The following is a 57,671-nucleotide window of genomic DNA, read 5'->3' on the forward strand; positions in this document are numbered from 1 at the left end:
TGGTGCCCGCTACTGGACTCGAACCAGTGACACCTTGCATGTCATGCAAGTACTCTAACCAACTGAGCTAAGCGGGCTGATGATAATAACAAGATAAAAACGATCCCAATTAAGGGAGAATATGGTGCCCGCTACTGGACTCGAACCAGTGACACCTTGCATGTCATGCAAGTACTCTAACCAACTGAGCTAAGCGGGCACATCTTGTCAACGCAATAATAGTAACGAGACTCACCGCTCTGTGCAAGTAGAATATTAATGATTTGCGCTCGTTTGTTGCTTTTGTAGTCAGAAGTTACAAAAAACAACCACTTTGTCTACTAAATAACCCTAAGTTACTAAATTTAAACAAAATAAAAGTTCTAAAACAATATGCGAATAGTGATTGAAAACCTTACGCAATCGTTTACAATCACTGCCTATATTTATTGAGCTGTATATATTCGGTGATTTGGTCCGAACGTCTCTACCACAAAACCTAATTTTGTGACTACAGTCCATCATTTCTGATTCATTTAGAAAGCCTATTTATTATTCGAATAGATACGTTCAGTAAATTAGTGTAACTATGGAAAGGATCCATACGTTTATCCCCCCAATTTACTCTATAGGTTTTATTGTGAGTCTTGACACTGCTCTAGCTAATTCAAAATCAACAAGTATTGTTGAATCTATTTTTAAAGTAACCCAGCGCAAATCAACAATCGGAACAGAGCTTTACGCTGGTTTTATTACCTTCTTAGCCATGAGTTATATTCTTGCTGTCAACCCAGCGATACTTGGTGATATACCAGGAATGGATCGCGGTGCGATATTCACTGCAACCGCTTTAGCTGCTGGTATAGCAACGCTAATTATGGGTGTGTTTGGTAACTACCCTGTCATGCTTGCACCAGGGATGAGTATGAATGGCTTCTTCAAAGGCTTACTATTTAGCAGTTCTATGGCTTTAGTATGGCATGAGGCTTTATTTGGTATCTTCTTATCTGGGATTATCTATTTAATCTTTTCTCTCACTAAGATTCGCCGCACCATGATCGAAGCGATCCCAGAGGATCTTAAGTTAGCCATCACGGTTTCTTTAGGTTTGTTCATCGCTTTTCTTGGACTAAAGAATGCTGGCATCATTGTTTCAAACCCTATTGTCCTTGTTAGCATGGGACAAATTACTGATCCGCAAGTCATGATTGCCTACATCAGTATCTTTGTTGCGCTAGCCTGTATGATCCGAGATATTAAATTAGCGACGTTTATCTCTTTTGTCGCCTCAATGGTATTAACGCTTGGTGCAGATATGATCCTCGGCACCTCTCATGCACCGATTCCTGAAACGTTAATTTCAACCCCACCAAGCCTAGCACCAAGCTTCGGCGCTATCTTCAACTTCTCTGGTTTTACCCCTGAAAAGCTGTTCGATTTATTCTTCATTGTGATGGTTTTCTTTATCGTCGATTTCTTTGACGGCTTAAGCACAATTGTTGGTGTCGGTAAAGATGCTGGTATTATCGATAAAGATGGTAAAGTGCCAAACGCTAAATCTGCACTTGTTGCTGATGCTGGCGGTACTGTTATCGGCACAATTTTAGGGACAACATCAATTACGGCATTCTCTGAATCCGGTATTGCCTCTTCTCAAGGTGCAAAAACTGGCTTAGCCGCAGTAATGACCGCTATCCTATTCTTCTTATCTCTATTCCTATACCCAATATTTTCTGTCTTCTCTACCGCTATTGTTGCACCAGCTATGGTTGTTGTTGGTATCTATATGGTTGGTCGTTTAGGTCAGATTCAGTGGGATAAGAAAGAGTCTCGCATTGCGACCTTCTTTACGATCATGTTTACCGTATTAAGCTTCTCTCCAGCTAACGGTATGGCAATGGGCTTTATTACCTACTCGTTCAGTATGCTAGTTGCAGGTAAAGGTAAAGAAGTACACCCATTAATTTATGGCTTATCGGTTGTCTTCATTGCTTACCTTGTCTTGATGTAAGCGAATAGCAAGTTCCAATATAAGTAAATACGAATAACAAAAAGCCCAAAGTAATTGAACTTTGGGCTTTTTAACATTTAGGCGATTGGTATTATATCAAGCGCTACAAAGGAATTGTCGCAGAAGATAACTCATTAAAACGGATTAGAAACCACGACGCTTCCAGAAGTTAGCTTCATCTTTACCGTAAACAGTAAACGTTTTTTCAGCCACAACACGACCTTGTAGCTCAATGGTCATACGCCACTTACCGATTTTATTGTCTTCTGGTGCCCAGATAGTATCACCAAGGTAGAAAGTCCAATCATTGCTATTAACGTGCTCTTCACCGTCAAATGGTTCAAGTACTTCACCATCAGGGTTGGTAATATCAGGATGATAAATACAATACTTAACCTTTTCACCCTTAGCTTTCTTTATATTGATAATAAAGCCAAACTCAATATCAATCTCTGCAGGAACTTGAAGTGTAAACTCTTGTATTTTCGGTAACTCTTTAGATTTTGAATCCCATGTTGTATAAATGCCATAAGATGTCATATCGATAATGGGAGAACGCTTTGCCATAGTAAATTCGTTATCCTTCTTTATTACGGTTCATTGTGCGAAGTTGAGACAGGTACTTAATCCAACTTTTTGCCTCACGAGACTCTTTTAAGTTATTGGCTTTTTTAGCTTCAATTAGCGCAGGCTCAAGTTGCTCTAATTTATAAAAAGCACGTACTTTCGCTAGAGCCACATCCACTTGCTTATCTTTGCCTGGCACTCGATCAAATACATCAATCGCTTGTTGGTAGTGACCTTCTTGCAGTAACAACTGCCCCACTTGCCAATGATACTTAGGCTTTTGTTTCGCCGCTTTTTGCCATAATTGCGTCGCTTTAGACCACTCTTTGGCATTTTGCCAATTCGCCGCTTGATCGACAATTAAATCAATATCAGATTCTGAACCATCAATCGCTTCTAAAACGAGTGCAGCGCGTTCAGGTATACCACGTTGAGCATATAACTGTGCCAGTAAACGTAAGTCTTGATTGGATAACTCAACGCCTTGTAGTTTAGCCAAAGCCAGTGAGTCCAGTGCTGAATGAGTACGATTGAGTTGCAACTGTAAACTCACTAATTGACGCCACCAGTTGACCTCTTCAGGCTGTAAAATCAATAGGCGCTCAACCGTTTTTATTGCTGCTTGCCATTGCTTTAACTGTAGCTCTGCACCAATTTTCAACGATAGTGGCTGTAATTCATCAGGATTTCCAAACTGGTCATATTGCTTTAAAGCACTCAATACCGATTGCCACTCTTGAATTTGGTAATGAGACTGGGTAATTCTCAGCCATAACTCATCGCCTTGCTGGGTTTCTGGGATCGATTTAGCCAGTTGATAATAGTGCGGTATGGCTTTCTTAAACTGCTGATCGGTTAAAAGCACATCGGCTAACATACGCTCTGTTTGCCATGCTTGATCATCTTTTAATAAGCCACTTTTTACCGCAACAGTCAGTTGCTTGATCGCTGATTTGATATCACCTGTTTGCCAATAAAAAACGCCAAGCATACGAGCAATATAAGCATTATCATAAGCTCGATTTGATTCAAGCTTACTCAATAAATCTATCGCCCCAGCAATATTATCCTCTTGCTGTAATTGGTGAGCTTTTTGGACTCTTACTGCGGTGTATTGGCTAAGTTCTGCTGCCAATGTCGTTGTCGAGAGCAACCCTGTTAGAAGAATTAAGAGTGAACGTTTTATCATTGTGCTAATTTAAACTCCAATCTAACGGTCTGATTTAGCTGATCAAGCGCTTTGCCATCAATCACTTTAGGCTGATACTTCCAGTTTTTAAGTGCTCTTATCGCTTCTCTTTCAAATAAACGCCTAGGATTCGCTTCTTTAACTGCAATATCTATTGGGCGACCGGTTGGATCAATAGTAAATGACATAATCACATACCCTTCAGCCCCTCGCTTTAAGGCTTGTGCTGGGTAACGAGGTTCAACTCGATACAAAGGCATCGCTTGCTGATTAGAACCTACGTCAGCAAATGTTGGTGCATTAATTGATAGACCATTGATTGCAGTATCTAAAGATAAGGCTGAAATCGGTGTCATTGTATTGAGCGGGGTTGTGCTCGTTTGAGTGTTGGCTGCTTGCGCCTCTGGCGGTGGTTGTGGTGCTTCTGGCGGCTCAGGCACACTACGCTGGCGACGCTGTGTCGCACTTTCTTGTTCAACCATAACAATATCAAAGCGTAGATTTTCACTGCTCTCTGGCTTGCCTTGATGACCATTATCAACCATCAGAGCCATGATTGAGAACAGACCAAAGCTCACTAAAGCCGCAAAAGGCAATGCAACTAATAAACGTAGCATTAGCCCTTCTCCGCAGCCAAAGCAATATTTTGTACACCAGCACCTTTCGCTGCATCCATCACTTTAACAACCGTACCATTATAGGCATGCTCATCAGCTTGAATAACTAATGATGCATCTGGTTGCTCTAGTAATAAATGCTCTAACGTTGCCTCCACTCGCTCAACATCAACCATACGCTTATCAATATAGATATCATTCGCCGATGTGATGGCAACAAAGATCCCTGCATCCTTTTGGCTCACGACATTGGAAGCTTGTGGTCGATTAACCTCAACTCCAGACTCACGAACAAATGAGCTAGTGACAATAAAAAAGATGAGCATGATAAAAACGATATCAAGCATTGAGGTTAGATCGACTTGTGCTTCTTCTACTTTACTTGCGCGTCTACCGAGTCTCATTTTTGACTCCTTAAAGATTTTTCTAGGTTCATTGCCGACAATGAACACACTTTAACTAATCGAGCATGAACAAACATGCCTGCTAATGCTGCCACCATTCCTGCCATGGTCGGTAATGTCGCTAATGAAATACCTGATGCCATCAGTTGAGGCTGGCTACTACCTTGTGTCGCCATAACATCAAACACTGAAATCATTCCAGTTACCGTACCCAATAGACCTAACATAGGGCAAATTGCGACTAATACTTTAATGAGGTTTAAGTACTGATGCAGCGCAATATGTGCTTCGCTCACCCAACGGTCACGAATGGCATGAGCATACCAAGAGTGGTGATCATCGCGTTGATGCCACTGTGCTATCCAGACTTTACGCTGACGAGGAAAAGACCACATCAGGTAAATCACACGTTCAATAACCAATAGCCAGCACAGAGCAACAACAGCAGCAAGCCACCATAACACTTGCCCACCTTGCTGCATAAACTCAGCAAGGGCAAATGACCAATTCTGTAGCCAGAGCATATCCATTTACGCCGCCGTTTCCGTTGAAGAATCATTCACTAGCAGGGCTTTTTTTTCAGCTTGTGTTGCCACTAACCCAATGCCTTGTTTCTCCAGAATATTACGGATATTTTCTGCTTGAGTACTTAAGATGTTGTGTGCAAGCAATAACGGCATAGCAGCAACGAGACCAAGTACGGTCGTGATCAGTGCCATTGAGATACCACCAGCCATGACTTTAGGATCACCGTTACCAAACTGGGTAATCACTTGGAATGTCTCAATCATACCTGTCACTGTCCCTAGCAAACCTAACATCGGTGCAAGAGCGGCAAGCAGTTTTAACATTGATAAACCTTTTTCTAGCACTTGCTGCTCATCAACAACGGCTTCAAGAAGACGCAGCTCTAAAGATTCAACACTGCGAGATTGCTCTTGGTTGTATACCGCTAAAACACGTCCTAATGGGTTGTTCTTTGGTGTTTCTGGTGTTTTTAGCTGCTTTTGAATTTGATGATGAGAGATCGCTAATTTAACGCCTCTGAAAATGGCAATAATTAAGCCGAAAGCCAACAACGCCATAATCACTTTACCCACAGCGCCACCAGCTTGAAGTCGATCTTTTAAGCTTGGCGTTAACGCTAATTGGTCAAGCATAATACCGCGAGAAGGATCAACAGAGTAAATAGCAAGACCGTCGGTAGATTGGCTTAACAAGTCCACTGTTGGTGCATTTTGTGGCTGTCTTGGGTAGTCAACAGCAAAACTAACTTCACCGTTTTTCTGCCCGCTCCAGTTAAGGTAGCCTTGCTCACCAACCAAGCCCATAGCGCCTAAACGGTATGCTGAAACGTCATTTGCAATACCATCACCTTCAATATAACGAATCGAGACTTCTGCTTGCTCCGAGCTTGCTTGGATCTGTTCATTCATGCTCTGCCATAAGCCCGTTAATTGAGCCATAGATGGAAGCGCTTTAGCATCAACAATATCATCGACTACGCTGTCATACGCGCCGCGATCGATACTAGTAATCGAGTGACTCAGTTCCGCTTGTAATTCTTTTGCTGACTGGCGAACGACACCAAACAACTCACCAAGGCTACCAGTATCTAAACGCAGTTGCTCTTCACTTTTTGCTAAGCTTTGTTCATTTTGACTAAATTGCTTTGCCAACTTCTCTGTTTCTTCTTGAAGTTGACGACGCTGAGATTCCAGAGATTTCTTTTGCTCTAAATAGCTTGATTCAGTTAGCGCAAAGCCTGACTTTCTCGCAGCATCGTGATTTTTTTGTTGTGTCTGTTCAACTTTCGCTTTCTGTACTAACTCTTGGCTAGCATGAGCAGAATTAATCAGTAAACAAAGAGGTAAAAGAGCAAAACATACTTTATTGATAACAGATGGGGTATTCATAATCTTTACCTTGATTACTGCTTAGTGGCAACAGGAAGTGAAATTGGAAGATAAATTAAGCTAGGTGCGGCTTGCTTATTCGCCACAGCATAAGCTTTATCAAATTCGGCAGAGTAAGCGTTATCAAGCTCTTGCCACTGCTGAGTTGATACATCCCAAGACCAGTATTTACTGCCAGCTAAACTACGTGCAATCAGTGAAATTCGACCAAGATACATAATTTCGGCTTTAACTTGCGTCGCTTCTGTTAAGCTAATTTGACCTTGATAGATACCAAGTTTAATACCGTAATCCATTTCAATTTGGTAGGCTTCAAGAATACGACGGTATTTTTCAGCATCGCTAATATTCGCAATACTCATCATATTTTCAAGTTTTTCAACTCGTTGCTCACGTTGAGTTAAGCGAATTGGTTTATCATTTTCAACGATCTGCTTAAGACCAGCAATCATTTGATACATTAACGGCACAACACCTTGACGAGTACGCTTAATTTCTTCAATTTGCTCATCAATGCTGGCTAATTCTTGTGCTTGGTTATCAACCAGAGCTAAAAGGTGGTTACGGTATACGGCAAGGTTATCAACTTCATCTTGCAGTTGCTCAATTTCTGCCTTGTACCTTAGTGTTTTTTCAGCACTACTATCGATTACTTTCTGACTTTGAGCAGAAGCTTGGTTGGTTTTATTGGCTACTTTTTGCGCGGCATCAATACTCGATGCATGCACTACAGTCACTTGGGAAACAGCCAATAATAGTGCGAGTTTTTGTCTTAAGGTCATATTGATACATCAAATAGTTAAATAATGAATAAAAAAAGAGTTATTAATAATCTTTATACAATTATTGATAACCCCTCAAATTGATAACCCCTCAAATTGATATCAACTCTCAATTGATATTTGCTAGCATACAGTAACGAGAGTCATTATCATTCCCATATCTTAACGATTTCTTACACCGAATGATAGTCTAATAACCATAAAAAATGGCGGAGAATTGACTTCCCCACCACTTAAATTTATCGATTACATTAAATGTTAATTAACCTGATAAGTATCCCCTTTCCTTGTTATATGATTCTCCGATTCAACGGTTTGTAAGATACCCTCTACGCGTACTTTCATTGCCTGACTCGTGACGGAAAAACCAAGCACTTCGGTAATTGTCTTAATTAAATCATCATGCGATATCGAATAGGTATCATGCACAGTATCAATCGCAGCTTTAGCTATCTCACTGTCATCGATAAAGTCAAACCGTCGCTCGTTAGCGGGTAGATTAGATCTATTACGAACAATAACTTCCGGTTGGATCCTTGATATAACAAAATCCCTCTCGAACTCAACTTTACCTTTGCTCTGAAGCAGGGTAATTGCCTCTTGAATAGCACGGTTAATTCGCGCACCAGTACGTGATGCCCCCACCGCAGCCAAGAGGCGAATGGTTAACTGCCTAATATGGATTGGTGATTCCACGTCAATAACTTTATCAATATCGGTAGCTAACGCTTGCGTCGTTAAATCTGGAATCGTTATACCTTCATGTAAGCGCAATTGGCTTAATGCACAGGTTTGGTATTCCACCACAGAGCTTTGATGATCGACTTCAACTCGCTCTATTTTAGCTTTTGCTTTCACTTGAGGCTTTGGCTCTGAAACAGGCTTAGCATCATAGGCGGTATAATATGCAATGGTTTCTTTTATCGCATCATCAAGGCGCTCTGTCTCTTTATGTCGATTACGAAACCAATCGGTACTCCAAATACGATGAAAGCGCCACCCAAGCCCTTCTAAAACACTTTGACGAATACGATCTCTATCTCGAGCACTTTTCGAACTATGATAAGTGGCACCATCACACTCAACCGCTAAGATATAACGACCCGGTTTGCTTGGGTCTCTTACCGCTATATCAATATAAAAACCCGCACTACCGACTTGCGGTTGAACCTGATAACCTAAACCACGAATGACCGAGATCACTTCTTCTTCAAACGGAGAGTCCGGACCTTTTCCTGTCTCTTCCTGTCGGACAAGATCGCCCGTTTGTGCAAAATGGAGAAAGTTTTTCAGTGAACGCACCCCAAAAGGTGATGCATCGGTTGTTGGCATTTCATCGGCTTTAAAGTTACTAAAAACCTCCATGCACATTCTGGCACGAGAAATAAGTACGTTGAGTCGACGTTCTCCCCCATCACTATTGAGTGGACCAAAACTCATCGGTAATCGACCTTCTGGTGTTTTCCCGTAGCCAATACTAATAAAGATAGTATCGCGCTCATCACCTTGAACGTTTTCTAAGTTCTTCACAAAGAAATCTTCCCCTTCGGCATGCTCTGCAAAAAAGTGCTCAAGTTGTGGGTTATCTCTTCTTAAACGTTCAACTTCAAGTAAAATCGCATCTCGTTGAGCAGTACTGAACGCAACAACGCCTAGCGTATGGGTAGTATTTGTCGTCGCATGATGCATAACCGCTTGGGCAACGGCAGTCGCTTCACCGACATTGCTTCTTGAACCACCACGATCATAAGTCGTTGTCGGTAAATAGTTAAAGCAAAGTCCCTTAGCATGTGGATTGATGCCCGAAGAAGGAAAAATCATCAGTTTATTATCGTAAAATTCTTGATTCGATACTGCTATCAAGGATTCATGTCGACTACGATAGTGCCATTTCAACATACGCTCTGGTGTACCGGATGCTAAAAACAGACCTAATATACTCTCCATGTCTGCCGTTATGCTTTCTTGTGCATCATCGTCATCAGCAACAAATTGTTTGCCAAAAAAGTTAGTCGGTGGCATTTGCTTAGTATCACCAACCACTATCACCTGTTTACCACGAAGAATGGCACCTAGAGCATCTGCCACTTTGACCTGTGAAGCTTCATCAAAAATAACCAAGTCAAAATCCACCACGCCTGGCTCTAGGTACGTCGCAATTGACATTGGGCTCATCATGAAAACCGGCTTAATTTGCTGCGCTGCCCGACCTGCAACATTTAATAAGCGTCTTATCGGCATCTGACGGCGTTTTTTATTAAATTCACGCCTCAGTGTTTCCACCTCACCTCGAGCTGCTGGATTTGGTAAATTATCGAATAATTGTTTAACGATGGTTTCTTGGGTGAAGCTAAATAATTGACCATCAATAGCAGTAAATCGCTCTATCTGTTTCTCATGTTCCACACGATCAAAATAGCGAATATTATCTTTAGCTTGATACTGCTCATTCACTAAATAATTAAAGAAACGATACTTAAATCCGTCACGCAAAATATCAGGATCATGCTGCCACGAAAATGCTAACTCTGACCACTTAGGCAAGCCAATCTCATTAATCTGCGACGATAGACGGTTAAAGCGAGTTAATGGATAAACATGCTGGATAGCGTCGTTCAAATTGTCGATTTCATCGAGTGCCAGATCATCAACTCTATTTTGAAACTGTTCTACATCTAGCGCTAATAATGCTGATATATCATTGAGCAGTTGGTACTTTTCTGCCTGCTTTTGTTCTATGGAATGTAGACTCTCTTTTATAAAAGCAATGGATAGTGTTGGCTCGATATAGCGCTCTAATTCTTTATCAAACTTACTCGATTTTAGTGAGCTATAGCATTGATTTATCCATTCTAGTGGGGCAAATATTGCCTTCCAATCGGTATTATCATGGTTAAAGTTATGACCTATGATCTGGATGAGCAACTGAGCAGAATCGATAAACCTTTTCTGGGTCGATTGATAAGCGATAACCGCATCGATTTGCCCGATCCAATCATTGACTGAGCCGGTTAATCCATTTCGACACATACCTGCCAAGCGCTTTTTCGACTGGCGATAATCACTTGATAAAAATCGCCACCATTTCTGACCACTATTTATTAAGATGCCGCGAATTGACAACCAATCATAATCAAGCCCTGCATCCATAAAGTGCTGTGACAACGTCGCTTTTTGTTCTTGTAGTGCGATACCTTGTTGTGCAAAATCAAGAATATGGCTGCCTTGATGCTCCCACACCTCTTTATCTAAACCAATATTGCTAAAATCAGGTCTATCGGCAATGAACTTCAGCGCTTTCAAAGCATCAATACAATCAATATAACGAATTAACTGAGTTTCACAGCCAACTTGTTTGTGTAATTGTATAACCTGTGCTGCTATATCTTGTTGAACGAATACAAGCTGTTCGATCATTTTTCTAGCTTGCTGATCAAAACTTGGAGCGTAATCCTGTAACGTCGTAGAAGAGAATATATTGTCACTTGGCGCTTTATGTTCATCGAGATAATCAACCAGCTCAGACACTTTTGCCAATGCCGCAGTGTAGTACTGTTGACTCCAGGTTGATAAATAAAAATCTGTTTTGGGGAATGACTCAAGTTCAACATCACTATTGGCAATAATTTGTTCAAGCTGTAATGAATAGCCAAGCGCCGTATGATAGCTAAAACCTGTGTTCTCTATGGGCTCATTTACCGTCGCGCAGTAGTCATCCAACCTATTACGTAATGATACCAAGCGCTTAATGTCTTCACTGCGCGCGGGTGATACTGGCGCATGCTGCAACAAACTGCTTTCTAAAGAAGATAGTACGGCTTTTTTGTTGGCTTTATGCGAGTGCAATTCAAGAACTGAGTCACCAATATTGCAGTTATCTAATCGACGTTTTACCACATCGAGTGCTGCCATTTTCTCAGCAACGAACAAGATTTTCTTATTATCAGCCAATGCTTGCGAGATGATATTGGTAATGGTCTGCGATTTACCCGTACCTGGAGGACCTTGGATGACTAGATTAGCCCCTGTTCTAGCTGCTAATACCGCTTCGGTTTGACTAGAATCCGAATCAAGTACAAGGTGAACTTGCTCGGCTTTATTAACATCCATAGGTGAAGAATCAAGTAATTTGGCATCCCCCTCAAAACCATCAGTAAATAACTTTTTAACTAAGCTATTTTGAAAAGGTTTCTGACCCTCTGGCCACGCTTCGTTAGATAAGTCCTGATACATTTGAAACTTACCAAATGAAAAGAAGCTAAGTGCGATCTTATCTTGCTCTACCGTCCACTGTTTCTCTGCTGAGATCGCTTGCGTGACCTTTGAGAAATAGCTAACAATATCGTAGCCATTTTCTGTCTCGTCAAGCTCTGGTAATACGATATCAAATTCCATTTTTAACTTTGCAGCCAAAGTTAAGTTGGTGCCTAATTCCGCTTGCGTATAACGAACTTTATAAGAATCTCCTGCACCTGCACGATAAATTTCCACAGGGATCAGTATCAGTGGTGCATAGCGAGGTCTGTCGGAATTAATATCCTCATACCACTTTAAAAAACCCGTGGCTAAATACAGTAAATCAACACCTTGCTCTTGAACAAAGGTTACCGCTTCAGAGCTTAGTTTTAGCAAGCGAGTATCGAGCGTCTTTTTAAACAATGAGGTCTGCATTGCGTTATCATTATGTCGCTTATGACCGCTTTCCTCTTCTAGATACTCTGTAAGTTCCTCAAGTGATACAGAGCGATCAGATTCATTTTCAAGCGCACTAGGGGCGGCAAGAAAAGACATCGTTCGCGACTGCTCAACCAATAAGTCGAATACTTGTTCACTCTTCTCATCGACAATATCTAGAATTTTGGCTCCACGATTAGGCAAACTCAATAAAGTATTACCGCGCAGTCCCATATCTAAGAGCTCTTGACGACTGTTATCAAAAAGTGGTTTCAGGTTTGAGTTCATATCTTTAAAGCCTAACGTTGATACCTGTTGGAATAATAAGTGGATGTAACAAACAGCCTATCCGTTAACTATCGCTATCAAAAACGACATTGTAATTTTCTGTATAAGTGCAATTAGGCTGGCGGCTGCAAGTAAAGAATCGGCGACCTTTAAACTCACCTTGATTAGCGATCCTAATTATCATAGGGCTATGACATTTCTTACAAAATCGGATCTCTTTTTCAGGCTCAATCAGATCAATATGTGCAGCCAATAAGCGTCGGAGGCGACTCACTTGATAGCTGTGTTTAACCGATGCACCAATGAGCGGAATATTGGCTGATTTACACACATGTATGAGTAGCTTTTCACGTTCTACTTTGCCTTTATTTAACGCATGCCCATTATCTAATTCAATAATGACGCGCACTTCCATTGTTCGTGGGTCGCACACCACAAAATCAAAAAAGCTACGTGAGATTTTATTTGTCGCTATAAATAAGTCTTTTTTTCTCTTTGTTTTTACAGGAACAAGCACTGAAGACATATTCACTTTCGGGCAAACGACGGCATACTGCCCGACCGCTTCTTTTAAAGCATTGTAAAAAGCCGTTTCACTATTGGTTAATACTGCCACTTTTTTCTTATAGTGATAGGTTTGTGTTTCGTCAGATTTCAGCAAGTATTTTTGGATCACAAAAAAGAACACGACTAATGCCGCTAAAACGATAAATATATTGGTCATATAAAGATATAAACTTCATGATAAAAAACAAAAAGAACTTTAAGCGTATGAGGTTACGTTAATAGACGCAAGTACTAAACCACGATAGCCGTCACTTCTCAGCCATTAGCTCTAACTCACTCTCCATTTTTCAGCACTAAACAGAAAAAACATTTACGTATAAAAAAGCGTCATACTGTCAGTTTTATTGATTTGACGCAGGCATTTGTCATACTAATTATGTGTAGAGTGACCTCACTGTTCCAAAATATGAGTGTCAGTGTTCACTTTTAGTGACCGTAAGAAGACCTCAATAACGATGAGACTGCATAATGATAAATGTAAATACCGATCGTTTAGTTGAAAACTTTATTCAACTAGTAAAAATCGATAGCGAATCTGGCGATGAAAAACTGATCGCTGAAGCATTAGCTGAGCAACTAGGCGCGCTTGGTTTTGAAGTTCACAAGCTTCCTGTACCTTCTGACCTATCAAATGGTTTTAATGTTTATGCTCGTTTACCTGGCAAAATTGATGACAGCATCGTCTTAAGCTGCCACATGGATACTGTAACGCCAGGTATTGGTATTGAACCAATCATTGAAGATGGCATCATTCGCTCTAAAGGCGACACAATCTTAGGCGGCGATGATAAATCTGGTATTGCTGCTATTTTAGAAGCGGTTCGCTGTATTCAAGCTGAAAACCTAGATCATAAAACCATCGAAATTGCTTTCACTGTTTTTGAAGAAGGTGGTCTATTTGGTTCAGAGTACTTTGACATGTCAATGGTACAATCTGATCGCGCGATCGTATTAGATAGCGGCGGTCCAATGGGCACTATCATCAACGTTGCACCTGGTCAGCAAAAAATTGTTGTGGATATCAAAGGTCGCCCTGCACATGCTGGTCTAGCACCAGAAGAAGGCATCAGTGCTATCATGGTTGCTTCTGATGCGATTTCACAAATGAACTTACTGCGCATTGATGAAGAAACAACAGCAAACATTGGTATTGTTGAAGGTGGTCAGGCGACAAACATCGTAATGCCTGAGCTAAAAATCGTTGCTGAAGCTCGTTCTTTAAATGATGACAAACTATCTGCTCAAGTTGAGCATATGGTATCAACATTTAAAGCTTCTGCTGCTAAGTTTGGCGCTGAGATTGAAATTGAATCTAGCCGTTCATACGATGCTTTTGTTATTGCAGAAGATCATCAGCACATCGTTGATGTTAAAGCTGCATTCGAAGCAAATGGTATCACACCAAATACACAGGCAACGGGTGGCGGTAGCGACGCGAATAACTTCAATGCAAAAGGTCTAGTAACTTTAAACCTTTCTACAGGTATGGCTAAAGTACATACGACTGAAGAGTACATTGCTATTGACGATATGGTTAAAATCACTGAGTTTTTGACAACTTACCTAACTAAATAATTCGTTAAGTAAGCAAAATTTCAGCTGATATGAAAGCCCCTAGCTCATCTCTATAATAGGAGAATGGTTAGGGGCTTTATTGTTAGAGCCTCTCAATTTGATACGATTATTGACTCACTCGTGTTTCTATTCTTGCCAGTTACGTGCCATTTTTGCCAGTGTCTTCGGCTCAATATCATGAATAGTGCCATAGTTCTCGCGACACACTTTAATCTCTAACTGAGCTTTATGTTTTTTGGCAATATGGCGATACGCTTTCATTTCCCAATGCTGAATAAATGTATTACTAACAATGACATTTTTCCCAACAGACAAATAATAAGCGCTTTGTGTTTGACACCATTGATGAGCTTGAGGCAATTGCAACGCATCAAAGCAATATTCACCTTGTTTATTTACAAAATACATATCCGCTTCTAAATGCACACTGTCACTATCGCATAAACTCTTTGCAAGCGTTGACTTACCCGAACCAGGTAAACCACGAATTAAGGTTAACACTAAGGCCATTCTTCTCTCAATTTATGTGTTTTAACTTCTATAGCATAATTTAAAAACAAAAGTGTAGAAAGAAGAGATTATCATTAAGCAATATGAGGTGCTGATTTCTTTTCCGTTATTTGATAGTTAGATTCTATGTGATATTCCTGCATCTCTTTAGGAGAATAGAGTTCCTTACATATGTGATAACTATCTTGTGCAAGATCACGCACATTACGCCGGTGGTAATCTGTCGGCCAAGATATGGTCAAGTACTTTAATATTGTCATATTGTTTTCACGAATATAATTATTTATTTCTTTTATTTCTAATAACACATCCAATACTTTGGTAGCATCACTATTATTTACCGCCACTTGAATATCATCGTACTTATTATTAATAATATTGATTTTATTTTGATGCGTTGAATTTAAAGCATTAACCATTTCTAATTGAGATTTTAATAACATCGGACTAATCTCTTTATCTTCATTTTTCATTAAATCCTTAGAAGTTGAGACACTGTCATTAAACTCTTTATTAAATGACAATAATGAAAGTAGATAGTTATAGTGGTAATTATTATAAAACCCCTCAACTAAATTATTACAATAAAGGTGTTTTAAAATAGTTACCGCTTCGGATAATCGACCGCCAATAATAGAAAAATGACAGGCTAATAGCTCTTTATCTATACTATAATCATTAAGTTGCGCTTCTATACCTAACGCACCCTCTCCTACAACCAACTTTTTCTGATTGAGTAGCGATAGATTGCGAAACTCATTAAGTGCTTCTTGCTTTAATTTTTCTGGACTTTCGAAGATGGAGTCATCATTTGAATGTGCGTTATAACTATCGATTGAATCATATATAAAAAGAATACATCGTATATAATTATACCTGCTTTCTAAACTATCACGATAAGTATCGATATTTAATTCATAATAGACCATGAATCTAGATGCTGCATTACGGAAGTCAGCCTGAGATAAACACAAGTTTGCAATAACTAACTCTCGCTCTGGATTGCCTGGTGCAAGCTCTGAAAGAAGAGTAAAGTGCTTAATTGCACTCGGCACATTATCATTAAAAATATCGTACTTCGCATTTAATGATAAGCCAATTAATGAGTTTGGTGCTTTATCTAACATTTTACTCACTATAGATTCAGCTCTAGAAAGTTCTCCTAATTCAATTAATGAATCCGCTAAACCTGCATTTGCCCACTCTACGTCTTTAACCGCTATAATTGAATCATATAAGTCTTTAGCTGCATTAAACATATTAAGTAAAGAGTAAAATTCACCTTGAAACTTTTGAATAAGCCCATGGTACTGTGGGTATTTAAGCATCAATTCATCACAGACTTCTAAGCCTTGTTGATAATTTTTATTCTTTTTTGCTTGGTAAAGTTGATAAAGTGCTTTTTTACGCTTCAATGCCCGATTAACCTTCTGAGTAAAAAATTGCGTATTAAATGGTTTCAGCAAATACTCATCTGGTGATAATTCGATTATTGAACGAACAATTTTACATGAAGACTCCCCGGTAATCATAACAAAAACACTCTGTGGATTGATTAATTGATAGTGTCTGAGTTCTTCAAATACCTGCTTACCATTTAAACGAGTGCAAAAATTATAATCACATACCACGACATCAAATTTTATCTTTCGACAATGCCAAATCGCTGCCTTTGGGTCTTTTGCATGGAAGATATTCTTATCACTGAAGCCCGTCGTCAGCAGCATGCGTCTTATGTTAGAAAGAATAATCGGTGAGTCATCCACGATCAAAGCTGACATTTTTTCGTTTTCTGCTACCAACATAACCTCTTCCTTGAAATTACCACCACCCAATATGCACAATAAAGCATATCATGTTACACCACCATTCCATTAACACTTTTTACATTTAACTTCATTAATCAATCACACTAATTGTAAGTATTATCATTTTTAAGACAGTATTGAGAATGAAAATGAATTGATATTGCTAATCTCGCCTAGAAAACCGATATCTAATCGGATTTTTACATGTTAAGTTCATATTCTTTATCGACAAATAATATCTTTTACGTTAACTTTGGATGTATAGACGTCTATAAAGCTTAGGGAGAAAGCTGTGCCGATTCGTATTCCAGATCAATTACCTGCTTCTGATATTCTGCGCGAAGAGAATATTTTCATCATGCCTGAGTCACGAGCATCGACTCAAGAGATCCGTCCATTACGTGTTCTGATCTTAAACCTGATGCCTAAGAAAATTGAAACGGAAACCCAATTTCTACGTTTACTGTCAAATAGCCCGCTACAAGTTGATGTCGAGTTACTTAGAATTGATAACCGTCCAAGTAAAAATACGCCTACAGAGCATCTAAATAACTTTTATCGTCAATTTGAGATGGTACAGGATCGTAACTTTGATGGCCTAATCATCACTGGCGCACCACTTGGATTAGTTCAGTTTGAAGATGTACTTTATTGGGAGCATTTAGAGCGCATTATGAACTGGGCAAAAGAGCATGTGACTTCAACTCTATTCATCTGTTGGGCAGCACAAGCTGGCTTAAAGTTACTTTATGATTTGCCAAAACGAACCAGAAAAGAAAAACTCTCCGGTGTCTATCGTCATGACATCCATCAGCCATATCACCCACTGCTACGCGGCTTTGATGACAGCTTTTTAGCGCCCCAGTCACGCTATGCTGATTTCTCACCAGAGTACTTAGCTGAGAGCACCGATTTAGATATCTTAGCGACATCAGAAACAGCAGGCGTATACCTTGCAGCCACGAAGGATAAACGTAATGTCTTTGTCACTGGTCACCCAGAGTATGATGCTTTCACTCTACATAATGAATACATCAGAGATCTCGGAGAAGGTATGGATCCGGTGATCCCAATTAACTATTACCCAAATAATAACCCTGACAATAAGCCTATTGCGAGCTGGCGCAGTCATGGTCACCTATTATTTGCTAATTGGCTCAACTACTGCGTATACCAACAAACGCCTTATGATCTTGAGCACTTTAGCGAAGAGCACTTTACAAAAGATGACTAAGTCGTACTGAAGCATTACAACGGCAGCGAGTGTTATATTAACGCTCGTTGCTGATTGTTAAATTCAATAAACACGTCACAATTTCTAACCATAAAACTACACATTAAGCTCAGCGTTAACCAGTATTGCTAATCATTACCATTACTATGAGGTACGAATATTGCAATTACTAATAGCTTGCTGTGCTTTGTTACTCTTAACAGGCTGTGTCACGGTTAGCGATCAACAAAAACCAGCACAAAGTGATCCTATTGCCATGTCAGAAGCTCGGCTAGCACTTGCGCTAAGTTATATCGAAGCTCAGAAAATGACACAGGCAAAAGCGAATATTGATCGCGCACTGAGTCACGCTCCAAACTATTATAAAGCACAACTCTCACTGGCTTATTACTATGAGCGAGTCAATGAACCTACTTTGGCTCAAAAAGCTTACAAGCATGCTCTGAAATCCAATAGCAATAATGGTTATGTATTAAATAACTATGGGACGTTTCTCTGCAAGCAGCATGACTACCAACAAGCTGACCACTATTTAATTATGGCAACGAAACAAGAGGGTTACTACTTAAGTGCGAATAGTTATGAAAATGCTGGCTTATGCGCATTGAAAGATAATAAACCTGACCAAGCTTATCGCTATTTTCAACATGCGCTAAATCACGAACCACAACGGCTACAATCCACATTACAGCTTATTGATCTTGATATAAAAAGGAACAATCTAAATCAAGCCAAGTTAAGGGTTTCTGAACTGCATCAACATCATCAACCCACCCCCGCTTCTATTGCTTTAATGATGCAGATTGAGCAACAAAATATGACTCCGCTGATTAAATAGCTAAGTAGCTAAGAAATTAAATACGTGCGGGATTAAGACCGACAATGTTTAATTATAAAAAAAGGCGCGTATCTAATACGCACCCTTCTCTTTTCTCATCGCTTTAGAAACGAGCGATTAATGCATTGACTCTAACCATTCTTGACGCTGCTCTTTATCTAAGAAGGTCCATGCAATAAAGCGGCTACTTTTCTGCCCTTGTTGCATGTGAACAATTTTAATCGCTTGTGCACCTTGTTGATATAGTAAAGGCTCTAGCTCTGTCACATGCTCTTGCTTAGAGACTAATGTGGTAAACCATAAAACTTGACCAGCAAATTTAGTACTATCTTCAATCATATTACGAATGAACTCAGCCTCGCCACCTGGACACCAAAGTTCATTATGCTGACCACCGAAGTTCAATACTGCTGGCTCTTTGCCTTTACGTGCACTAGGAACAAATGTGCCACGTTTCTTTTTATTCTCATTTAAGTTATCGATTTTACGCTGAGAACCCTCATTCGCTTCTTCAGCTGACTTATGGAAAGGAGGGTTACAGAAAGTAATATCGTAGTTTTCATTCTTCTTAATAATGCCAGAGAAAAATGAATTCGAATCTTTTTGCAAACGACAGCTCACACGACCTTTAAGTTTAGGGTTAGCTGAAACAATAAAGCTCGCATTCTTCACTGAAATCGGGTCAATATCACTACCAACAAACTTCCAACTGTACTCTTTTGCCCCAATAATTGGGTAGATGCAGTTCGCGCCCATACCAATGTCTAATGCTCGAACGTAGCGGTGTGGGAACTCGCCATCTTTACATTCAGCATTTAAGATATCAGCAGCGCGGTGAATATAATCTGCACGACCAGGAATTGGTGGACATAAATAACCCTGAGGGATATCCCAGTGAATAAGGTTATAATGGTGCATTAATAGTGCTTTATTGAGCAACTTAACCGACTCTGGATTAGAAAAGTTTACACTTTCATCACCATATGGATTCACAATTACATGAGAAGCTAACTCAGGCAGTGCTTTAATCAATGCAGGAAAGTCATAGCGTCCATGGTGCTGGTTTCTTGGATGCAAACCTAACTTTGGTGCTGTTTTAATTTTCTTTTTAAATGGCCCTTTGTGAGCAAAGTGAGGCTTACCTCCACCTTGTACTTTTGAATCTGATTTCTTCTTGTGATTTATATTTTTTTTTGGTGCACTTGTGCCTGGTTTTAGGCCCAACTTTGATTTTTTGTCGACTTGGCTCATGATGATTATTCGCTTCTTGTTTGCTTATTCTTTAGCTCTTGATAAACCATAAATAAACGTGCATCAAATTCCAGTTGATGATAGTGCGGTTCCATATGGCAACACAGCTGATAAAAGGCTTTATCGTGATTTTTCTCTTTAATATGAGCAAGTTCATGTACAACCAGCATACGCAATAATGGTTCTGGGGCACTTCTAAAGATACTTGCTATGCGTATTTCATTCTTTGACTTGATTTTCCCACCATGAACTTTTGAGACATATGAGTGAAGACCAAGTGCATTATTAATTAAGTGGATCTTACTATCGTAGATCACTTTGCTGATAGGCGCGGTTTTTTTCATATAGCGGTTTTTAATCGCTATCGCATAATCAAATAATGCTTTTTCACTCTTAATCGAATGGTTCTCTGGATAGCGTTGCTCAAACCAAGCAATAAATTTTTGTTGTTGAACCATTTGGTCAACTTGACTAACAATATTAGCAGGGTAACCCTGAATATAGCGCAATGAAGGGTTCATAAAGAAAACGTCATATTTGAAATTGGCGCTAGTGTACCTGATCCACCTTTTCTATTCATCTTAGATTCGCTACACTGCGCCCCTTAATTTTCGCTTATTTGGTAATTTCTACTTATGAAACGTATAGTCCTCTATGTTGCTGATAAATGTCCCCACTGCAAAGATGCTCAAAGATACCTCGACAGCAAAGGGATCAAGTACCGTTTAACAAACGCGAAAATGCAACGAGGTAGAAAAGAGCTTCAGGCAATGGGCGCGCGCTCTATTCCTGTTTTGAAAATTGGCGACCGAGTGATGGTAGGTTGGAATCAAAAGAATTTCGATAAAATGTATAAAGATGATTAGTTAATTCTTTTAACTAACGACAAGACTAGGTATGCCTATCTATCGTATCGATGAGGAAACCTAGTCAGAACAACTTGCTCTTCGAATGAGCGACGATTCTATACCTTCCTTACATTATATGGTGCTTATTTTGTAAACTGGAAAGTCTATCCACTGAGCGCCAAATGAGTTTGACCCACCTTTCTTGATCAGCTGTTGTTATTGTATTCATATTCTCAATGAACTCAAAATGACCTCTAATCAGCGTTTCAATACTAATCTCTGGAAAAGTATCATTCTCTATCGACTTCATGCTCCAACCTGGAAATCTTTTTACCTCACGACCATCATTTGAATCAAATTGCTTTAGTACATTATGTCGTTTATCGGCATTGATTGATGTCATTAAATCATCGAGTTGCTTTTCTTGCCCTTCTAGGTACTGAAAAATAATATTATCTAAAAAGCATAAATAACCAGTAATACCTAACATATTGTTTTTTATCGCTGCTTCATCGGCGATTTGCTTAATAATTTCGTTACTGAATTTTATATTGGGTTGACTAAAGTAAATCAGTGCTTTCATCAATTTATCCTATAAAAGTAAAAAAACTACAACTCGTCATTAAACATAGCCTATCCTCAACCATGCATCAAACCATGTCAGCTTCAATAAATAATAGTTATTTTGAAGAAATCTCTTTTGTTGCCTAGACTTAACAAACACGATACATAAGTAACATTGGTGGAATATGACAAAGCAGACTGAGATGAATTCTATAGCAATATTCAGTGCTGAATACGCAGAATCTGGCTACCTAAAATGTACATACCCGAGTCATATATCCGATACCTATGATCATTTAATACCTTCTATTATTGATATTAATGTTCTAAATAAACGCTTTGATAAGTATGGTACTCCGTTTCAATTAAAAGAGTATCACTTACCTGACCATCTCGCTTTTATAACCCATACCACCAATCCTAAATCCCCAATATTGATTATATGGATCCCAAAAAATGTAGTTGAGAAGCACAATGAATTACCCGTTGGTATGCTTCAGTTAGATTCGTTTGGTAATGCTCTAGTTGCTAATGAATGTATATGTGAAATGTTCAATGAAACCGAGCAAGAGTTCCTAGGTCGCAATTGGTGTCGTTTTTTTGATTCGGAAACGATTAAACAACTCGCTGAGCTTGCTAATGGTAAATCGGCTGAAAGAAAATTTAGCTTAGACCTAGATGTTGTCACAGAGCTCGGCAAACCACTTAGCTTAAAGTTAGACGCTTCTACAATTGGTCTCAGTTTTAGCCCTGATGGTGTGCTTTTATTGTTTAGTGACCTAACCGCTGAAAGACGCCACTCTCAACTGATTGAAAGTTTAGCGACTCATGATCAATTGACACAACTGCTAAATAGACGGGCTTTTTTAAATAAGATCGAGCAAATGGATAAAATCTCTTTTTGCCGTTCTTTAATGATCTTTATTGATGTTGATAAATTCAAGCTAATCAATGATAGGCATGGACATGAGGTTGGCGATCAAGTTCTCAAGATTATCTCTAAGCGCTTAGATGAATCAAAACGATTTACTGATGTGCTAGGAAGGATGGGAGGTGATGAATTTGCTTTATGTTTACCACTGGTCTCTGATCTTAATCATGTTGAGAATATAGCTAAAAAGTTTGCCCGCTCCGTCAATGGTCCTGCGGTCATTAATGGGATTCGGATAGAAATTAGCATTAGCCTTGGTCTTGCATGGGCACCTCGATCATTAGTTGGTGACGGCATATCAAGAAGCGATGCAATATCCTTAATGCTCGATCAAGCAGATAAAGCCATGTACTTTGCAAAGAATCATAGACCTAATGATGACTTTGTTATTTTTGATCATAAACTTAACGACAAAATACAAAAAGTAAATAACTGTATTGATGAGTTACGTTTCGTCGTTGAAAACGATCTATTAACCTGCCATTTTCAAGCAATATGCGATACTCAATCAAAAATAGTGGCTGTGGAAGCACTGGGGCGATTTCTCAAACCTTTGAAGTATCATGCTTCAATTCAAGACTTGATCGAAACGAGTCTAGAGTCTCAATATGGTAAGCAACTACTAGATCAATTAACCAGTCAAGCCTTAGAGCACTTTGTATTACTCCATAATAAAGATCCTGATTTACAGCTCAACATTAATATTGATGTACTCCAACTCCAGCATGAAAGTTTCTCTTCAGATTTTAAAAATCTTTGTCTTCTTCACAGTTTACCCCTTTCAATCATGACCATAGAAATCACAGAAGTCTGTCTTGAGAAAGTACCAAAGAATGTTAAAAAGAATTTAAATCGGCTTATCGAAGCAGGTTGTAAAATATCAATGGATGATTTTGGTATAGGCTATAGCAATTTACAGCGGTTGCTGAGCTATAATTTTCACCAGTTAAAGATTGACCACTACTTTATTAAAAATGCAACGTCTTCATCCCGTCACTATGCGGCGCTAAAAGCCATGGTTGCTATTGGCCGCTCTTTAAATCAAGTTGTTCTTGCCGAAGGGATAGAAACGAAGGAACAGCGTTATATTTGTCAAGAGGTTGGTATCGACCTACTGCAAGGTTTTTTACTGTCCATCCCCTGCCGAGCACAAGAAATGATTAAAAAGTTGTAAGCTTATTTTAATTGAATAGGAGTAATTTTTAATATCATGATCCGTTGCCTCGTAAGATGTGATTAGTTGAGTTACTATTAACAATCATAAGAAATATCAATGCACTGCTAAAAGTGTACTCTGACACTAGGAATGGCTAATGAAGAAGAGAACAAAAGAAGACCTACCAAGTCATATTGTTGGGATTGGGGCATCAGCTGGAGGATTAGAAGCTCTACAAACCCTATTTGAATATATGCCAAATGATCTTGGGGTAGCTTACGTTGTTGTTCAACACTTATCGCCAGATTTTAAGAGCATGATGGGCGAACTGCTCAGTAAAGTCACTTCAATGCCAGCAACACAAGCACAGGAAGGGGAAGAGCTCAAAGCTAACCGTGTATACCTTATTCCAGCAGGTAAACTAATGCGCGTTGCTGAGGGTAAATTTTACCTGTCAGAGTTACCGCCAGATAATCGAATCAATTTACCGATTAATGAATTTTTCAGAACCTTAGCCGATGATGCGCAAAATAGAGCAGTTGGTATTGTACTATCAGGCACAGGCTCTGATGGAAGTCGCGGAATTCAGTCTCTTAAAGAGATGGGTGGATTAGTTATTGCACAAGATCCCGACGAAGCTAAGTTTGATGGCATGCCAACCAGTGCAATTAATACACGTTCGGTTGATTTTACGTTAAAGATGGAAGATATTCCTAAACGTATTCAACAATTTATATCTCACCCTCTTACTCAAAAAAATCGCACTGATTTCCGTGAACATTTGACAGAAAACATCGACATTATCGATAGAATTCTTAACCTGATTCAATCAAAAACTGAACTTGATTTTAAGGCATATAAAGAATCAACGGTATCACGCCGTATCGGTCACAGAATGAGTATCAATAGCTTACATAACTTGGGTGAGTATTGGGAATTTCTCATCAAAAATCCAGAAGAAGTCGAGCAAGTTAAACAAGATTTACTGATTGGCGTGACTCAATTTTGCCGAGACCCACATGTTTGGGAGCGTGCCTATGATGATGTCATCAAACCATTACTTGTAGATTCATCACCGCTCGACCCTATTCGCATCTGGGTTGCAGGTTGTTCTACTGGAGAAGAAGCCTACACAATTGGTATGCTGTTTTCAGAAGCACTACTTGAACTGGAAATAACAAGAAATATTACCATTTTTGCCAGTGATATTGACCAATCAGCAATCAATGTTGGTGCAACGGGTATTTACCCACCAAGTATCTCTTCAGAAGTACCGACAACTCTACTGCACCGCTACTTTAATGTGCTGCAAGATGGCAGTTTCCAAGTCGTCAAAGAGTTGCGTGCAATGGTGGTCTTTGCCGCTCACAACTTAATCCAAGATCCTCCTTTCTCTAATATGGATCTAGTGAGTTGCCGTAATACTCTTATCTATTTACAAAATCCTGCACAGCATAAAGTGTTAGCATTTTTCCACTTTGCCGTGAAGCTTGGTGGATGCCTTGTACTAGGTACGGCTGAATCACCAGGTTCATTTAGTAATCATTTTGATACCATTGATAGCAAAGCCAAAATTTATCGAAAAAGTAGAGATAGCAAAATATCGCCATCCCCTATTTCCCCGACACCAAGAATGCCGACTCGACACTATCACCCGCGCACTCTGCCTCAATTTATTTCGATGGCCAATGATCGCATTAACAAAACAAAAAAAACAACAGCAATAGGTCGTGATGTATTAGTTGATCACTATGTGCCACCCACTTTAATTGTGAATAGCAAACTTCAAGTGGTTTTCTCATATGGTGATACGTCTGCCTTTACTGCTAAAATAAAGCCGGGCCATATCTCAAATGACTTAGCGGATATCTTACAAACTCGCTTTTCAGGTCAAGCATTAAGTGCTGCTCATCAGGTACTCAGAGAACGTCAATCAGTTCTAATGAAAGGCATAACGGATGAATCTGGCAAGGCATGGTCACTAAAGTGCTTTGACTTTATGGATGGTAATGAGTTAGAACCTTTTGTCGTACTGAGCTTTGTTCCGAATGTAGAATCGGGGCAAATCTTAGCGGATGTTGAATACGATATTGATGAGCAGACTCAAAAACGTATTGAAGAACTCGACCATGCGCTGATTGACTGTCAAAAACTCTATAGAGAGTCTTTAGAAGAACTTGATACGACCAGAGAAGAACTGCAATCAAGCAATGAAGAGTTAATGGCGGCGAATGAAGAGCTTCAGTCAACTAACGAAGAGCTTCAATCTGTCAACGAAGAACTCTATACCGTCAACAGTGAGCATCAACAGAAAATATTTGAGCTTACAGAGATTAATAACGATCTAGAAAACTTGATGATTGCGACTAACTTAGCAGTCTTGTTCCTAGATAATGAATTGCGCATTAGACGTTTCACCGATGCACTGAAGAATTTTGTTAATATCATTGAGTTTGATTTGAATCGAGATTTCCGTGATTTATCGTTTAAAGAGCCACTTCAGCATCTTGATAAAATGGTTTTAGCGGTTAATAGCGGTAGTGAAAGTCAAATTATTAAGATATTTAAAAGTGATAAGCAGTCCGTTGAAGTGAATGTTTTACCTTATAAAATTGGTGATAGTCAGCGTGGTGTAATTATCTCAATGCATGAGATAAACACTAAGCTAAGCTAAGCTTAGTAAATTTAAGCTGACAATGACAAAGCCTCATTATCTTATACTCTTTCAACAAAGAAGAGAAAGTAATGGGGCTTTCGTTTATCTACTTATCGATGCCACCAGCATCATCAACTATTAATAAATATCACTGCATAACAATAACGATGATCCATTAATCAAATACGAATAACGAAGGTGTACTATGTCAGTCTCAACGCAAGTCATTCACGAACAAGTTAAACAGTGGCTCGATGATGTGGTGATCGGTCTCAACCTTTGCCCTTTCGCTGCGAAACCACAGCGCAATAAGCAGATCAAAATCTTTGTCAGTCAAGCTACGCAAGAAGAAGCTTTATTAGAGGATATACTTCATCATTTTCTAGAGCTAGATACCACTACGCCCTCTGAGTTAGAAACTACGCTCATCGTTGTTCCTAATATGCTCAGTGACTTTTTCGATTACAATATGTTCATCGACTGGGTTGAGGCATTAATTAAACAGCAGGATTGGGAAGGGATTTATCAGGTCGCGACATTTCATCCAGATTATTGTTTTGGTGGTGCTCTACCAGAGGACGATGAAAACCTTACCAACCGCTCTCCATACCCAATATTTCACCTTATACGTGAAGAAAGTATGGCGAAAGTATTAAAACACTACCCTAACCCTGAAGCGATTCCTGATACCAATATTGCCCGAGTCGAAAGTTTAACGCCGGAACAACGTCGCCAGCTGTTTCCATACTTGTTCAGTTAATCTTCAAACGGTTTGTATACCAACTGCATCACTCTTTTAAATCACCCAACACATAGCGTGGCGAAAAGGGTTTTGCTAGAATCTCGCTTATTTTATTTACTAGGACAGTCCCATGCATCTATCTTTACTTACTCAAGATCTTTTCGATCACCTTTACCGCGACATTGAAGAGTTTCGTAGCACATTTGATCTACCCGTTGCTGATGTTGCTAGCCTAGACAGTAAAGCAGATACGCTACACACCTCTTTAGCTATTGAAGAACTCACCGAGTTAGCGGAAGCAGATAGCAAGATGGAGCAAGCGGACGCCATCATCGACAGCGTATACGTTTTAATGGGCCGTCTCGTCCACTTGGGTGACAACAAAGTCGACAGTAATCTCACGATTAGCTACCTTATCGACTTGCTACTTAATGTTGCTGAAAATCGTCAAATCAACTTTCTACCATGTTGGGATGAAGTACACTCAAGCAACATGAGTAAAGTGTGTCGTAATGAAGCCGAGTACCAAGAAACAGAAGCGCATTATGCACAACAAGGTATCGTCCTAATGCCCGTTGTAAAAGGTCCGTTTATCATTGCAAAATGTGCGGAAGATTTTGTTGCTGAAGGGAAAACGATTCGTCAGGGGAAAGTATTAAAATCGGTTTATTACCGCCCTGCTGATTTAGTTGAATTGACTAAGTAAATCAACTCGACCTGATTAACGATTTAAAGAAATGCCAGAGTATTCACTAGAAAGAGAATACGATCTGGCATTTATTTTAAGAAACTAGCGGGCTAGCTAGTATGAATAGCGCTTAAACGTGAGTATCATCTAATAGTAATTTAACGCCTAAAAAGACCAAAACACTGCCTGTAACACCTTCCATCCAACGCATTGCTGATGAATTACTAAGTAACTGTTTGGCTGAATTAATGGCCCCAGCTAATCCACATTGCCACACCATCGCAATAACAAAATGAATCGCAGCCATAAACATAGATTGCGCTAATGCTGAACCTTCAGGGTTAATAAACTGTGGTAAAAATGCTAAGTAAAAGATAGCTGTTTTAGGGTTTAACACATTAGACAGAAAACCCTCTCGCAACGAACGGTAAACATTCACCGTTGAACCTTCCATACCTGAGGCTTTAATATCTAACTCTCCTTGTCCTTTCAAAGTCGCACGTAAAGAACTCAAACCAAGCCAGATCAAGTAACCAGCCCCTATCATTTTCATGGCATAAAAAAGCTCTGCCGATTGCAATAAAATCGCAGAAATACCAATAGCAGAAAACGTGGCATGAACAAATAAACCCGTACAAATCCCTAAACTCGTTACGCAACCATCCACAGCCCCAGATCGCGTTGTATTACGAATCACAAGCGCAGTATCTAAACCCGGAGTTAGAGTTAAGATAGTAATCGCGATTAAGAAAGCTTCAATATTTAAAATAGACATGGATTCATCCAAAAATTGGCAGACAAAAGAGAGCTAACCCTACCACCGTTAATAATGTTGTCCAAACAAAACTCTATCCTCAAAAAAGATTCATCGCATATCACATTCTTTGCTCAGACTAAAACCTCAGTATGTTGATGGATCGTAAGTAAATTTACGTAAATGATAACGGTTATCATTGTTTGTTTTCCCTACTGGCATATACTAGTAAGTAAGGAAATTAAAAAAGAAGAATATTCATGAAAAGACCAACCCCTATTTCTCTAACAGTCCGTTCCTCGGATCTTCTGACACCTAATATGCAACGCCTGACATTACAGGGTGACGGATTACAAAAGTATCCTGATGAATGTCGTGGTGGCTATGTTAAGTTACTCTTTAATGCTAATGGCAGTACAGATTTAGCAGCAATACCTGAAGGCGAACGCCCAGTCATGCGTACTTATACGATTCGTGATTTTGACCGTCTTACGAATCTTATTACGATTGATTTTGTACGCCATGAAGTCAAAGATTGCAGTTGTGGTTTTGCGTCGCGATGGGCAATGAATAGCCAAATTGGTGATAGCATCAAGATCTCAGGACCTGGTCTTAGTAAAAATATCAATCAGCAAGTCGACTGGTTATTCTTCGTGGCTGATATGACTGCGCTACCCGCACTCTCAGTACAACTAGAGCAATTGGATGCGGATGCTAAAGGCTACGCTGTTATTGAAGTCGCTTCTCAAGATGACATTCAGACACTTAAAATGCCTGAAGGAATTCAATGCATCTGGGTCGATAAATCATCAACGAGCCTATCTTTATCGGACAGCGTCAAATCATTAGTGTGGCATGAAGGGACAGCAGCGGTTTGGTGTGCATGTGAATTCGACTCTATGCGCGCACTGAGAACTTATTTCCACCACGATAAAGACGTTGAACGCGATAACTTATACATCAGCAGCTACTGGAAAGAAGGCGTCACTGAAGAAGGTCATAAGGTGATTAAGCGCGCAGCTGCCAAGCAAGATGAAGAAAGTGAAGCCTAATAGGCAATAAATATAATTCTTTTATAACAGGACGTTAATTTAAACAATGTTTATACTTGTGATGTAAAGCAACGCTAAGTATAAACATTGAATAGCACAGGATAGGCAATGAATAATTATTACAATAAACTTAAAGACCATTATCTAAAAATTGACCACTTTCGTCATCTATCAGCAATCACTGGCTGGGATCAAGCGGCGATGATGCCATCTGGTGGTAATCAAGCTCGATCTGCAGCAATGGCTGAACTCTCGACTCATATCCACCAGCTATCAACATTACCAGCTATTGATGAATGGCTTGATAAAGCAGTCGATGAACCACTATCCGTTGAAGAGCAAGCATCGGTTAGGGAGATGGCGCGCGTTTATAAACTTTCTACTGTCTTACCTGAAGAACTTGTCAAAGCGAAATCATTAGCTGGTTCTCAGTGTGAACATGCCTGGCGTGGTCAACGTCCAGATAATGATTGGCAAGGTTTTAGTAAGAACTTTCAGTCTGTTGTCGCACTCACCCAAGAAGAAGCACAAATTCGCTCTGAATCTCTTGGGGTAAGTCCTTACGATGCTATGCTGGATATTTATGAGCCTGGCACAACCACAGAACAACTTAACCATATTTTTTCTGATGTAAAATCTTGGCTACCGTCATTAATCCAAGATGTACAAGAAAAGCAAAAATCTGATCAATACATATCACCTAGCGAAAACTACTCTGTCCAAGCTCAAAATGCGCTAGGGCAAGAGATGATGAATATATTAGGCTTTGATTTCAACCACGGTCGACTGGATATCAGTTCTCACCCATTCTGTGGTGGCGTACCGTCCGATGTGCGTATTACGACTCGTTATGACGAAAAAGATTTTGTTCAATCTCTAATGGGCATTGTCCATGAAACAGGTCACGCGCGTTATGAGCAAGGTTTACCAAAGCATTTAGCTGGCCTTCCTGCTGGTGAAGCACGATCGATGGGCATTCATGAATCTCAATCTCTTTTCTTTGAAATGCAAGTCGGTCGTAGTGATGCCTTTATTCAAAAGCTTTCACCCTTAGCGACCAAACACTTCAGCCAAAATGATCCAGCTGTTTTTGCTGTCGACAATTTACAAAAAATCTACACCCGTGTTGAGCCTGGCTACATTCGTGTCGATGCTGATGAAGTGACCTACCCTGCGCATGTGATTTTACGTTATGAAATTGAACGCGATCTCGTCAATGGTAAGATTTCATACCTAGATATTCCTGAGCTATGGGATAGCAAAATGAAAGAGTATTTGCATCTTGATACTAAGGGTAACTATACCAATGGCTGTATGCAAGACATTCACTGGACAGATGGAAGTATGGGCTATTTCCCAAGCTACACCTTAGGCGCGATGTACGCTGCTCAATTTATGACAGCGATGAAACAGACTGTGGATGTTGAAGCCGCTGTACAAGGTGGTGATCTCTCGCCTATTTTTACTTGGTTAGCCGATAATATCTGGACGAAAGGCAGCTTATTAACCACTGATGAATTAGTAAAACAGGCAACAGGTGAGGTTCTAAATCCTCACCACTTTAAGCAACATTTAACCAATCGTTACCTGTAAGTAGAGTCAGGCTGTCATAGACTTTTCAACTATGAGGACTATGACAGCCTTTAAATTTTACAAAGCTAGAAACGACGACCAAGAGCGAAAAACAGAGTCTCGCGTGAACCAAAGCCCGCTTCAAAAAGTACGTCCCAGTCACGATTGAAGGCATATTGGAAGCCAGCAGTACCATTCCATTAAGAAATATTTAACTACCAACCAATAGACCTGAGCTATCGACCAATGACCTTTTTGTATGATTTTGAAACTCAGGTAGGAAATTTAGCTCTAGATGTTAGCTATTGGCAAAAATCAGTAACGTAAGAATGAGGTTATGTATGAGGTGATAAGAAATTAGCACAACTTTAGGAGTTACTTGATTAGTATCATTTATCAGAGACTAAACTAGCCTCTGATATTAGATGATCACTTCATCAATCGAATATATTGCGGATTTGATACTTGTATTTGTAGTTTATTTTTATACTCTGTTATTTTCCCTCGAACACAAACTCTTCGACCCTCTAAATTTTTTATATTACCAAATCTTTTTTCTACTCCTTGAAGTTTATTTTCCCATATTAAGGCCATGAGAACTTGATTTGGATATTTTTTATCAAAGTTAAGATAATTTGCTTTATTATTTTTTGAAACTTGAGCAACTTGACCACAAGCCATTACTGTTTTTCCAACATAAAATGGCGCTTTACTCGCTTCAATTTTTTCTTCACTAGATTGAACATTAAACGACAACATAACAGCGCTTAATATAATCAACACTATCCTTAACATTACTTCCCCCTTAAAATACTTTAAATTGAGTAGGATCATTTAATATAACTTGAGCACGACCATTATAAATAGTTACATCCCCAGATACACAAACTGGCTTATTTTCATATGTAATATAGTCTGAACTTCCATTCATCACATAATCTAAGTCGGAATCCCAAATGATAGAGTTAAATGTAGAATCAGGATAAGGTTTATCGAAATTAAGATAAACTCCTTTTGAAAAAGGGCTAACTTGTGAAATCAATCCACAAATAATTTGTGATGTACCGACATACTGTAATGCATCTTTTGATGAAATTGTATTTTCAGGTGGCCATACATCTTGCAATAGAGTTAACTTCACTTCATCTTCTGGAACTTCCTCCCAAGCTTGAATATTACTAGTCGAGTTTGCATTATATGGTTCAGTATGAGTTATCTCTAAAGTTTGTTCGTTACTATTTAAAGCAATGACACCAAAAGTTAAAATAAATAATAATGATATAGTTAATCCCAGAACATTCTTGTTACTCGTAAAAAATCCAGACGCAACTGGTACTTCTGTAACATCTGATGTTTGTGAAGTACTACGAATCTCATTAATTAAGACCCTAAGTTCACCTATTTGGTTTGATATATCATTAACATTACTATTTTTTTCTTCTAACTCACGTAGTTGTTTGTTATACCAAGTGACTAAGTTATCTCTCTCTTTCTGCTTAGATGATTCCGTTATTTTATTCTTAGATTGCGTATCTAAAGTCTGTCTTATTTTGTTAATAACATTACTTGATTCCCACAACATTTGTTTATTGCTAAATCGTAAAACAATACCAAATCTAGTAATCAATGAATTTTGACGAACTAAAAAATCCTTCCACCGTTGATGATCTGTATCTTTATAAAAACAAATGAGTCAATAGTATTGCATGATTACTATATACAATCATGTCAACAGACACCTTTTGCTCTATATATTCTTTATAATGAATACTCAATATATAAAATGCTCTATTAGCATGATATTCTTTTATTTGATAATCTGATAAATAAACTATACTAACCAAATCAACTTTAACACTTTAAGCATCAGGAAAAATTGATATGCAAAAGATCGACAATTTCCAAATATACCAAGAGGTTATGGAAATATTACCGACACCCGTTTTAATCAAAGATAGCGGTCTTCGGTACGTCTTTATAAACAAAGCGTTTGAAGAATTATTTCAAGTTGATAGAAAGAACATCATCGGCGAACTAGACTGCAACGTTTTCAAAAAAAGGCAGGTAGCGCAGTGTAATGGTGGCGATCTACGAGTATTAGCAACAGGTGAAGTAGATGAGGCGTATGAGTCTGTATTTAATCAAGATTCTGAGCAGAGAGAAGTCATCACGCGAAAAAATCGACTCGAATCAGAAAGTGGGGAGATATACCTTGTCGGTCTTATTTACGATATTACTGACGTCACTGTAATGAATCAGCAATTGCTGGCTAATCAAACCAAGTTAACATATCAATCTAAGCAACTGGAGATAATGGTCAGTACCGATCCTCTAACGGGCTGTCACAATCGACGCAGTTTTGACACCCTACTGCCTAGCTTGTTCGAGAGTACTGATTATTATGGTGGTGTATTAGCTATAGATATAGATCACTTCAAGCACGTCAATGATAAACATGGTCATCAGGTTGGCGATCTTGTTTTGAAAAATATTGTCTCGGTTATTTCTAGCATCATTTCAAGTGACCAAGAATTAATACGCATGGGAGGTGAAGAGTTTCTCATCACTTTGGCAGGAGCAAAACCTGACGAATTAACAAGGTTGGCCGAAAGATTACGTTTAGCTGTTGAGGTATCAAGCATTTCACTTCCGGAAGATACCCTTTCCACAACGATTAGTATTGGTGTCTCCCATACGCAAACCATGAAAGAGTGGAACCTTGACCAACTCATCAATACTGCGGATAAAGCACTATACCAAGCAAAAGAGTCCGGCCGAAACTGCATTGTATCTCTATGTGATTAATTCGAACTGGGTTTATGTGAACGCCCTCTATACTCTATTAAGCTTGCGTTTAACTAGATAAAACAAGATCACTATTACTCACCCTTTAGCGCATTAAAAAACAATTCATCCGGTCGCTTATCAATTAGCTTCTGCTTAAACCATTGGGTAAATAAAGACACTTTGGGTGTGGCTTTTTGACGGTTATAGGTCAGAAAATGACTCTCTGTAGCCGTCATAATATTTTCACTCACCGCAACAATTTGTCCGCTCTTTAACAGTGGCGTTGCATTTAATGAACGACACAACATAATTCCAGCACCTTGGACGACCAACTCTAACCCCATCATCGAACTGCCAACCTCATACTGCTTTATTGGTGCTGTGCAGGGTAAAGCATTCTTTACTAACCACTCGTGCCACCCCTCTGCATAACCAGTCACATAAATACCAGGTAATTTATCGTATTGACCTTTTTCTAAAGCTTGAACGTATTTGAGTTTGAATGCTGGACTACAGACTGCCACCCAATACTCTTGGCAGATAAGCTCTGAATGTTCACTCACTTTGGCTTTACCATTGACAATTTCAATATCCATCGGTAATTCATTGCCATCCAGTTGAGGCCAATCTTCTGTATGTAAGCGCACATGAATATAAGGGTGCTGTTGATAAAAGTCATCGAGCATAGGAACTAACCAATAATAGGCAAATGATGTATTGACCTTAATAGACAGTTGTTGAGGCTCGTTTTGATGTGTCAATGTTTGTGTTTGACTACGAATTGCCAATAAAGACTGATGAATAACGGGATAATACTTCTGCCCTTTTGCCGATAATTTTAACCGTCTTTGTTCACGGTTAAATAATGCAAAACCGAGAAACTGCTCCAAAGTTTTGATGTGCTGACTAATCGCGGCTTGTGTAACGTGTAATTCATTTGCAGCTTTCAATATCGATTGGTTTCGTGCACATGCTTCAAAAGCAACCAGAGATTTTAGCGGGGGCATCATAGGAAGTAGCTCTAATTATTTCAGCAAAGTGAACTAGCAATCTAATGATCATTGTTTACAGAGAGATGAACAATGCATGACATTAGTTTGACTTAATTAATCTTACATAACGAATTTTTTATTTAAGAAAAACTTAACTAAATAGACAGAAAAAATCGTATCACTGTAATTTCAGCTTAATTTTATACCTCTAAATTGTGATCAACTTAATCGGCACCTTGCCTAATAGAACTTATCACGACACGGAGTAAATCATGAAAAAATTGATGCTAGCTACAGTTGCAGCCGCTGTATCATTAACTAGTCTTTCTGCTTTTGCTAAACAAGAAATCACCGTTTATACAGCATTTGAAATAGAGCAAATCCGTGCACTAGAAAATGCGTTTCAGATGCAGCACCCTGAGATCAAACTCAACTTTATGCGTGATTCAACCAGTGTCGTTACTGCTCGCTTACTTGCAGAAAAAGAAAACCCGCAAGCCGATGTGATTTGGGGACTTGCCGCTACATCAATGATGGTTCTTGATAAGCAAGACTTATTAGCACCATATGCTCCTGTTGGTCTTGAAAAGCTCGATGAAAAGTTCCGCGATAGCCGTGAAGTTCCACACTGGATTGGTATGGACGCTTGGATTGCTGGCATTTGCTTTAACACAATTGAAGCTAAAAAACATAACCTAGAAGCGCCAACGTCTTGGGCTGACTTAACCAAACCTGAGTACCAAGGTCACATCATCATGCCAAACCCTGCATCTTCAGGCACTGGCTTCTTAGATGTCTCTGCTTGGTTACAGCAGTTTGGTGATGAAAAAGGTTGGGCATACATGGAAGCGCTCCATAAAAATATCGCTCGCTATACTCACTCAGGATCAGCACCTTGTAACCTAGCAGCAACTGGTGAAGCGGTAATGGGTGTCTCTTTTGCATTCCGTGGCGCAACACTTATGCAGCAAGGTGCGCCAATCGATATGATTTACCCTTCTGAAGGTGTCGGTTGGGATATGGAAGCGGCTGCGATAGTCGATGGCACAGATAAAGTGAAAGCAGCGCAAACGTTAATCGATTTTGCTGCATCAGAAGCGGCAAATAAAGTGTACAACCAATTCTATCCTGTTATTGCTATTAGCGAATTAGCACAGCCGGTAGCGCATTACCCAACCAATGCACCTGAGCTAATGATTGATAACGATTTTGTCTGGGCTTCAGATAATTACGATTACATTATTAATGAGTGGGTTCGACGCTTCGACGGAAAATCAGACGCAAAATAACCTTCTGATTATTCTATTTATGGGGCTCTTACGCCCCATTTTCATATTTTTGCCACTTTAAGCTTGGGTACACCATCCGTGAACAATACTAATTATCTCTATGTTAATAATCTTTCCAAACAGTTTGGCGACTTTACCGCATTAAGCCAAATATCCCTGGATATAAAAAAGGGAGAATTCATCTGTTTTCTTGGTCCTTCTGGCTGTGGAAAAACAACACTGCTGCGTACCATTGCTGGACTTGAACTTCCTAGCGAAGGACAAATTATTCAAGCAACGAAAGACATTACTCTCTTACCACCAGAGAAAAGAGATTTTGGTATCGTATTCCAATCCTATGCATTATTTCCTAACTTGACCGTGATGGAGAATATTGCTTTTGGACTCATTAACCAAGGCGTGAATAAACAAGATGCCACCGTTAAAGTCCAAGAGTGGCTAAAACTCGTTGATCTGCCTGATTCCGAAAATAAATACCCTTCACAACTTTCTGGCGGACAACAGCAACGGGTAGCCCTGGCACGAGCTCTCGCTTTATCGCCTGGCTTACTCCTGTTGGATGAACCTTTATCAGCACTTGATGCAAAAGTTCGTGCACATTTACGCCATGAAATTTGCCAACTACAAAAAAAATTAGGGGTTACAACAATCATGGTGACGCACGATCAAGAAGAAGCGTTAACAATGGCTGATCGTATCGTCGTCATGAATCATGGGGTAATTGAACAAATTGGCACACCTCGTGAAATCTACCACCAGCCATCTTCCAAATTTGTTGCTGACTTCATTGGCTCGATGAATTTTATGCGTGCAGAATGTCACTCTGAACATCAACTGTCTGTTGAGGGCTATACCTTTCCAGCCACTCAAACAGTTAATCATCCACATGTTGAAGTGGCGCTTAGACCAGAACAAATTCAAATATCTAATGAACTAGAAAATGGTATTACTGCCAAAATAGCCAACCAAGAATTCTTAGGATCTTTTGTTCGGCTTGAATGTGAGGTTGAACATACGGATAACCTTATTCAAGTCAATGTGAGTTCAGAGCAATTAAAAAACCAGACCTTAGAAATCGGTGATCTATGTTCGTTAAGTTGGAAAGCAGAAGATGCATTAATTTTTGAGGAACAGCACGTATGAGCTTAGAAGCGGTACTACCTCAACCTAAAAATGCCCAAAAATCTCACTCACTGACAACTCGTATATCACGTATAAGCCGTGACGAGTGGATCATGGGATCGTTACTGTTATCCACGGCATTATTAATAACCTTGGGCTTGATCGCTCCACTTTGGGCCATGTTTAGTAAGAGTCTTCATAACCGTGCGGGTGAATACATTGGACTCGAAAACTATGTCACTTATTTAAGCAATCCTTCCCTAACGCAGTCTATCTACAATACGCTGTTTATTGGTGTTTCTGTCTCGCTTATCGTTGGGATACTGGCATTTGGGTTTGCCTACTCACTGATAAAAACGTGCATGCCTTTTAAGCGCACTTTCAAACTTATCGGCAGCTTACCGATCTTAGCGCCATCACTACTTCCTGCGATTTCATTTATTTATCTCTTTGGCAATCAAGGTATTTTAAAGTCATGGTTGATGGGAGAAAGTATTTACGGACCTATTGGTATTATTCTTGGCCTTGTCTTTTGGTGTTTTCCTCATGCGGTTTTAATTATGTCGACAGGGCTATCGAATGCGGATGCTCGTCTTTATGAAGCGGCCAAAGTATTAAGAGCCTCACCCCTACGCACCTTTTTAACGGTCACATTACCGACGGCTAAGTACGGCATAATGAGCGCAATGATGGTAATTTTCACCCTCGTTGTCTGTGATTTTGGTGTGGCTAAGGTCATTGGTGGTCAATATAACGTTCTTGCTACCGATATTTATAAACAAGTCATTGGTCAACATAACTTTGCAATGGGCGCTGTGACATCCGTTATTCTATTATTGCCTGCTGTTTTATCCTTTGGTATTGAAGCTCATATTCGTCGTAAACAACAAAGCATGATGAGCACCAATGCCGTCATCTATCAACCACAACCAAGTCGCGTTAAAGATACTATCGCCTTGTTATTTTGTGGCGCTATTGTTCTGTGTATTTTGACGGTTATCGGTATGGCTTTATATGGTTCTCTGATTAGCTTTTGGCCATACAATAAAGCGCTAACTCTTAATAATTACGATTTTGCACGCTTTATTAGTTACGGTTGGTCACCTTTCTTTAATTCGGTGAAAATGGCTCTATTAGTTGCACTCATCGGTACCCTATTTACTTTTGTTGCAGCCTACTGCATCGAAAAAGGACGTACTATGAAGTCATTGCGTAATATATTGCACCTACTAGCGATGATGCCAATGGCCATCCCAGGCATGGTATTAGGACTAGGCTACATCTTCTTTTTTAACTCACCATCAAACCCTTTAAATGGCATCTACGGCACGATGACTATTCTTGTATTGTGTACCGTTGTGCATCTTTATACGGTTGGACATATGACGGCGATGACGACACTTCGCCAAATGCCTGCTGAAATAGAAGCGGTCGCTGCCTCACTTAAAATACCGCAATATAAAGCGTTTCTAAAAGTATCTGTACCACTTGGTTTACCGGCAACCTTAGACATTGCAAGCTATTTATTTGTCAATGCGATGACCACCACATCAGGGGTGATATTTCTCTACACCAACGACACGGTTCTCGCCTCGATTGCTGTCATGCACCTTGATGGTATGGGTTATACCGCCGCCGCTGCCGCAATGGCAATTATGATAATGCTGACCTCTGCTGTTGCTCGTATTATTCATGCCATTATCAGTTACGTGCTAATTAAAAAGACTCAACGCTGGCGTCATCGTTAACTTTTAGAATCCACTTATATTACAAAGTTCGAGTTTGAACTTTGAGCAGGAGTTTCATAATGTCTAAGCAAACCCATTCTATCGATCTTTATATTTTTGATATGGATGAAACCTTAATTGCCAATGATCTCACCGTTCTTTGGCACCAGTATCTAGTCGACAGTTTGGCATTAGCTGATCATGATTTTCTTACTGAAGATAAGTTACGTATGGCACAGTACTACCAAGGAAATATGGATTTAGATCAGTATATCTTTTTTAGCCTAAGTCCATTAAGCCATCTAACAGTAAGTGAAATCGATGAACTGGCTGATGACTTTATAATGCAGCGTGCTTATCAATATATTTACCCGCAAGCTATAGAATTGATAGAAAGTTTAAAGCAAGCAGGTACCGCTTGTATGATTATTTCTGCGACGGTTACTTTTCTTGTTAAAGCAATGGCTCGATATTTAAATATTGAATTTGCTGAAGGCGTTAATCTTGTTCAACTTGGCGATCATTATTCTGGTGCGATTTGTGGGATCCCAAGCTATCAGGCAGGCAAGGTTCAACGCCTCAATCAGTGGCTTGAATTGCATGATAACCAATATACCCCAAGTCATTTTTATTCAGACTCGATCAACGATTTACCACTTTTACTTGAAGTTCCCAATCCAATTGTCATTAATGGTTGTGCACGGTTAGTTGAAGAGGCTGAAAAAAGAAGTTGGTCACAAGAGTACTGGACTTTACTGCCTAGTACTTAATGCTCGAATAGCCACTAGCCACTAGCCACTAGCCACGAAAAATAAAGCCTCTACCCTATGATGAGGCTTTGCAATATTACTCTACATTACTTGCTCTAAATGCGCTAAAATGCCCGTCCTTATTTTAGCTTTGAGCCTTTTATATTAATGACTACTACCACTACACCAGCCAACTTTAGCGAACTTGGTCTTATTTCTCAGTTGTTAAACCGCCTACAAGAGATGGAATATCAACAACCAACACCAATTCAAGCGCAAGCTATCCCAAGCATTCTAGCTGGTCGTGATTTAATTGCTGGTGCAAATACAGGTTCAGGTAAAACAGCAACGTTTGCCCTACCTCTATTACAACAACTGCATACCGAGCAGTCATCAAATAAAAACCTCAAAGGTAACTACGTCTCTGGCTTGATCTTAGTACCTACTCGTGAACTCGCAAAACAAGTTGCTGACAGCATTAAGTCTTACGCAACTCACTTCAATGGCGCAATCAAAACCGTTGCTGTATTTGGTGGCGTATCAGCAAATACTCAAATGCTTGCTTTACGTGGTGGTGCGGACATTTTAGTTGCGACGCCTGGTCGACTGCTAGACTTGGTTGCAAGTAATGCTGTTAAATTAGATTTGGTGAAAAACCTAGTGCTTGATGAAGCTGACCGTATGCTTAGTCTTGGCTTTACCGAAGAATTAGCTGAAATCTTAGCGCTTCTACCAAAGCAAAAACAAACCCTACTGTTCTCAGCAACGTTCCCAGAGCAAGTTCAAGCTTTAACACAAGAACTCCTTAACGATCCGGTTGAAATTCAACTGCAAAGTTCAGATGCAAGTACATTAGTCCAACGCGTCTTCACCGTGAATAAAGGCGAGAAGACGGCTCTATTAGCGCATTTAATTAAGCAGCACCAATGGCGACAAGCGCTTATCTTTGTTAACGCAAAGAATAGCTGTGAGCACCTGGCTGATAAATTATCGAAACGCGGTATTATTGCTGAAGTTTTTCATGGTGATAAAGGTCAAGGCGCACGTACTCGTGTATTAGAAGCGTTTAAAGCTGGCGAAATTGACGTATTAATTGCGACGGATATTGCCGCTCGTGGTTTGGATATTGAAAAACTCCCAGTTGTGATCAACTTTGACTTACCAAGAAGCCCATCGGATTACATGCACCGTATCGGTCGAAGTGGTCGTGCTGGTGAAGTCGGTTTAGCGTTATCTCTGATCGATTATGAAGATTACCACCACTTCAAAATCATCGAAAAGAAAAATAAAATTCGTTTACAACGCGAACAAATTGCCGGTTTTGAAGTTGATGAAGCGATGGTTGAGCAGTACTTAGCAGCAACAAAACCTGTGGCTAAACCAGCCGGTACGGGTAAGAAAAAGCGTAAGAAGCTATTAAATAACAATGATGATGTGTGGTTAAGAAACTCATAAACCATTACACAGAGCTCTTGGCTACGATTAGTATAAGACTCTATATCAAGCGATAGTTTATCTCTTGCATAAAAAACGCCTTCAATACATGAAGGCGTTTTATGTAACTTATCAAACGAATTGATCTTCAATCGAATGCTTACTACTTAAATTATCAGCTCTAAATGACATACTTTACAGCCGTTTACAATAAGATTAGCGAGCTAAATTGTAACGCTCTTTGTAATCATCAACGCTATTACAAGGCGCTGGGAAATCTTCAATGTTAGTGCCAGTGTTGTAGAAAGCCCAACCTAGTTTACCCAGTTTTAGCTTACCATCTTCAGCGTCTTCTTCATCCCACTCACAGATGATCTCTTCGATCACACTTTGCGTGTTCGTAAACTCTAACTCTGAAATTTGACCAAGTTCAGCAACGGTTTTTTCGCTATCACCTAGAACGTAATACTCAGGAAGTGCTGACATATATTTAGACGCATCTAGAACAACTTGTACATAATCTTCAATGCTATTATCCATACCTTCAACTTTGATTTTATTACGTAGCTCTTCAGCCCAGTAATATTCAAGGAATGGAATTGATTCAGACTCGCCTTTATCCCAACCAATATCACGCGTGTAGTATACAAGCGCACGGTAGTCATCGTTACCTAATCCGCGCTCATTGTCTTCACCTTGTAAGCCTAAATCTTTTGGTAACGCTGAAGGTTCAATTGATTGACCATTGTCATACAAGTATACGTTTTTCGTTTCTTGCATCTTTTCCCAGAATACATCCATGCTTGCACTATCTGAGAAGTTATCTTGTACGCGAACTAATACGTTCGTGTCTTTTCCACCATCGTGCATATCGTGGAAGCGACCAAAGGTATGATGACCATCGGTTAAGTAAAGTGCGCCATCAGGACCAACAATAACGGTGTTGATCCAGCTCATGATACGCTCTGTACCATGCTGATCTTCAGAGATCACACCATCTTTATCTCTTGGCTCTTTACATTCAAAGCTTGTAATATCATTAAAGTCACTATCGTCATTAAAGAATTCAACACTATCGCGTAAACCATAAGTTTCACAAAACTCTTCGAAGCGCTTTTCTTCTTCTAGTTGCCAACGACCTAGCTTATAGTCATTCTGTAATTGGCCTTGATTCATTTGTGTTGGCATTAAATCGCCAACGGTAACCCAATGAACATCACCAGTGGAGAAGTCAAAATGCTCAGCTTTGCCTTTCTCTCCTAGGCTAACACCACTATCATTATTGCTGCTACTATTACAACCAGCCAATAAACCTGCTACAACGAGTGCCATTGCTGCTTTTTTCATATTCCCTCACGAATGGTCATTAAGTTAATTCGAACGGGATACTACACTTGATAAATGACACTAATCTTACAGAATAGCTAAATAAATATTAAACCATTGTTAACAGCGTAATAGTATAATAGTGATGAATTATCCTCTATTAAACATCAACATAAGTGATTCACTGCTTGGTTTTAGTTCAGTATAAAGTGCCCGTGCAAGTCGGGTTTATATGTCATGACTTCAACCCCGTTTAGCTTCGCTTCTTCGAGTAAATCTGCATATTTTGCATCAATATGCCGCGCGCCTAAAACAGAATCGATACCACTATGTAAAATGGCAAACAATAAAACAGCTCGATGCCCTTCTTTGGCTATGTTCATCAACTCAATCAGGTGTTTTTGCCCACGTAGCGTCTTTGCATCAGGGAAGTAACCTTGACCATCTTCGAGTAAGGTACAACTTTTTACTTCGACAAAGCAGCGCTCATCATCGCGAGAGAGCATAAAATCAATTCGGCTATCGCCATACTTAACCTCTGGCTTGACTTCGTAACCCTCTAAAGTCTCGATCTTATTTGCTCTCAGTGCCTGTCCGACAAATTCATTGGCTCGCGCCGTGTTAACACAAATAAGCCCGTCTCGATCAGTTAACTCCCAAGTGTATTGATATTTACGTTTTTTATTATCACTTGTGCTGTACCAAATGGTATCCCCTTCACTGCCGCAATTTGTCATTGACCCTGTATTGGCTACGTAAATGGTTTCTTCACTGCCATTGATAATAACATCGGCTAAAAAGCGCTTATAACGTTTGATTAATACTGCTTTCTGTAACGGGATCATAACTAAGGCTGCCTATTTGGAAGTTGGAAGGAGATACACTCTGTGCTTAACGGTATTCAATGTCTTGTTCAATGAAATCGGTCTCACTAAACCAAGTTACATTGCCGATATAGCCCTGTTCTTTTAGTTCATTGTCTATTTGTGCAGCAACGCGAGTTGTCATTTGAAACCAACCATTATCTTGATTAAGTTCACTAATAATATCTTGTACCAATTGTTGCGCTTCATCATCCAGTAACAAATTCAAATAGCTCATTTTATTATCCATCCAAAGCCTAAGTGCTCTGTTTTTTAGTCAAGTTCATCGTGATGACATGTTAACACTCCGATGATACAAAACAGCAAATAAATGAATTTTAGTGCAAGCATAAGCCAAATCGTACTTTACCGTCATAGTGTTACTTTACCAATATATGCACAGAATGCATTTTAAAAATGAAAAGCATTCATTTTACTCATTAATATATATTACCTAATATAACGGCAACAGAAAGCAGCAATGCTTATCAATCGATTCAATATCTAACATGCTCATTACGAGGTATAACTATGACAATTCCAACAACTGATATGCTTAACGCATGGAAAGGATTTACAGCAGGTGATTGGCAAACCGAAGTCAATACTCGTGACTTTATTCAAAATAACTACACACCATATGAAGGTGATGAATCTTTTCTTGCTGAAGCAACAGAAGCAACGAATACCCTTTGGAACAGCGTATTAGAAGGCATTAAACAAGAAAGTCGCACTCATGCCCCTGTTGACTTCGATACTGATCTACCTTCAACCATCACTTCTCATAATGCTGGATACATTAACCAAGAACTTGAAACGATTGTTGGCTTACAGACTGATAAACCACTAAAACGTGCGATCATCGCAAATGGTGGTATTCGCATGGTTAAAAATTCATGTGAAGTGTACGGTCGTCAACTAGACCCAATGATTGAAAAGACGTTTACTGATTATCGCAAAACGCACAATAAAGCATGTTTTGATATTTACACTAAAGACATTATTGCTTGCCGTAGCTCGGGCATTATTACTGGCTTACCAGATGCTTATGGACGCGGTCGTATCATTGGTGATTACCGTCGTATTGCTCTTTACGGTATTGAGTTTTTAAAAGCAGACAAACAAGAACAATTAAAATCAACTCAAGCTTTCTTAGAGCAAGGTCAAGATCTTGAAAAAACAATGCGTCTGCGTGAAGAATTAGCTGATCAAATTCAAGCACTTGATGATATTAAAACGATGGCATTAAGCTATGGTATTGATATGACTTTGCCAGCAACAACGGCTCAACAAGCCATTCAGTTTACTTACTTTGGTTACTTAGCTGCCGTTAAATCACAAAATGGCGCGGCGATGTCTTTGGGTCGTACTTCTACTTTCTTAGATGTTTATATAGAACGCGATCTTCAAAGCGGTCTAATCACTGAGCAACAAGCACAAGAAATGATCGACCATTTCATCATGAAATTACGTATGGTTCGTTTCTTACGTACGCCTGACTACGATTCATTATTCTCAGGTGACCCAATTTGGGCGACTGAAGCAATGGCTGGTATGGGTGTCGATGGTCGTACATTAGTAAGTAAAACAACATTCCGTTACTTACATACGCTAGATAATATGGGTCCAGCTCCTGAGCCAAATATGACGATTTTATGGTCAGAGCAACTCCCTATTGCTTTTAAGAAATACGCAGCAAAAGTCTCGATTGAAACTTCATCTGTACAATACGAAAATGATGACTTAATGCGCGCTGATTTCGATAATGACGACTATGCAATTGCTTGTTGTGTTAGCCCACAGGTTGTTGGTAAAGATATGCAGTTCTTTGGTGCTCGTGCTAACTTAGCAAAAGCGCTACTTTATACCATCAATGGCGGTATCGATGAAAAATCACAAAAACAAGTCGGTCCAAAAGTTCCACTAATTACTGATGATGTCCTTGATTTTGATTCATTACTACCACGTTTTGATGACATGTTAGACTGGCTTGCGACCCAATACGTGACGGCATTGAACATTATTCATTACTCACATGATCGTTATAGCTATGAAGCTTCATTAATGGCATTGATGGATCGCGATGTGCGCCGAACCATGGCATGTGGTATTGCTGGTCTTTCTGTTGTTGCCGATTCTCTCGCAGCGATAAAATTTGCAAAAGTATCACCGATTCGTGATGAAAATGGCATTGCTATCGACTTTGATATTGAAGGTGACTACCCTAAATTTGGTAATAATGATCCACGTGTTGATGATATTGCTTGTGAACTTGTTAAGCGTTTCATGGCCAAGATCAGTAAAATGAGTATGTACCGCGAAGCGATTCCTACTCAATCGATTCTAACGATCACATCTAACGTGGTATATGGCAAAAAAACCGGTAACACCCCGGATGGTCGCCGCGCAGGTATGCCATTTGGACCAGGTGCAAACCCAGTTCATGGTCGTGACACAAACGGTGCTGTTGCTTCATTAACTTCGGTTGCTAAACTGCCGTTTGAATCTGCAAAAGATGGGATTTCTTATACTTTCTCTATCGTACCAAATGCGTTAGGTCGAGATATCGATACTCAGAAACAAAACTTAGCAGCATTGATGGATGGTTATTTCCACCATGAAGCAAACGTAGAAGGTGGTCAGCACTTAAACGTTAATGTGATGAACCGAGAAATGTTAATGGATGCCGTTGAGCACCCTGAAAAATATCCTCAACTGACTATCCGTGTTTCTGGCTATGCTGTACGTTTCAACTCGCTAACCCGAGAGCAGCAACAAGATGTCATCACGCGTACTTTTACTGATAAAATGTAATTGAACGTTATTTAAACCAATAAAAAATACCGAGCTCTATATGCTCGGTATTTTTATTTCTAAACGGTTATAAGCATTTCATAATTCAAAACATTAGAACCGTTATGCGCCTTTCGGAGGTGTAAACGCAGTAAGTGTTGGTGCTTTTCCAGTATACTTTTCAATTTTAACGATACCAGAATTACCACTACAACCATTCGCTAATCGAGATGTTGGAATATCCATCGTGAGTACGTTTGGTCCACCATTTTTACACATGCCGGTTGTAGGATCTAAATCAGGCCATGCACCTTCATGGATACATACACTCCCCTCTTTAATACCATCAGTGACATGGGCACCGACTAAAACTTGACCGCGCTCATTAAAGGCACGAACTAAATCGCCATCTTTAATACCACGAGCTTTAGCATCAGCAGGGTGAATCGTAATTGGTTCACGATTCTGAATTGCATATTCTTTACGAATATCAGCATAATTAAATTGGCTATGCAAACGATGTGCGGCATGTGAAGTCATTAACTGTAATTCACCATCACTGTAATTCGCTGCCCATTCTGTTGGCTCTAACCAAGTTGGGTGAGGAGGACAATCCTCGAGCTTATAACTTTCTATGGTTTTAGAGAATATTTCAATCTTACCACTTGGAGTACCAAGAGGGTTCATTATTGGATCAGAACGGAAATCACCGAAACGCACAAACTGAGCATTTTTCTCATTCCATTTCATTTCAATAAGTTCGTTTGCTTCCCAGAATTTAGTAAAATTCATCATTGGAACACGAATATTTCGACCACCTTGTTGAGCACCTTTGTAGAAGTCACGAAGCCATTCCATCTCCGTTTTATTTTCCATATAGGCATTTTTACCGCCCGGTCTCAAGTATTCCGCTAGATCAGCAAAGACATCCAAGTCATTGCGAGCTTCATGTTGCGGCTCTACCACTTTTTTCATCGGCACTAAATGCTGATTCGAATAATCACCTGTCATTGTTAAGTCATTACGTTCAAAAGTCGTCGTAATCGGCAAAACAATATCAGCATGCTTAGCGGCAGCAGTCCAATACGGTTCTGAAATAACAATCATTTCCGGCTTCTGCCACGCATCAATCAAGCGGTTAGTATCTTGGTGATGTGTGAAATTCGCACCACCTGCCCACCAAATCATTTTTATCTCAGGGAAAGTCAATGTATGACCATTGTGATGGAATTGAGAACCTGGGTTTTCTAGGCACTCAACAATACGCGCTACAGGAAAAGCGGTGACAGATCCTTGAACAGCCCAGTCATTACCACCCGAAGAGTCACCACCAACGGACGCTGAAATGGCTGGTAACACACCGGCATCACGAGCTGGATTACCACCGTTAGAGTAATGATATGAATAGCCAAAACCACCACCAGGTAAACCGACTTGACCTAGCATTGAGGCAAGAACCGTTAACATCCAGTGTCGCTGTTCACCATATTGTTGACGTTGCATCCCCCAACCAGCCATCAGCATAGTGCGGTTTTCTTTGAAAATTTTAGCCAGTAACTCAATTTGCTTGACAGAAACACCTGAAATGCTCTCAGCCCACTGAGGTGTTTTCTCTATACCATCTTCTTTACCCATTAGGTAGGCTTCAAATGGTTCATAGCCAACCGTATATTTAGATAAGAACTCTGTATCGTGTTGCTTAGTCGTGATTAATTGATGAGCGATCCCCATCATGAGTGCCACATCAGACTGAGGATTTGGTGCAATCCACTCAGCTTTATCCCCAAAGAAATCTGCCGTTTCAGATCTCATAGGATCAATAATAATCACTGTTTTGCCAGATTTTTTTAGTTGGTGGAAAAACTCTAGCCCTTGTCCATCGGTCGATGACCAAGCAATTTTTAAGGTATTGATTGGGTTCAAACCCCATAAAACAACAACTTCGCTGTTTTCTAACACAACAGGATAAGTCGTTTGCTGCTCGTAGACCTCAATGGAACCAACAACGTGTGGCATAATTACTTGAGCAGCACCAGTGGAATAATCCCCTAAGTGACCGGCGTAACCGCCAGACATACTCATATAACGTTGAAGTAAGGATTGTGCTTTATGCAATACACCACTAGAGCGCCAACCATAAGAGCCAGCAAAAATAGATGATGGTCCATATTCCTCACGAATTCTCATATGTTGTTGATGTATAAGTTTATATACCTCATCCCATGAAACTCGCACAAACTCATCACTACCACGGAGCCCCTGGGGATTATTCGGATTATCTAAGAAGCCTTTACGAACCATTGGGTACTTAACTCGTGCCTTAGTATGCACTTGTGAAGGTCCTGTCAGTTGCAGGCTATTCGGTACTGTTTGCGCTAAACCACTCTTTGTTGATACTAACTGACCCTCTTTTACTTCACATAAAAGTGGTCCCATGCGGCCTGCAGTTAAAATTAACGAATCTGAACGACCTGCAACAGCCTTAGCATTAACTGACATAGGAGTCAGCGACGTGATAGCTAATGCACCAGCTGATGCACCTGCGCCTTTTAAAAATCCACGACGAGAAATATTAGTCATAGTCACTTCGTCCTTATTCATGGTTTGCCACATCTTTAGCGTGGTTTTGGAAGAATTTAGTTAAAATTTCGAGATTTAATGTAGAAATATCGGTACGTTCACCCATACTTTTAGCAACAGGTCCCCATGAGTTTACCGTAAAGTGATTAGGTGGGATTTTGGCATGACAAGTGGCACAGTAAACCGTATCTAGTTGTTCAGCATAAGCCCAAAGCGCTTTTGTTGAATCGAGAACTTCAGCATTAATCGTGCCGGTTAAACTCGCACTACGCCATTCATTACCATAAGCATCAACATTCGATTCGCCCAATTGAAGAGCCTTCTGACCTTGTTCCGTTAAAGTAGCAATAATTGCACGCTGTCCTTGTCCCATATAAATAACGCTTTCAGCACCTTTCATTTGGTAGCCAGATACCGTCACTTCTCGCTGATCTTTTTGCGTACTTTCAACGGCTAATTCAACGGTTGGATTTAATGTTGCCAAACCATCCATTTCAATAAAGTCAATTGGATAAACAACTTTAGCATCAGCTGCTGTTTGTTTTGCATCATCATATAAGTGGTCAAATTCAGACGTGTCTAATTTCATCTGAGGAGCGATATGAGCAACGCCTCTATGACAATCGATACAAGTTTGTCCCATTTTTTGTGCTGACATATGCATATCACGAGCGGCCTGAGGTTGATCAAACATCTCCATAGCATCAAAGCTATGACATGAACGACAGGTAGCAGAGTCATTTGCTTTCAAATCAGCCCAAACCATCTCAGCTAACTCTAAACGATGCGCTTCATATTTCTCTGGGGTATCTATTTTACCAGTAACAAATTCATGATAAATATCTTTTGAAGCACGGATCTTGGTCCATAAATAGTCCACAGTATTATGGGTGGGAATGTGGCAATCAGCACACTCTGCTCTGATCCCTTTTTGATTACTGAAGTGAACAGAACCTTGGTACTCTTTTAATGGTTGCTCCATCGTGTGGCAAGATACACAAAACTCTGTTGTTGATGTTGCGTGTAAAACAGCTTGTGTCCCACCTAATGTTATCCAACCAATTATCACGCCGATTAAAGCGATAATAACAATATATCGTTTCTTCATTACAGTATTCCTTACATTTACTGATAACTTTATTTATTCATTAAACATACCTTAACTACCTCTAAAGGGTAGTATACAGATCAATAAACTAACTCTTTACGTGTCACAATAAGACATAATTTGTTACACATCACAGAAAATAAAAATAAAACGATAAAACCAATAAAGGCAAACCTCGTTATAAATAACTAGATTTGCCTCTTGGGTTTAATATTCAGTATTTAATTGAAAGCGAACTATCTAACGCTAGACACCCTCGCTGGCATCAACCGGCTTTGGTTGATAATGCGCAGGCGTTAAATTCACAAACTGAGGTAAAGTGACACCAACCGAAATAGAAGACCAGGTTCCACTCACAATTCCAACAAACAACGCAATAGCAAAACCTTGCAATGAAGCGCCACCGAGTAGCCATAAACTACCAACGGTCACTAATGTTGTACCAGAGGTTACCAATGTTCTTGATAATGTTGCTCTAATCGCATTGTTAATGAGAACCTCTGTTTTTCCATTCGGATTGGATCTTAATAACTCGCGTACCCTATCAGCAATAATAATTGAATCATTCAGCGAATAACCTAAAACGGCTAATACCGCCGCGAGAACCGTTAAGTTAAATTCAAGCTGCAACAATGCAAATAGCCCCAGAACAACAACGACATCATAAATTAATGCCGCAAGTGCCCCTAACGCTAAACGCCACTCAAATCGAACACTTAAATAAAGCATAATGAGTATAAAGCAGACTAAAATTGCTAGCCCACCTTGCTCAACCATATCCTGGCCAACCTGAGGACCAACGACACTACTGTTTAACACCTCAACTTTATCGCTAATCTTGGACATGATATTTTGAATTGATTCTGTTACATCCTCTGTTTGGTTGTAACGTAATACCCAGCGATCATCTTCATTCGACTTCACAACCTGAACGTCTTGATGAAACGCTTGGTCAAGGTGCTCACTAATGTCACTGGCTGTGATGTCTGAATCTAAAGCGACCTCAGCAACAACCCCACCGGTAAAATCTAGCCCCCAATTAAAGCCTTTAGCACCAATAAATAACACTGATAGCGCAAAAAGCAGCACAGAGAACGCCGACATTGCTATACGTATGCGAGTTAAAATTTTATTTGATATTGTCATTGTTATACCCTCACATCGTGGCGCTTATCACGGCCCCAAATTAAATTAATCACCGCTCGCGAAGCAAAAATACCCGTAAACATACTTGTTGCTAAACCTAAGCCAAGCGTAATTGCAAAACCTTGAATCGGACCATTACCGATGGAATACAGCGCTACAGCGACAATCATCGTGGTTAAGTTTGCATCAAAAATAGAAGCAAAAGCACTATCAAACCCTTTATCAATTGATTGAGCAAAGGTTCGCCCTTCTTTCATTTTGTCTTTTATTCGTTCAAAAATGAGGACATTGGTATCAACGGCCATTCCCACTGTTAAGACTAATCCTGCAATCCCTGGTAAGGTCAATACCGCGCCAGGTAGCAGTGCGATGAGCCCGAGTAGCATCACCATATTGGTAATAAGAGCAGCATTCGCAACCCAACCCAATCGGCGATACCATAAAGCGATAAAAGTGAGTGTTAAGCCAAGCCCTAAAGCTAAAGCTGAAAAGCCGTTAGTGACATTTTCAGCACCTAATGATGGGCCAATGGTTCTTTCTTCGATAATTGTCACGGGAGCAGTTAAGGAGCCAGCTCTTAATAACAGAGCTAATTCTTGCGCATCTTGCATGCTTCCTGCGCCAGTAATACGAAAGCGATTCCCCAGTTGAGATTGAATCGTCGCGACGCTTATAACGCTACTAATTTCTTGGCTTTCACCTTGTGCATTTCGACTATATTCGCTATAAACCGTTGCCATCGGGTTACCAATATTCGCTCGCGAGAACTGTGACATTTTGCGTCCACCAGCACTATCGAGTGAAATATTGACTTCTGCTTCCCCCATCTCACCAAGATTTGCTCGCGCATCAATAATATGTTCACCACCAAGCACAGCACGGCGACCAACTCGAACAGAGTTACCATCATTATCGAGCAGCCTTGTGGTTTGAACATCTGTGTTACTAGGCACGGAATGAAATGCCAGTGATGCGGTTGCTCCAATGACATCTTTTGCTGCGGCAGGATCTTGAACACCTGGTAATTCAATTCTAATTCGATTCTCACCTTGGCGTTGAATCGAGGCTTCCGTAATACCTAACTGCTCAACACGGCTACGCATAATCGATAAGTTTTGTTGTACGGTAAGGTTGCGCAAGGCTATTTGATCATCTTCCGGCTGAGTCACCGTTAATGTTCGATTCGATACTCGAAGTTGCCAGTTGGGATAATTTTCACGAATGAGCGCTGCTGCTACGGTAACGTCTTCATCTTTACTCACCGTTAGCACAACTTGGTCATTCACTTGACGACCACGACTTGAACGAACTTGGCTTGATACGTCATCAATGATGGTTTGTCGATACGCTTGATACACTGGCTGCATATCCACTTCAAGTAAGAACTGAACACCACCACGCAGATCAAGACCCAAACTTATCGGTGAAAAACCCAAATCCGTCATCCAAGCAGGTGCAGCAGGCTCCATCGCGAGTGCAACCGTCACTGAGTCACCCAAAAGTGTATTAAGTTGGCGTTGTGCTTCCGTTTGTTGATCTGGGTTTTCAAGAACAATAACGGTTCTATCCCCGCTTTGATTAATGCTGAGTGTATTAATCCCGGTACGATTCAATTGACTGGCAATGAGACTGGCATCAATCACCTTATCATTACGGTTATTGATCTGTAGTGCGGCATTTTCTCCATACCAAGAAGGTAAAGCACTTAATGCCATAATAATAATCGTACCTATGAGGACAACATACTTCCAAGTCGCATAATGGTTAATGACTTTATAATTTCGCTTTGTTTTCATATCTAACTCTATAATTTAAAATATATTTAGAGCTCACATAGCATGGCTTGATCGATTAATAATTAAATAGAATGATCGATAAGCCCAAGCCGTTATCTTTGGTAAAAACCAACGGCTGCTATTTCAAATGTGAGAATAAGCCCGGTGTAAAAGGCAATATAGATAGAGTTAGCTGTGGCGAGTATGTTGATGGGTATAAAGCAGGTTACTCTCTTTCCAACCAGACAGTCGAGAGCTTAAACGAATATTACTCGTCCAATGAAATAACGGTGAAGGGAGATCGGTTGCGGAAGTGGCAATACCAAGCAAGTAAGGGGATAAGAAACTAATTAGTAGGTGGTAATCAGGTTCAGTACCTTGCCCAGCACAATGATCACTACTAATTATGCGATTCGTTGATGCTAAAAAATAGAGAACTTGATAATCATTTAATGTGAAGTCCTTATTTTGGACGTCATCTTGAACGAAAATAGTCATCTCTTTTGCTGTGATCACAGAGTGCTGTGATTCTATACCAAAAGCTGTACTATTTGCTGATGAGCTATTGCTGACTTCAACTTCATTATTATCAACTTTTACGTACTCTCCCGCCATCACGGTGTGCGATAACACAAATGACATCAGAAATAGTAGGATGAGTTGAGAACAACGTTTAAACAAAAGTACTAGCACTCGTATAAAATGAAGGAAACGATAGTACCGACTGCTTGAATGAATGTAAATAGCCAGCATCATCGGTGACACTGGCTATTTATTATATGAGATAAACGGTAACTTACTTTATGCCGTTAACCACTCTGATTCATCAAGAGGACGATCAACAATTCGAACCTCACTAACATAACCAATAAGTGGATTATCAACTTTTCCATCCCATGAAGAAGCACCAATCGTCCAATTAAAGCCATTAACCGCAGCTAATCCATCAAGGCTCTTATCCGTTTCATTACGCATCGTCAGTGCACCATCAACAAACATTTCCGTAATCATATGACCTTTCGACTCATCACGTCGGTTAACAACTGCAACATGGTGCCAGCTATCAACACCAAGATCCCATGACCATGAGCGGTGTACGTTACCACTATCATGCGATAAGGCTTCAAATTGTAATTCACGTAGTGTTGATGTCGCTAATACAATGGATGGATCGCCACCACTTCCAGCTAAATCTAACTCTTTTGCCGCTTGGCTACGTGAGATCTGGTGACAAAGTATTCCACCCCAACCACCTTGGTCGTAATCCCAACCATTAGGAAGTTTAATGAACGCTTCAATAGTAAAACCTTCACCTTTAAAGTCACTGTCACTTAAGGTAATGCCTGAGGTTTCTAGATAAACTCCGACCATATCGCGCTTATCACCAAGGAACAGCATTGACCCGTTAGCATAGCCTAAACCTGGTGAGTCCGAAGACATATCAAAGTAACTTGTATTTCCCAACATATTATTTTCAAAGCCTTTCATTGCCAAGTGATTACCTTGACCGCTCAAATCTTGGAATAATAGTTGGTTTTTGTCTGACTCACGTACAATCATACGCTCTTTATCAAGCAACCAGTGCGCTCGTGTTCCGGCAACACCAGCAGGTCCTGCATTGATATTATCTTCGTTATTTAGATCATTAAAACGGAAGTCAAAATCCATCGGAAAGTCAAAATGGTTAATCGTATCCGTTAAATCTAACTCATCTTGAGAATTCAGAGGAATGCCTGCTGCAATTTTTTCCATCACATACGGAGAGAATGAACGCATAACCATTTTCTTGTTGGTATAGTCAAAACCAACGGTACGCATTAAACCATTACCACCCCAGAACATTGATTGGTAATCCACTACGACCATTAAAACTTCACGACCGTATTTGTTGTACGCCACTAAGCTCGATGCACCGTGATGATGACCGTTCAAGGTTAAGAAAATCTGATCGTTGTTATAAATAAGGTCAGTAAAGAACTCAACACCTTGGTTTGTCACAAGTGGACTTTCACCATCACCTGCAATATTGATTAACTGGTGCGTCGAAAGAATCGTTGGGATATCAGAATGTTGATCCAGAATACTTTGTGCCCAAGCAATACTGCTCTCTGATGGACGCCAATCCATAGCAAGTGAAAGGAACTTCTGCCCATTTGATGCTTCAAAAATATGATAGCTATTAAAGCCTGTTGGACAACGACCCATGTAGGTTGGATCTTGCTGCATACGTGACTCAGGGAACCAATCAAAGAAAGGTTCTTCTGCAAGGTTACGACCATCATCAGCACCTTGGTTTAATAGGTCGTGATTACCACATAGTATTGAGTATGGTGTATTGCCACCCTCAAGCAGTGACATTGCATGGTCAGCAGCAACCCACTCCGAATCTATACGGCGGTCTTCTACGATATCACCTAAGTGGAAGGTAAATGGAATATTTTCTTGTGCCCAGTTATCTGCAATCCATTGTGTTTGTGCATCAAATCGTTCTGGACTGTTCTCACTGTATTTTTGTGTATCAGGTAAAACTGCAAATTTAAAATCAACCTTCGATGGTGTTGGAGATCCACCACTTGATGTACTAGAGTTGCAACCTGTTAGGTAAGCAGCAGCCATTGTTACAGAAGCACCTTTAAGGAATACGCGTCTGGTTATCATTAATTCAATCCTATTCTTTTAATATTAATTTTTATTGCATGTGTATTTAAAATAGCCTTCTGACAGTGCTATCTTAAATTTCATTTACAGTGAGGCATAACAAGTAATAACGACTACTTGCTGCTATTGTTTTTCTCTTTAATTTCTATATTACCTTGCAGCTCTTTAATTCTAATTTCTTTATTTAATTCATCTTGTATATTACTAGCCATAGACTTTATTTTTGATGTTGTATCAAATGTAAATCTTATCGCTTTAGGTAATTTTTCTGGACCAAGAATGATTAAACCAAGAACTGAAATAAGTAGCATTTCCCAAAAGCCAATATCAAACATTTAGTTACCAACAACCTTTAATATCATACTGTTGTATTTTATTTACCATTGTCTGGTTGGGTATCAATATCAACTTCTTTTTTAAAGTCATGTATCATTGTTCCTAAGTCACTACCTGCACTGCGTAGCTTTTTCGTTCCAAACAATAATAAGATAACCACAGCTATGATAAGCAATTGCCAAACACCAACACCCATAAATACACCTCATAATTACTATGATTGAGATAATAGATTGGTTTTATTTCGGAAATATTACTGATATAAATATTAATAGAACTGTCATGTAACACGTATTACATCAAAACGTGATCTCTGCTACATTATTTAATCTCATTCGAGTAAATAGATACTTATAATTTATTAGGCATTCATTTTTATAGCGTGAGTATATTTAACATAGATTAAGTGAATATATATTTACCGGCAGAATATCGAAAGGGCTGTAAATAAAAGACCCTCGTTATATGAAGGTCTCTATATAGATCTATTTTTAATATGAAGTACTAAGCGACGTTTCTCACTTCAAAGCGATTCACCAACTGCTCTAATCGAGTTAGTGTATTTTGCATCAACGTTGTACGCCTAGACAGTTGCTGTGAAGATAATGCTAATGCCTCTGAAGATTCTTGAGCTGTATCCACAGTCTTTCCATACTCAGCACTATTCTTAGCGAGATCATTAATAATCGTAAACAACTCATTCACTGATTGGTGCATAGCAGCACTACGCTGAACTGAATTAACCATAACCGCATTACTTTCGACATTTTTAATCCCTTGCTCCATATGGTTAACAGCGGTTTGAGACTGCTGATGTAACTGGTTCATCATAATACCAATATTATTAGCCGCTTCTGAAGTACGGTTTGCTAATGTGCGAACTTCATCGGCAACAACAGAAAAACCTCGTCCGTGCTCACCTGCCCTTGCCGCTTCAATCGCCGCATTTAATGCCAGCAGATTCGTTTGCGCTGTGATATCGGTAATGATGGTCACCACTTCCGTAATCTTGTTCATATCAGTGTTTACTTCATTAACACTTTGCGCAGAAGCTTCAACGATTGATTTGATCTGAAGAGCACTATCTGCAGCTTGTTGAAACTCTTGCTCGGCACTTTCTACCGACTTTTCCATAACCGATTCAACCGTAATCGCCGAATCATTTGCATTGGTTATTTCACTTTGCTGTATTTTAGTTAGCTGCAACATATCATCGATGGAAGATGAGGTGATCGAACTCGCTTGTGATAGTTGCTGAGTTCGCCTAAACATTGACTCACTCACTTGGGTTACCTCATTAGTGGCAAAGATAATTTCTGAAATAACCCCTTCCAAATGATCAATAAAGCTATTTGTCCAACGACCTAAACCGCCGATATCATCAGCTTTAAGTAAATCGGCATCAATTCGCTGGGTTAAATTCCCATCACCTTCCGTTAAGGTTTGCATTATCTGAGTCATACGTTCAATACGTTGCGTTAACGGGCGTACCACTAAGCGATATAAAAGAAAAAGGATGATGGTTAGAACAAAAGCCGTTAACCCAATTTGAGCAATGAGATTAAGCCCTAAGAAGTGAGACATGGATAATGGCAGCAACGAAGCGAATAAACCGCCAATAGTAAACTGCTTAGTTAATGAATAAGATAGGCTTCGATGACGGTAAACTTCCTCTAAATCGGCTTCACACATCATGCCCCATTTATCGGGAGAGCCAGGAAGTTGGAAGGTCACACCTTTACCGATGACAGGGATATGACGGTAATCTGAGTAACCAGGGTAGCTGACAAATATGTTTTCACCATTGCGAATG

General features: G+C 39.7%; 48 protein-coding genes, 2 tRNA genes and 1 riboswitch (1 of these 51 only partly in view). Of the genes, 18 read left to right on the forward strand and 32 right to left on the reverse strand.

Annotated features, from left to right (window positions below; translation table 11 throughout):
• Together BCU68_RS02765 and BCU68_RS02770 are read right to left on the reverse strand one after the other, a co-directional pair.
• Positions 1 to 77: transfer RNA gene (locus BCU68_RS02765), tRNA-Val, on the reverse strand.
• Between the two features lie 45 nt (positions 78 to 122).
• Positions 123 to 199: transfer RNA gene (locus BCU68_RS02770), tRNA-Val, on the reverse strand.
• Positions 200 to 413: 214 nt separating this feature from the next.
• A riboswitch (purine riboswitch) is annotated at positions 414 to 513 on the forward strand.
• A 106-nt stretch (positions 514 to 619) separates the two neighbouring features.
• On the opposite strand from BCU68_RS02770, the gene BCU68_RS02775 reads away from it, so the two are divergent.
• A complete protein-coding gene (locus tag BCU68_RS02775) occupies positions 620 to 1,990 on the forward strand; it encodes an NCS2 family permease (RefSeq protein ID WP_102563283.1) in 1,371 nt (456 codons plus the stop codon).
• Positions 1,991 to 2,134: 144 nt separating this feature from the next.
• On the opposite strand, the gene BCU68_RS02780 is transcribed toward BCU68_RS02775, so the two are convergent.
• The 9 genes from BCU68_RS02780 to BCU68_RS02820 all read right to left on the reverse strand — a co-directional run bounded on the left by BCU68_RS02780 (position 2,135) and on the right by BCU68_RS02820 (position 13,151).
• Positions 2,135 to 2,557, reverse strand: a complete 423-nt coding sequence (locus tag BCU68_RS02780) for a DUF3859 domain-containing protein (protein WP_102563284.1) — start codon at positions 2,555 to 2,557, stop codon at positions 2,135 to 2,137.
• Between the two features lie 10 nt (positions 2,558 to 2,567).
• On the reverse strand, positions 2,568 to 3,746 hold the full coding sequence (locus tag BCU68_RS02785) for a hypothetical protein (protein WP_102563285.1): 1,179 nt from the start codon (positions 3,744 to 3,746) through the stop codon (positions 2,568 to 2,570).
• Positions 3,743 to 4,363 (reverse strand): energy transducer TonB, encoded by a 621-nt coding sequence (locus BCU68_RS02790; protein ID WP_102563286.1) that lies wholly within the window; start codon positions 4,361 to 4,363, stop codon positions 3,743 to 3,745. The genes BCU68_RS02785 and BCU68_RS02790 overlap by 4 nt, the downstream gene beginning before the upstream one ends.
• Positions 4,363 to 4,767, reverse strand: a complete 405-nt coding sequence (locus BCU68_RS02795) for a biopolymer transporter ExbD (RefSeq protein ID WP_102563287.1) — start codon at positions 4,765 to 4,767, stop codon at positions 4,363 to 4,365. Before BCU68_RS02795 ends, BCU68_RS02790 begins: the two co-directional genes overlap by 1 nt.
• Positions 4,764 to 5,297, reverse strand: coding sequence for a MotA/TolQ/ExbB proton channel family protein (locus BCU68_RS02800; RefSeq protein ID WP_102563288.1), 534 nt, complete (start codon positions 5,295 to 5,297; stop codon positions 4,764 to 4,766). The genes BCU68_RS02795 and BCU68_RS02800 overlap by 4 nt, the downstream gene beginning before the upstream one ends.
• Positions 5,298 to 6,683 carry a MotA/TolQ/ExbB proton channel family protein gene (locus BCU68_RS02805; RefSeq protein ID WP_102563289.1) on the reverse strand — a complete coding sequence of 462 codons (1,386 nt, stop codon included), beginning with the start codon at positions 6,681 to 6,683 and terminating at the stop codon, positions 5,298 to 5,300.
• 14 nt (positions 6,684 to 6,697) lie between these two features.
• The gene (locus BCU68_RS02810; RefSeq protein ID WP_102563290.1) at positions 6,698 to 7,465 is read right to left on the reverse strand and encodes a DUF3450 domain-containing protein; all 768 of its coding nucleotides are present in this window, start codon (positions 7,463 to 7,465) and stop codon (positions 6,698 to 6,700) included.
• Between the two features lie 258 nt (positions 7,466 to 7,723).
• Positions 7,724 to 12,427 (reverse strand): DUF3320 domain-containing protein, encoded by a 4,704-nt coding sequence (locus BCU68_RS02815; protein ID WP_102563291.1) that lies wholly within the window; start codon positions 12,425 to 12,427, stop codon positions 7,724 to 7,726.
• Positions 12,428 to 12,491: 64 nt separating this feature from the next.
• Positions 12,492 to 13,151, reverse strand: coding sequence for a DUF2726 domain-containing protein (locus BCU68_RS02820; protein WP_102563292.1), 660 nt, complete (start codon positions 13,149 to 13,151; stop codon positions 12,492 to 12,494).
• A gap of 311 nt (positions 13,152 to 13,462) precedes the next feature.
• On the opposite strand from BCU68_RS02820, the gene BCU68_RS02825 reads away from it, so the two are divergent.
• On the forward strand, positions 13,463 to 14,569 hold the full coding sequence (locus BCU68_RS02825; protein ID WP_102563293.1) for a M20/M25/M40 family metallo-hydrolase: 1,107 nt from the start codon (positions 13,463 to 13,465) through the stop codon (positions 14,567 to 14,569).
• Between the two features lie 126 nt (positions 14,570 to 14,695).
• Here BCU68_RS02825 and BCU68_RS02830 read toward each other — a convergent pair whose 3' ends face one another.
• Both BCU68_RS02830 and BCU68_RS02835 read right to left on the reverse strand, forming a co-directional pair.
• On the reverse strand, positions 14,696 to 15,079 hold the full coding sequence (locus BCU68_RS02830) for an ATP-binding protein (protein ID WP_102563294.1): 384 nt from the start codon (positions 15,077 to 15,079) through the stop codon (positions 14,696 to 14,698).
• 74 nt (positions 15,080 to 15,153) lie between these two features.
• Positions 15,154 to 16,884 carry a response regulator gene (locus BCU68_RS02835; protein ID WP_241901254.1) on the reverse strand — a complete coding sequence of 577 codons (1,731 nt, stop codon included), beginning with the start codon at positions 16,882 to 16,884 and terminating at the stop codon, positions 15,154 to 15,156.
• A 295-nt stretch (positions 16,885 to 17,179) separates the two neighbouring features.
• Here BCU68_RS02835 and metA point away from each other — a divergent pair, with 295 nt between their 5' ends.
• Together metA and pilW are read left to right on the forward strand one after the other, a co-directional pair.
• The gene (gene metA / locus BCU68_RS02840) at positions 17,180 to 18,121 is read left to right on the forward strand and encodes a homoserine O-succinyltransferase (protein ID WP_102563295.1); all 942 of its coding nucleotides are present in this window, start codon (positions 17,180 to 17,182) and stop codon (positions 18,119 to 18,121) included.
• Positions 18,122 to 18,281: 160 nt separating this feature from the next.
• Positions 18,282 to 18,959, forward strand: coding sequence for a type IV pilus biogenesis/stability protein PilW (gene pilW, locus BCU68_RS02845; RefSeq protein WP_157935156.1), 678 nt, complete (start codon positions 18,282 to 18,284; stop codon positions 18,957 to 18,959).
• 117 nt (positions 18,960 to 19,076) lie between these two features.
• On the opposite strand, the gene rlmF is transcribed toward pilW, so the two are convergent.
• A complete protein-coding gene (rlmF, locus tag BCU68_RS02850; RefSeq protein ID WP_102563297.1) occupies positions 19,077 to 20,210 on the reverse strand; it encodes a 23S rRNA (adenine(1618)-N(6))-methyltransferase RlmF in 1,134 nt (377 codons plus the stop codon).
• Between the two features lie 5 nt (positions 20,211 to 20,215).
• The gene (locus BCU68_RS02855) at positions 20,216 to 20,731 is read right to left on the reverse strand and encodes a M48 family metallopeptidase (RefSeq protein WP_102563298.1); all 516 of its coding nucleotides are present in this window, start codon (positions 20,729 to 20,731) and stop codon (positions 20,216 to 20,218) included.
• Positions 20,732 to 20,845: 114 nt separating this feature from the next.
• Between BCU68_RS02855 and BCU68_RS02860 the strand changes: the two genes are divergently transcribed.
• On the forward strand, positions 20,846 to 21,076 hold the full coding sequence (locus BCU68_RS02860) for a glutaredoxin family protein (protein ID WP_102563299.1): 231 nt from the start codon (positions 20,846 to 20,848) through the stop codon (positions 21,074 to 21,076).
• Between the two features lie 109 nt (positions 21,077 to 21,185).
• On the opposite strand, the gene BCU68_RS02865 is transcribed toward BCU68_RS02860, so the two are convergent.
• A complete protein-coding gene (locus BCU68_RS02865) occupies positions 21,186 to 21,641 on the reverse strand; it encodes a BLUF domain-containing protein (RefSeq protein ID WP_102563300.1) in 456 nt (151 codons plus the stop codon).
• A gap of 166 nt (positions 21,642 to 21,807) precedes the next feature.
• Here BCU68_RS02865 and BCU68_RS02870 point away from each other — a divergent pair, with 166 nt between their 5' ends.
• From BCU68_RS02870 to BCU68_RS02885, 4 genes are all read left to right on the forward strand, one after another.
• On the forward strand, positions 21,808 to 23,727 hold the full coding sequence (locus tag BCU68_RS02870; RefSeq protein ID WP_102563301.1) for a GGDEF domain-containing protein: 1,920 nt from the start codon (positions 21,808 to 21,810) through the stop codon (positions 23,725 to 23,727).
• Between the two features lie 139 nt (positions 23,728 to 23,866).
• On the forward strand, positions 23,867 to 26,383 hold the full coding sequence (locus BCU68_RS02875) for a chemotaxis protein CheB (protein WP_102563302.1): 2,517 nt from the start codon (positions 23,867 to 23,869) through the stop codon (positions 26,381 to 26,383).
• A 187-nt stretch (positions 26,384 to 26,570) separates the two neighbouring features.
• Positions 26,571 to 27,125: a DUF1415 domain-containing protein gene (locus BCU68_RS02880; protein WP_102563303.1), complete on the forward strand. Its 555-nt coding sequence runs from the start codon at positions 26,571 to 26,573 to the stop codon at positions 27,123 to 27,125.
• Between the two features lie 112 nt (positions 27,126 to 27,237).
• Positions 27,238 to 27,813 carry a nucleoside triphosphate pyrophosphohydrolase family protein gene (locus BCU68_RS02885; protein WP_102563304.1) on the forward strand — a complete coding sequence of 192 codons (576 nt, stop codon included), beginning with the start codon at positions 27,238 to 27,240 and terminating at the stop codon, positions 27,811 to 27,813.
• 112 nt (positions 27,814 to 27,925) lie between these two features.
• Here BCU68_RS02885 and BCU68_RS02890 read toward each other — a convergent pair whose 3' ends face one another.
• On the reverse strand, positions 27,926 to 28,570 hold the full coding sequence (locus BCU68_RS02890) for a LysE family translocator (protein WP_102563305.1): 645 nt from the start codon (positions 28,568 to 28,570) through the stop codon (positions 27,926 to 27,928).
• A 239-nt stretch (positions 28,571 to 28,809) separates the two neighbouring features.
• Here BCU68_RS02890 and BCU68_RS02895 point away from each other — a divergent pair, with 239 nt between their 5' ends.
• Together BCU68_RS02895 and BCU68_RS02900 are read left to right on the forward strand one after the other, a co-directional pair.
• A complete protein-coding gene (locus BCU68_RS02895) occupies positions 28,810 to 29,601 on the forward strand; it encodes a siderophore-interacting protein (protein WP_102563306.1) in 792 nt (263 codons plus the stop codon).
• Between the two features lie 108 nt (positions 29,602 to 29,709).
• A complete protein-coding gene (locus BCU68_RS02900) occupies positions 29,710 to 31,194 on the forward strand; it encodes a carboxypeptidase M32 (protein ID WP_102563307.1) in 1,485 nt (494 codons plus the stop codon).
• A 408-nt stretch (positions 31,195 to 31,602) separates the two neighbouring features.
• Here the strand turns inward: BCU68_RS02900 and BCU68_RS02905 are convergent, their stop codons facing one another.
• Together BCU68_RS02905 and BCU68_RS02910 are read right to left on the reverse strand one after the other, a co-directional pair.
• Positions 31,603 to 31,968 carry a hypothetical protein gene (locus tag BCU68_RS02905; protein WP_241901255.1) on the reverse strand — a complete coding sequence of 122 codons (366 nt, stop codon included), beginning with the start codon at positions 31,966 to 31,968 and terminating at the stop codon, positions 31,603 to 31,605.
• A 10-nt stretch (positions 31,969 to 31,978) separates the two neighbouring features.
• Positions 31,979 to 32,755 carry a hypothetical protein gene (locus BCU68_RS02910; protein WP_102563308.1) on the reverse strand — a complete coding sequence of 259 codons (777 nt, stop codon included), beginning with the start codon at positions 32,753 to 32,755 and terminating at the stop codon, positions 31,979 to 31,981.
• 299 nt (positions 32,756 to 33,054) lie between these two features.
• Here BCU68_RS02910 and BCU68_RS02915 point away from each other — a divergent pair, with 299 nt between their 5' ends.
• Entirely contained in the window at positions 33,055 to 33,978 is a 924-nt protein-coding gene (locus BCU68_RS02915) for a GGDEF domain-containing protein (protein ID WP_102563309.1), read from the forward strand.
• Positions 33,979 to 34,052: 74 nt separating this feature from the next.
• Here the strand turns inward: BCU68_RS02915 and BCU68_RS02920 are convergent, their stop codons facing one another.
• Positions 34,053 to 34,970: a LysR substrate-binding domain-containing protein gene (locus BCU68_RS02920; protein WP_102563310.1), complete on the reverse strand. Its 918-nt coding sequence runs from the start codon at positions 34,968 to 34,970 to the stop codon at positions 34,053 to 34,055.
• 254 nt (positions 34,971 to 35,224) lie between these two features.
• Here BCU68_RS02920 and BCU68_RS02925 point away from each other — a divergent pair, with 254 nt between their 5' ends.
• The 5 genes from BCU68_RS02925 to BCU68_RS02945 all read left to right on the forward strand — a co-directional run bounded on the left by BCU68_RS02925 (position 35,225) and on the right by BCU68_RS02945 (position 41,294).
• Complete coding sequence (locus BCU68_RS02925) at positions 35,225 to 36,241, forward strand: putative 2-aminoethylphosphonate ABC transporter substrate-binding protein (RefSeq protein WP_102563311.1); 1,017 nt, start codon at positions 35,225 to 35,227, stop codon at positions 36,239 to 36,241.
• Positions 36,242 to 36,319: 78 nt separating this feature from the next.
• Positions 36,320 to 37,384 (forward strand): putative 2-aminoethylphosphonate ABC transporter ATP-binding protein, encoded by a 1,065-nt coding sequence (locus BCU68_RS02930; protein ID WP_102563312.1) that lies wholly within the window; start codon positions 36,320 to 36,322, stop codon positions 37,382 to 37,384.
• Positions 37,385 to 37,476: 92 nt separating this feature from the next.
• Complete coding sequence (locus BCU68_RS02935) at positions 37,477 to 39,111, forward strand: putative 2-aminoethylphosphonate ABC transporter permease subunit (protein ID WP_241901259.1); 1,635 nt, start codon at positions 37,477 to 37,479, stop codon at positions 39,109 to 39,111.
• A 59-nt stretch (positions 39,112 to 39,170) separates the two neighbouring features.
• The gene (locus BCU68_RS02940; RefSeq protein WP_102563314.1) at positions 39,171 to 39,860 is read left to right on the forward strand and encodes an HAD family hydrolase; all 690 of its coding nucleotides are present in this window, start codon (positions 39,171 to 39,173) and stop codon (positions 39,858 to 39,860) included.
• A gap of 147 nt (positions 39,861 to 40,007) precedes the next feature.
• A complete protein-coding gene (locus tag BCU68_RS02945) occupies positions 40,008 to 41,294 on the forward strand; it encodes a DEAD/DEAH box helicase (RefSeq protein WP_102563315.1) in 1,287 nt (428 codons plus the stop codon).
• A 195-nt stretch (positions 41,295 to 41,489) separates the two neighbouring features.
• Here the strand turns inward: BCU68_RS02945 and BCU68_RS02950 are convergent, their stop codons facing one another.
• From BCU68_RS02950 to BCU68_RS02960, 3 genes are all read right to left on the reverse strand, one after another.
• Positions 41,490 to 42,620 carry a ParB/Srx family N-terminal domain-containing protein gene (locus tag BCU68_RS02950; RefSeq protein ID WP_102563316.1) on the reverse strand — a complete coding sequence of 377 codons (1,131 nt, stop codon included), beginning with the start codon at positions 42,618 to 42,620 and terminating at the stop codon, positions 41,490 to 41,492.
• 173 nt (positions 42,621 to 42,793) lie between these two features.
• Positions 42,794 to 43,444, reverse strand: a complete 651-nt coding sequence (gene sfsA / locus BCU68_RS02955; protein ID WP_102563317.1) for a DNA/RNA nuclease SfsA — start codon at positions 43,442 to 43,444, stop codon at positions 42,794 to 42,796.
• Between the two features lie 46 nt (positions 43,445 to 43,490).
• Positions 43,491 to 43,700 carry a hypothetical protein gene (locus BCU68_RS02960; protein WP_102563318.1) on the reverse strand — a complete coding sequence of 70 codons (210 nt, stop codon included), beginning with the start codon at positions 43,698 to 43,700 and terminating at the stop codon, positions 43,491 to 43,493.
• Between the two features lie 293 nt (positions 43,701 to 43,993).
• Here BCU68_RS02960 and pflB point away from each other — a divergent pair, with 293 nt between their 5' ends.
• Positions 43,994 to 46,276 carry a formate C-acetyltransferase gene (gene pflB, locus BCU68_RS02965; RefSeq protein WP_102563319.1) on the forward strand — a complete coding sequence of 761 codons (2,283 nt, stop codon included), beginning with the start codon at positions 43,994 to 43,996 and terminating at the stop codon, positions 46,274 to 46,276.
• A 102-nt stretch (positions 46,277 to 46,378) separates the two neighbouring features.
• Here the strand turns inward: pflB and BCU68_RS02970 are convergent, their stop codons facing one another.
• The 9 genes from BCU68_RS02970 to BCU68_RS03010 form a co-directional block, all read right to left on the reverse strand.
• The gene (locus BCU68_RS02970) at positions 46,379 to 48,835 is read right to left on the reverse strand and encodes a molybdopterin guanine dinucleotide-containing S/N-oxide reductase (RefSeq protein WP_102563369.1); all 2,457 of its coding nucleotides are present in this window, start codon (positions 48,833 to 48,835) and stop codon (positions 46,379 to 46,381) included.
• A 13-nt stretch (positions 48,836 to 48,848) separates the two neighbouring features.
• Positions 48,849 to 49,943, reverse strand: coding sequence for a NapC/NirT family cytochrome c (locus tag BCU68_RS02975; RefSeq protein ID WP_102563320.1), 1,095 nt, complete (start codon positions 49,941 to 49,943; stop codon positions 48,849 to 48,851).
• A gap of 246 nt (positions 49,944 to 50,189) precedes the next feature.
• Complete coding sequence (gene secF / locus BCU68_RS02980) at positions 50,190 to 51,089, reverse strand: protein translocase subunit SecF (RefSeq protein ID WP_102563321.1); 900 nt, start codon at positions 51,087 to 51,089, stop codon at positions 50,190 to 50,192.
• 2 nt (positions 51,090 to 51,091) lie between these two features.
• Positions 51,092 to 52,885: a protein translocase subunit SecD gene (secD, locus tag BCU68_RS02985; protein ID WP_102563322.1), complete on the reverse strand. Its 1,794-nt coding sequence runs from the start codon at positions 52,883 to 52,885 to the stop codon at positions 51,092 to 51,094.
• 168 nt (positions 52,886 to 53,053) lie between these two features.
• A complete protein-coding gene (locus tag BCU68_RS02990; RefSeq protein ID WP_133126122.1) occupies positions 53,054 to 53,497 on the reverse strand; it encodes a hypothetical protein in 444 nt (147 codons plus the stop codon).
• 168 nt (positions 53,498 to 53,665) lie between these two features.
• A complete protein-coding gene (locus BCU68_RS02995; protein ID WP_102563324.1) occupies positions 53,666 to 55,522 on the reverse strand; it encodes a LamG-like jellyroll fold domain-containing protein in 1,857 nt (618 codons plus the stop codon).
• Between the two features lie 113 nt (positions 55,523 to 55,635).
• Positions 55,636 to 55,857, reverse strand: coding sequence for a Sec-independent protein translocase protein TatB (tatB, locus tag BCU68_RS03000; protein WP_102563325.1), 222 nt, complete (start codon positions 55,855 to 55,857; stop codon positions 55,636 to 55,638).
• 38 nt (positions 55,858 to 55,895) lie between these two features.
• Complete coding sequence (gene tatA / locus BCU68_RS03005; RefSeq protein WP_102563326.1) at positions 55,896 to 56,054, reverse strand: twin-arginine translocase TatA/TatE family subunit; 159 nt, start codon at positions 56,052 to 56,054, stop codon at positions 55,896 to 55,898.
• 308 nt (positions 56,055 to 56,362) lie between these two features.
• Positions 56,363 to 57,671: the 3' portion of a methyl-accepting chemotaxis protein gene (locus BCU68_RS03010; RefSeq protein ID WP_102563327.1), read on the reverse strand. Its footprint extends 815 nt past the window's final position; 1,309 of the gene's 2,124 nt are visible here — the last part of the coding sequence; its start codon lies off the right edge, out of view; its stop codon occupies positions 56,363 to 56,365.

Origin of the sequence: Vibrio sp. 10N.286.49.B3, from assembly GCF_002873395.1 — a bacterium.
Taxonomy (GTDB): domain Bacteria; phylum Pseudomonadota; class Gammaproteobacteria; order Enterobacterales; family Vibrionaceae; genus Vibrio.

Coding starts and splice junctions, on each gene's coding strand:
- BCU68_RS02780 (WP_102563284.1), bottom strand. CDS start 2,557: ATGGCAAAGCGTTCTCCCATTATCGATATGACATCTTATGGCATTTAT.
- BCU68_RS02785 (WP_102563285.1), bottom strand. CDS start 3,746: ATGATAAAACGTTCACTCTTAATTCTTCTAACAGGGTTGCTCTCGACA.
- BCU68_RS02790 (WP_102563286.1), bottom strand. CDS start 4,363: ATGCTACGTTTATTAGTTGCATTGCCTTTTGCGGCTTTAGTGAGCTTT.
- BCU68_RS02795 (WP_102563287.1), bottom strand. CDS start 4,767: ATGAGACTCGGTAGACGCGCAAGTAAAGTAGAAGAAGCACAAGTCGAT.
- BCU68_RS02800 (WP_102563288.1), bottom strand. CDS start 5,297: ATGGATATGCTCTGGCTACAGAATTGGTCATTTGCCCTTGCTGAGTTT.
- BCU68_RS02805 (WP_102563289.1), bottom strand. CDS start 6,683: ATGAATACCCCATCTGTTATCAATAAAGTATGTTTTGCTCTTTTACCT.
- BCU68_RS02810 (WP_102563290.1), bottom strand. CDS start 7,465: ATGACCTTAAGACAAAAACTCGCACTATTATTGGCTGTTTCCCAAGTG.
- BCU68_RS02815 (WP_102563291.1), bottom strand. CDS start 12,427: ATGAACTCAAACCTGAAACCACTTTTTGATAACAGTCGTCAAGAGCTC.
- BCU68_RS02820 (WP_102563292.1), bottom strand. CDS start 13,151: ATGACCAATATATTTATCGTTTTAGCGGCATTAGTCGTGTTCTTTTTT.
- BCU68_RS02825 (WP_102563293.1), top strand. CDS start 13,463: ATGATAAATGTAAATACCGATCGTTTAGTTGAAAACTTTATTCAACTA.
- BCU68_RS02830 (WP_102563294.1), bottom strand. CDS start 15,079: ATGGCCTTAGTGTTAACCTTAATTCGTGGTTTACCTGGTTCGGGTAAG.
- BCU68_RS02835 (WP_241901254.1), bottom strand. CDS start 16,884: ATGTTGGTAGCAGAAAACGAAAAAATGTCAGCTTTGATCGTGGATGAC.
- rlmF (WP_102563297.1), bottom strand. CDS start 20,210: ATGAGCCAAGTCGACAAAAAATCAAAGTTGGGCCTAAAACCAGGCACA.
- BCU68_RS02855 (WP_102563298.1), bottom strand. CDS start 20,731: ATGAACCCTTCATTGCGCTATATTCAGGGTTACCCTGCTAATATTGTT.
- BCU68_RS02860 (WP_102563299.1), top strand. CDS start 20,846: ATGAAACGTATAGTCCTCTATGTTGCTGATAAATGTCCCCACTGCAAA.
- BCU68_RS02865 (WP_102563300.1), bottom strand. CDS start 21,641: ATGAAAGCACTGATTTACTTTAGTCAACCCAATATAAAATTCAGTAAC.
- BCU68_RS02870 (WP_102563301.1), top strand. CDS start 21,808: ATGACAAAGCAGACTGAGATGAATTCTATAGCAATATTCAGTGCTGAA.
- BCU68_RS02875 (WP_102563302.1), top strand. CDS start 23,867: ATGAAGAAGAGAACAAAAGAAGACCTACCAAGTCATATTGTTGGGATT.
- BCU68_RS02880 (WP_102563303.1), top strand. CDS start 26,571: ATGTCAGTCTCAACGCAAGTCATTCACGAACAAGTTAAACAGTGGCTC.
- BCU68_RS02885 (WP_102563304.1), top strand. CDS start 27,238: ATGCATCTATCTTTACTTACTCAAGATCTTTTCGATCACCTTTACCGC.
- BCU68_RS02890 (WP_102563305.1), bottom strand. CDS start 28,570: ATGTCTATTTTAAATATTGAAGCTTTCTTAATCGCGATTACTATCTTA.
- BCU68_RS02895 (WP_102563306.1), top strand. CDS start 28,810: ATGAAAAGACCAACCCCTATTTCTCTAACAGTCCGTTCCTCGGATCTT.
- BCU68_RS02900 (WP_102563307.1), top strand. CDS start 29,710: ATGAATAATTATTACAATAAACTTAAAGACCATTATCTAAAAATTGAC.
- BCU68_RS02905 (WP_241901255.1), bottom strand. CDS start 31,968: ATGTTAAGGATAGTGTTGATTATATTAAGCGCTGTTATGTTGTCGTTT.
- BCU68_RS02910 (WP_102563308.1), bottom strand. CDS start 32,755: ATGTTGTGGGAATCAAGTAATGTTATTAACAAAATAAGACAGACTTTA.
- BCU68_RS02915 (WP_102563309.1), top strand. CDS start 33,055: ATGCAAAAGATCGACAATTTCCAAATATACCAAGAGGTTATGGAAATA.
- BCU68_RS02920 (WP_102563310.1), bottom strand. CDS start 34,970: ATGATGCCCCCGCTAAAATCTCTGGTTGCTTTTGAAGCATGTGCACGA.
- BCU68_RS02925 (WP_102563311.1), top strand. CDS start 35,225: ATGAAAAAATTGATGCTAGCTACAGTTGCAGCCGCTGTATCATTAACT.
- BCU68_RS02935 (WP_241901259.1), top strand. CDS start 37,477: ATGGGATCGTTACTGTTATCCACGGCATTATTAATAACCTTGGGCTTG.
- BCU68_RS02940 (WP_102563314.1), top strand. CDS start 39,171: ATGTCTAAGCAAACCCATTCTATCGATCTTTATATTTTTGATATGGAT.
- BCU68_RS02945 (WP_102563315.1), top strand. CDS start 40,008: ATGACTACTACCACTACACCAGCCAACTTTAGCGAACTTGGTCTTATT.
- BCU68_RS02950 (WP_102563316.1), bottom strand. CDS start 42,620: ATGAAAAAAGCAGCAATGGCACTCGTTGTAGCAGGTTTATTGGCTGGT.
- sfsA (WP_102563317.1), bottom strand. CDS start 43,444: ATGATCCCGTTACAGAAAGCAGTATTAATCAAACGTTATAAGCGCTTT.
- BCU68_RS02960 (WP_102563318.1), bottom strand. CDS start 43,700: ATGAGCTATTTGAATTTGTTACTGGATGATGAAGCGCAACAATTGGTA.
- pflB (WP_102563319.1), top strand. CDS start 43,994: ATGACAATTCCAACAACTGATATGCTTAACGCATGGAAAGGATTTACA.
- BCU68_RS02970 (WP_102563369.1), bottom strand. CDS start 48,835: ATGACTAATATTTCTCGTCGTGGATTTTTAAAAGGCGCAGGTGCATCA.
- BCU68_RS02975 (WP_102563320.1), bottom strand. CDS start 49,943: ATGAAGAAACGATATATTGTTATTATCGCTTTAATCGGCGTGATAATT.
- secF (WP_102563321.1), bottom strand. CDS start 51,089: ATGACAATATCAAATAAAATTTTAACTCGCATACGTATAGCAATGTCG.
- secD (WP_102563322.1), bottom strand. CDS start 52,885: ATGAAAACAAAGCGAAATTATAAAGTCATTAACCATTATGCGACTTGG.
- BCU68_RS02995 (WP_102563324.1), bottom strand. CDS start 55,522: ATGATAACCAGACGCGTATTCCTTAAAGGTGCTTCTGTAACAATGGCT.
- tatB (WP_102563325.1), bottom strand. CDS start 55,857: ATGTTTGATATTGGCTTTTGGGAAATGCTACTTATTTCAGTTCTTGGT.
- tatA (WP_102563326.1), bottom strand. CDS start 56,054: ATGGGTGTTGGTGTTTGGCAATTGCTTATCATAGCTGTGGTTATCTTA.